Source organism: Promicromonospora alba (assembly GCF_042654905.1).
In the GTDB taxonomy this organism is placed as follows: Bacteria; Actinomycetota; Actinomycetes; order Actinomycetales; family Cellulomonadaceae; genus Promicromonospora; species Promicromonospora alba.
In genome coordinates this window covers 171,656-226,915 of the sequence record NZ_JBHSFI010000005.1, presented here as the reverse complement: position 1 = coordinate 226,915, position 55,260 = coordinate 171,656, and the positions used below count along the sequence as shown (strand labels likewise).

The 55,260-nt window shown below is 70.2% G+C and carries 56 protein-coding genes, 1 tRNA gene and 1 pseudogene (1 of these 58 running past the window's edge); 35 read left to right on the top strand and 23 right to left on the bottom strand.

The window, feature by feature from the left end; translation table 11 throughout:
• Positions 1-250: 250 nt before the first annotated feature.
• A complete protein-coding gene (recA, locus tag ACFO6V_RS16015) occupies positions 251-1,471 on the top strand; it encodes a recombinase RecA (RefSeq protein WP_377136887.1) in 1,221 nt (406 codons plus the stop codon).
• 34 nt (positions 1,472-1,505) lie between these two features.
• The gene (locus ACFO6V_RS16010) at positions 1,506-2,138 is read left to right on the top strand and encodes a regulatory protein RecX (protein WP_377136886.1); all 633 of its coding nucleotides are present in this window, start codon (positions 1,506-1,508) and stop codon (positions 2,136-2,138) included.
• A gap of 215 nt (positions 2,139-2,353) precedes the next feature.
• Here ACFO6V_RS16010 and ACFO6V_RS16005 read toward each other — a convergent pair whose 3' ends face one another.
• The 4 genes from ACFO6V_RS16005 to ACFO6V_RS15990 all read right to left on the bottom strand — a co-directional run bounded on the left by ACFO6V_RS16005 (position 2,354) and on the right by ACFO6V_RS15990 (position 5,796).
• Entirely contained in the window at positions 2,354-3,241 is an 888-nt protein-coding gene (locus ACFO6V_RS16005; protein WP_377136885.1) for an amino acid ABC transporter permease, read from the bottom strand.
• On the bottom strand, positions 3,238-3,927 hold the full coding sequence (locus ACFO6V_RS16000; protein ID WP_377136883.1) for an amino acid ABC transporter permease: 690 nt from the start codon (positions 3,925-3,927) through the stop codon (positions 3,238-3,240). Before ACFO6V_RS16000 ends, ACFO6V_RS16005 begins: the two co-directional genes overlap by 4 nt.
• A 138-nt stretch (positions 3,928-4,065) precedes the next feature.
• Entirely contained in the window at positions 4,066-4,920 is an 855-nt protein-coding gene (locus tag ACFO6V_RS15995; protein WP_377136881.1) for a glutamate ABC transporter substrate-binding protein, read from the bottom strand.
• Positions 4,921-4,980: 60 nt separating this feature from the next.
• Positions 4,981-5,796: an amino acid ABC transporter ATP-binding protein gene (locus ACFO6V_RS15990; RefSeq protein ID WP_377136879.1), complete on the bottom strand. Its 816-nt coding sequence runs from the start codon at positions 5,794-5,796 to the stop codon at positions 4,981-4,983.
• Between the two features lie 138 nt (positions 5,797-5,934).
• Between ACFO6V_RS15990 and miaB the strand changes: the two genes are divergently transcribed.
• On the top strand, positions 5,935-7,626 hold the full coding sequence (gene miaB, locus ACFO6V_RS15985; RefSeq protein WP_377136877.1) for a tRNA (N6-isopentenyl adenosine(37)-C2)-methylthiotransferase MiaB: 1,692 nt from the start codon (positions 5,935-5,937) through the stop codon (positions 7,624-7,626).
• 56 nt (positions 7,627-7,682) lie between these two features.
• Here the strand turns inward: miaB and ACFO6V_RS15980 are convergent, their stop codons facing one another.
• From ACFO6V_RS15980 to ACFO6V_RS15960, 5 genes are all read right to left on the bottom strand, one after another.
• Positions 7,683-7,985 (bottom strand): hypothetical protein, encoded by a 303-nt coding sequence (locus tag ACFO6V_RS15980; RefSeq protein WP_377136875.1) that lies wholly within the window; start codon positions 7,983-7,985, stop codon positions 7,683-7,685.
• On the bottom strand, positions 7,982-8,635 hold the full coding sequence (locus ACFO6V_RS15975) for a hypothetical protein (RefSeq protein WP_377136873.1): 654 nt from the start codon (positions 8,633-8,635) through the stop codon (positions 7,982-7,984). Before ACFO6V_RS15975 ends, ACFO6V_RS15980 begins: the two co-directional genes overlap by 4 nt.
• A 73-nt stretch (positions 8,636-8,708) precedes the next feature.
• Entirely contained in the window at positions 8,709-9,617 is a 909-nt protein-coding gene (locus tag ACFO6V_RS15970) for a WXG100 family type VII secretion target (protein ID WP_377136872.1), read from the bottom strand.
• A 110-nt stretch (positions 9,618-9,727) separates the two neighbouring features.
• A complete protein-coding gene (locus ACFO6V_RS15965; protein WP_377136870.1) occupies positions 9,728-10,300 on the bottom strand; it encodes a type III secretion system chaperone family protein in 573 nt (190 codons plus the stop codon).
• Complete coding sequence (locus ACFO6V_RS15960; protein ID WP_274994189.1) at positions 10,297-10,896, bottom strand: type III secretion system chaperone family protein; 600 nt, start codon at positions 10,894-10,896, stop codon at positions 10,297-10,299. The genes ACFO6V_RS15965 and ACFO6V_RS15960 overlap by 4 nt, the downstream gene beginning before the upstream one ends.
• 132 nt (positions 10,897-11,028) lie before the next feature.
• On the opposite strand from ACFO6V_RS15960, the gene ACFO6V_RS15955 reads away from it, so the two are divergent.
• The 3 genes from ACFO6V_RS15955 to dapF all read left to right on the top strand — a co-directional run bounded on the left by ACFO6V_RS15955 (position 11,029) and on the right by dapF (position 13,605).
• Positions 11,029-11,607, top strand: a complete 579-nt coding sequence (locus ACFO6V_RS15955; RefSeq protein ID WP_377136868.1) for a hypothetical protein — start codon at positions 11,029-11,031, stop codon at positions 11,605-11,607.
• A gap of 61 nt (positions 11,608-11,668) precedes the next feature.
• Positions 11,669-12,643 (top strand): tRNA (adenosine(37)-N6)-dimethylallyltransferase MiaA, encoded by a 975-nt coding sequence (miaA, locus tag ACFO6V_RS15950; protein ID WP_377136866.1) that lies wholly within the window; start codon positions 11,669-11,671, stop codon positions 12,641-12,643.
• The gene (dapF, locus tag ACFO6V_RS15945) at positions 12,640-13,605 is read left to right on the top strand and encodes a diaminopimelate epimerase (protein ID WP_377136864.1); all 966 of its coding nucleotides are present in this window, start codon (positions 12,640-12,642) and stop codon (positions 13,603-13,605) included. Before miaA ends, dapF begins: the two co-directional genes overlap by 4 nt.
• A gap of 78 nt (positions 13,606-13,683) precedes the next feature.
• Here the strand turns inward: dapF and ACFO6V_RS15940 are convergent, their stop codons facing one another.
• Positions 13,684-14,283, bottom strand: coding sequence for a class I SAM-dependent methyltransferase (locus ACFO6V_RS15940; RefSeq protein ID WP_377136863.1), 600 nt, complete (start codon positions 14,281-14,283; stop codon positions 13,684-13,686).
• Positions 14,284-14,335: 52 nt separating this feature from the next.
• Between ACFO6V_RS15940 and ACFO6V_RS15935 the strand changes: the two genes are divergently transcribed.
• The 9 genes from ACFO6V_RS15935 (at position 14,336) to ACFO6V_RS15895 (ending at position 25,984) form a co-directional block, all read left to right on the top strand.
• Positions 14,336-14,920 carry a GNAT family N-acetyltransferase gene (locus ACFO6V_RS15935; protein WP_377136861.1) on the top strand — a complete coding sequence of 195 codons (585 nt, stop codon included), beginning with the start codon at positions 14,336-14,338 and terminating at the stop codon, positions 14,918-14,920.
• Between the two features lie 127 nt (positions 14,921-15,047).
• The gene (hflX, locus tag ACFO6V_RS15930; protein ID WP_377136859.1) at positions 15,048-16,589 is read left to right on the top strand and encodes a GTPase HflX; all 1,542 of its coding nucleotides are present in this window, start codon (positions 15,048-15,050) and stop codon (positions 16,587-16,589) included.
• A 96-nt stretch (positions 16,590-16,685) separates the two neighbouring features.
• Positions 16,686-17,705: a LacI family DNA-binding transcriptional regulator gene (locus ACFO6V_RS15925; RefSeq protein WP_377136857.1), complete on the top strand. Its 1,020-nt coding sequence runs from the start codon at positions 16,686-16,688 to the stop codon at positions 17,703-17,705.
• A gap of 53 nt (positions 17,706-17,758) precedes the next feature.
• Positions 17,759-19,429 carry a glycoside hydrolase family 13 protein gene (locus ACFO6V_RS15920; RefSeq protein WP_377136855.1) on the top strand — a complete coding sequence of 557 codons (1,671 nt, stop codon included), beginning with the start codon at positions 17,759-17,761 and terminating at the stop codon, positions 19,427-19,429.
• Between the two features lie 67 nt (positions 19,430-19,496).
• On the top strand, positions 19,497-20,870 hold the full coding sequence (locus ACFO6V_RS15915) for an ABC transporter substrate-binding protein (RefSeq protein ID WP_377136853.1): 1,374 nt from the start codon (positions 19,497-19,499) through the stop codon (positions 20,868-20,870).
• Positions 20,871-20,985: 115 nt separating this feature from the next.
• Complete coding sequence (locus ACFO6V_RS15910) at positions 20,986-21,957, top strand: carbohydrate ABC transporter permease (protein ID WP_377136851.1); 972 nt, start codon at positions 20,986-20,988, stop codon at positions 21,955-21,957.
• A 1-nt stretch (position 21,958) separates the two neighbouring features.
• The gene (locus ACFO6V_RS15905; RefSeq protein ID WP_377136849.1) at positions 21,959-22,846 is read left to right on the top strand and encodes a carbohydrate ABC transporter permease; all 888 of its coding nucleotides are present in this window, start codon (positions 21,959-21,961) and stop codon (positions 22,844-22,846) included.
• Between the two features lie 42 nt (positions 22,847-22,888).
• Positions 22,889-24,985, top strand: coding sequence for an ATP-dependent DNA helicase (locus ACFO6V_RS15900; protein WP_377136847.1), 2,097 nt, complete (start codon positions 22,889-22,891; stop codon positions 24,983-24,985).
• A 9-nt stretch (positions 24,986-24,994) separates the two neighbouring features.
• Complete coding sequence (locus ACFO6V_RS15895; RefSeq protein ID WP_377136846.1) at positions 24,995-25,984, top strand: L-lactate dehydrogenase; 990 nt, start codon at positions 24,995-24,997, stop codon at positions 25,982-25,984.
• 85 nt (positions 25,985-26,069) lie between these two features.
• Here ACFO6V_RS15895 and lexA read toward each other — a convergent pair whose 3' ends face one another.
• Positions 26,070-26,885 (bottom strand): transcriptional repressor LexA, encoded by an 816-nt coding sequence (gene lexA / locus ACFO6V_RS15890; protein WP_377136844.1) that lies wholly within the window; start codon positions 26,883-26,885, stop codon positions 26,070-26,072.
• Between the two features lie 191 nt (positions 26,886-27,076).
• On the opposite strand from lexA, the gene ACFO6V_RS15885 reads away from it, so the two are divergent.
• From ACFO6V_RS15885 to ACFO6V_RS15860, 6 genes and pseudogenes are all read left to right on the top strand, one after another.
• On the top strand, positions 27,077-27,523 hold the full coding sequence (locus tag ACFO6V_RS15885; protein ID WP_377136842.1) for a LysM peptidoglycan-binding domain-containing protein: 447 nt from the start codon (positions 27,077-27,079) through the stop codon (positions 27,521-27,523).
• 119 nt (positions 27,524-27,642) lie between these two features.
• A complete protein-coding gene (nrdR, locus tag ACFO6V_RS15880; protein WP_357446087.1) occupies positions 27,643-28,113 on the top strand; it encodes a transcriptional regulator NrdR in 471 nt (156 codons plus the stop codon).
• A 144-nt stretch (positions 28,114-28,257) separates the two neighbouring features.
• The gene (locus tag ACFO6V_RS15875) at positions 28,258-28,485 is read left to right on the top strand and encodes a DUF5302 domain-containing protein (RefSeq protein WP_357446090.1); all 228 of its coding nucleotides are present in this window, start codon (positions 28,258-28,260) and stop codon (positions 28,483-28,485) included.
• A 214-nt stretch (positions 28,486-28,699) separates the two neighbouring features.
• Complete coding sequence (locus ACFO6V_RS15870; RefSeq protein ID WP_377136839.1) at positions 28,700-28,936, top strand: helix-turn-helix transcriptional regulator; 237 nt, start codon at positions 28,700-28,702, stop codon at positions 28,934-28,936.
• A gap of 3 nt (positions 28,937-28,939) precedes the next feature.
• Positions 28,940-29,338: pseudogene (locus ACFO6V_RS15865) on the top strand (tyrosine-type recombinase/integrase); the annotation flags it as partial.
• 70 nt (positions 29,339-29,408) lie between these two features.
• Positions 29,409-29,480 (top strand) — tRNA-Pro (locus ACFO6V_RS15860).
• A gap of 113 nt (positions 29,481-29,593) precedes the next feature.
• Here ACFO6V_RS15860 and ACFO6V_RS15855 read toward each other — a convergent pair.
• From ACFO6V_RS15855 to ACFO6V_RS15830, 6 genes are all read right to left on the bottom strand, one after another.
• Positions 29,594-30,640 (bottom strand): glucose 1-dehydrogenase, encoded by a 1,047-nt coding sequence (locus ACFO6V_RS15855; protein ID WP_377136838.1) that lies wholly within the window; start codon positions 30,638-30,640, stop codon positions 29,594-29,596.
• Between the two features lie 229 nt (positions 30,641-30,869).
• The gene (thpD, locus tag ACFO6V_RS15850; RefSeq protein ID WP_377136837.1) at positions 30,870-31,766 is read right to left on the bottom strand and encodes an ectoine hydroxylase; all 897 of its coding nucleotides are present in this window, start codon (positions 31,764-31,766) and stop codon (positions 30,870-30,872) included.
• On the bottom strand, positions 31,763-32,176 hold the full coding sequence (locus tag ACFO6V_RS15845; protein WP_377136835.1) for an ectoine synthase: 414 nt from the start codon (positions 32,174-32,176) through the stop codon (positions 31,763-31,765). Before ACFO6V_RS15845 ends, thpD begins: the two co-directional genes overlap by 4 nt.
• Entirely contained in the window at positions 32,173-33,558 is a 1,386-nt protein-coding gene (gene ectB, locus ACFO6V_RS15840; RefSeq protein WP_377136833.1) for a diaminobutyrate--2-oxoglutarate transaminase, read from the bottom strand. Before ectB ends, ACFO6V_RS15845 begins: the two co-directional genes overlap by 4 nt.
• 88 nt (positions 33,559-33,646) lie before the next feature.
• Complete coding sequence (gene ectA, locus ACFO6V_RS15835) at positions 33,647-34,165, bottom strand: diaminobutyrate acetyltransferase (protein ID WP_377136832.1); 519 nt, start codon at positions 34,163-34,165, stop codon at positions 33,647-33,649.
• Positions 34,166-34,424: 259 nt separating this feature from the next.
• Complete coding sequence (locus ACFO6V_RS15830; RefSeq protein ID WP_377136830.1) at positions 34,425-35,192, bottom strand: GntR family transcriptional regulator; 768 nt, start codon at positions 35,190-35,192, stop codon at positions 34,425-34,427.
• Between the two features lie 391 nt (positions 35,193-35,583).
• Between ACFO6V_RS15830 and ACFO6V_RS15825 the strand changes: the two genes are divergently transcribed.
• From ACFO6V_RS15825 to ACFO6V_RS15800, 6 genes are all read left to right on the top strand, one after another.
• Positions 35,584-36,369, top strand: coding sequence for a transporter substrate-binding domain-containing protein (locus ACFO6V_RS15825; RefSeq protein ID WP_377136829.1), 786 nt, complete (start codon positions 35,584-35,586; stop codon positions 36,367-36,369).
• Positions 36,370-36,376: 7 nt separating this feature from the next.
• Positions 36,377-37,162: an ectoine/hydroxyectoine ABC transporter permease subunit EhuC gene (ehuC, locus tag ACFO6V_RS15820; protein WP_377136827.1), complete on the top strand. Its 786-nt coding sequence runs from the start codon at positions 36,377-36,379 to the stop codon at positions 37,160-37,162.
• Positions 37,155-37,802 (top strand): ectoine/hydroxyectoine ABC transporter permease subunit EhuD, encoded by a 648-nt coding sequence (gene ehuD, locus ACFO6V_RS15815; protein ID WP_377136825.1) that lies wholly within the window; start codon positions 37,155-37,157, stop codon positions 37,800-37,802. Before ehuC ends, ehuD begins: the two co-directional genes overlap by 8 nt.
• Entirely contained in the window at positions 37,795-38,574 is a 780-nt protein-coding gene (gene ehuA, locus ACFO6V_RS15810; protein WP_377136824.1) for an ectoine/hydroxyectoine ABC transporter ATP-binding protein EhuA, read from the top strand. Before ehuD ends, ehuA begins: the two co-directional genes overlap by 8 nt.
• Positions 38,575-38,667: 93 nt before the next feature.
• Positions 38,668-39,033, top strand: coding sequence for a hypothetical protein (locus ACFO6V_RS15805; protein WP_377136822.1), 366 nt, complete (start codon positions 38,668-38,670; stop codon positions 39,031-39,033).
• Between the two features lie 495 nt (positions 39,034-39,528).
• Positions 39,529-40,815, top strand: a complete 1,287-nt coding sequence (locus ACFO6V_RS15800; protein ID WP_377136820.1) for an alpha/beta hydrolase — start codon at positions 39,529-39,531, stop codon at positions 40,813-40,815.
• A 492-nt stretch (positions 40,816-41,307) separates the two neighbouring features.
• On the opposite strand, the gene ACFO6V_RS15795 is transcribed toward ACFO6V_RS15800, so the two are convergent.
• The 3 genes from ACFO6V_RS15795 to ACFO6V_RS15785 form a co-directional block, all read right to left on the bottom strand.
• A complete protein-coding gene (locus ACFO6V_RS15795; protein WP_377136818.1) occupies positions 41,308-41,544 on the bottom strand; it encodes a hypothetical protein in 237 nt (78 codons plus the stop codon).
• A 366-nt stretch (positions 41,545-41,910) separates the two neighbouring features.
• Positions 41,911-42,309, bottom strand: a complete 399-nt coding sequence (locus ACFO6V_RS15790; protein WP_377136816.1) for a carboxymuconolactone decarboxylase family protein — start codon at positions 42,307-42,309, stop codon at positions 41,911-41,913.
• Positions 42,306-43,163 carry an MBL fold metallo-hydrolase gene (locus ACFO6V_RS15785; protein WP_377136815.1) on the bottom strand — a complete coding sequence of 286 codons (858 nt, stop codon included), beginning with the start codon at positions 43,161-43,163 and terminating at the stop codon, positions 42,306-42,308. Before ACFO6V_RS15785 ends, ACFO6V_RS15790 begins: the two co-directional genes overlap by 4 nt.
• A gap of 67 nt (positions 43,164-43,230) precedes the next feature.
• Here ACFO6V_RS15785 and ACFO6V_RS15780 point away from each other — a divergent pair, with 67 nt between their 5' ends.
• The 3 genes from ACFO6V_RS15780 (at position 43,231) to ACFO6V_RS15770 (ending at position 47,271) form a co-directional block, all read left to right on the top strand.
• On the top strand, positions 43,231-43,806 hold the full coding sequence (locus ACFO6V_RS15780) for a TetR/AcrR family transcriptional regulator (RefSeq protein WP_377136814.1): 576 nt from the start codon (positions 43,231-43,233) through the stop codon (positions 43,804-43,806).
• Between the two features lie 262 nt (positions 43,807-44,068).
• On the top strand, positions 44,069-46,168 hold the full coding sequence (locus tag ACFO6V_RS15775) for a hypothetical protein (protein WP_377136812.1): 2,100 nt from the start codon (positions 44,069-44,071) through the stop codon (positions 46,166-46,168).
• 626 nt (positions 46,169-46,794) lie between these two features.
• Entirely contained in the window at positions 46,795-47,271 is a 477-nt protein-coding gene (locus ACFO6V_RS15770) for a DUF1801 domain-containing protein (RefSeq protein ID WP_377136810.1), read from the top strand.
• A gap of 41 nt (positions 47,272-47,312) precedes the next feature.
• On the opposite strand, the gene ACFO6V_RS15765 is transcribed toward ACFO6V_RS15770, so the two are convergent.
• Positions 47,313-47,720, bottom strand: coding sequence for a VOC family protein (locus tag ACFO6V_RS15765; RefSeq protein ID WP_377136808.1), 408 nt, complete (start codon positions 47,718-47,720; stop codon positions 47,313-47,315).
• Between the two features lie 73 nt (positions 47,721-47,793).
• Between ACFO6V_RS15765 and ACFO6V_RS15760 the strand changes: the two genes are divergently transcribed.
• Complete coding sequence (locus ACFO6V_RS15760) at positions 47,794-48,372, top strand: TetR/AcrR family transcriptional regulator (RefSeq protein ID WP_377136807.1); 579 nt, start codon at positions 47,794-47,796, stop codon at positions 48,370-48,372.
• A gap of 13 nt (positions 48,373-48,385) precedes the next feature.
• On the opposite strand, the gene ACFO6V_RS15755 is transcribed toward ACFO6V_RS15760, so the two are convergent.
• Positions 48,386-49,408: a LacI family DNA-binding transcriptional regulator gene (locus ACFO6V_RS15755; protein WP_377136805.1), complete on the bottom strand. Its 1,023-nt coding sequence runs from the start codon at positions 49,406-49,408 to the stop codon at positions 48,386-48,388.
• Positions 49,409-49,594: 186 nt separating this feature from the next.
• Here ACFO6V_RS15755 and ACFO6V_RS15750 point away from each other — a divergent pair, with 186 nt between their 5' ends.
• The 4 genes from ACFO6V_RS15750 to ACFO6V_RS15735 all read left to right on the top strand — a co-directional run bounded on the left by ACFO6V_RS15750 (position 49,595) and on the right by ACFO6V_RS15735 (position 54,821).
• A complete protein-coding gene (locus ACFO6V_RS15750) occupies positions 49,595-50,899 on the top strand; it encodes an ABC transporter substrate-binding protein (RefSeq protein ID WP_377136803.1) in 1,305 nt (434 codons plus the stop codon).
• 83 nt (positions 50,900-50,982) lie between these two features.
• Positions 50,983-51,921 (top strand): carbohydrate ABC transporter permease, encoded by a 939-nt coding sequence (locus tag ACFO6V_RS15745; RefSeq protein ID WP_377136801.1) that lies wholly within the window; start codon positions 50,983-50,985, stop codon positions 51,919-51,921.
• 1 nt (position 51,922) lies between these two features.
• A complete protein-coding gene (locus tag ACFO6V_RS15740) occupies positions 51,923-52,816 on the top strand; it encodes a carbohydrate ABC transporter permease (protein ID WP_377136799.1) in 894 nt (297 codons plus the stop codon).
• Between the two features lie 49 nt (positions 52,817-52,865).
• Positions 52,866-54,821 carry a glycoside hydrolase family 127 protein gene (locus tag ACFO6V_RS15735; protein WP_377136798.1) on the top strand — a complete coding sequence of 652 codons (1,956 nt, stop codon included), beginning with the start codon at positions 52,866-52,868 and terminating at the stop codon, positions 54,819-54,821.
• A gap of 293 nt (positions 54,822-55,114) precedes the next feature.
• On the opposite strand, the gene ACFO6V_RS15730 is transcribed toward ACFO6V_RS15735, so the two are convergent.
• A protein-coding gene (locus ACFO6V_RS15730) for a family 43 glycosylhydrolase (protein ID WP_377136796.1) crosses the window boundary here: on the bottom strand, positions 55,115-55,260 show its end. Its footprint extends 3,010 nt past the window's final position; only the last 146 of its 3,156 coding nucleotides appear in the window; its start codon lies beyond the right edge, outside the window; it ends in the stop codon at positions 55,115-55,117.

Below are 55,260 nucleotides of genomic sequence, written 5' to 3'. Positions count from 1 at the left end.
ACGGTTCCCGGAGCCGCTCGGTGCGGGAACCACCGCACCGACGAGATGTCCTGCGACACACCGATGTGTCGTGCCTTGCCTCGAACACGCGTTCGGCTAGACTTTGACCACAGACACGGATTTCGGAACGTCGTCCACAGGCGGCGGCCGGAGAAGGCGTCCGTGTCAGTGGCTCCGCGTACGGTCGGCAACGACGTACAGAGCCATCCATGTCGGCGCACAGAGCGCCCCTGAACCGAAGGTGTTGCACATGCCCGCACCAGCAGATCGCGACAAGGCCCTCGAAGCGGCCCTCGCCCAGATCGACCGCAGCTTTGGCAAGGGCTCGGTCATGCGCCTCGGCGACGAGATCCGCGCACCCATCGAGGTGATCCCGACGGGTTCGATCGCCCTCGACGTGGCCCTCGGTATAGGTGGCCTGCCCCGTGGCCGTGTCGTCGAGGTCTACGGTCCCGAGTCCTCGGGTAAGACGACCATCGCGTTGCACGCGGTGGCCAGTGCGCAGCGCCAGGGCGGCATCGCTGCCTTCATCGACGCCGAGCACGCGCTGGACCCGGACTACGCCAAGAAGCTCGGTGTCGACACCGATGCTCTCCTGGTCTCGCAGCCGGACACCGGCGAGCAGGCGCTCGAGATCACCGACATGCTGATCCGCTCCGGTGCGCTCGACATCATCGTCATCGACTCCGTGGCCGCGCTGACGCCCAAGGCCGAGATCGAGGGCGAGATGGGCGACAGCCACGTGGGTCTGCAGGCCCGCCTCATGTCGCAGGCCCTGCGCAAGATCACGGGTGCCCTCAGCCAGTCCGGCACGACCGCGATCTTCATCAACCAGCTGCGCGAGAAGATCGGCGTGTTCTTCGGCTCGCCCGAGACCACCACCGGTGGCAAGGCGCTGAAGTTCTACGCGTCGATCCGCCTCGACATCCGGCGTATCGAGACCCTCAAGGAGGGTACGGACGCGGTCGGTAACCGCACCCGGGTGAAGGTCGTCAAGAACAAGATGGCGCCGCCGTTCAAGCAGGCCGAGTTCGACATCCTGTACGGCCACGGCATCTCCCGCGAGGGCGGCCTGATCGACATGGGCGTGGAGCACGGCTTCGTGCGCAAGTCGGGCTCGTGGTTCACCTACGAGGGTGACCAGCTCGGCCAGGGCAAGGAGAACGCGCGGGCCTTCCTGCGGGACAACCCCGACCTCGCCAACGACATCGAGAAGCGCGTCAAGGAGAAGCTGGGCGTGGGCCCGAAGGTCGACGCGCCGGCGGTCGAGAGCGCGGGCGCCACCACGGCGGCTTCCGCCACCGACACCGCACCGGCTGCGGGTACCGTCGCCGCGGCGAGCTCGTCCTCGCGGACGACGACCACGGCGAAGGCCACCAGGTCGACCACCGCACGGTCGAAGGCCACCAAGCCGGCGGTGTCGAAGACCGCCGAGAAGGCCGAGGCGGCCGCCGAGAAGGCGCCGTTCTGACGTGCAGTACGGTGATCCAGCGGATGGTCCCGGCGTGGGGAAGCGTCGGGGCCGTCCGGCCGCTCGGGAAGGTGGCTGGACGAGCAGCCGCGGAGGGCGCGGCAGCGCCGACCGAGCACCCCGCAAGACCGTCGCGGAACGCCTGGAGTCCGGCGAGATCAGCCGGGACGAGGCCGTCGAGAAGGCCCGCGAGACGGTCCTCAAGATCCTGACCGCGGCGCAGAAGTCCCGCCGCGAGCTGGAGCAGTCCCTGGCTCGCAAGGGTTACCCGGAGGACGTCGTCGTGCAGGTGCTCGACAGGTTCGACGAGGTGGGCCTGGTGGACGACGCGACCTACGCGGAGACCATCGTCCGCACCCGCCACGCCGAGCGGGGCCTCGCACGGCGCGGTATCGCCGCGGAGCTGCGCAGGCGCGGCATCGACGAGGACACGGCCATCGAGGCCCTGGACCAGCTCGACCCCGACGACGAGCGGGCGGCCGGCGCCAAGCTGGCCACCAAGCTGATCACCCGCACGCGAAGCCTGGACCGCGAGGTCCGCGTCCGTCGTGCCGTCGGCTCGCTGGCACGCAAGGGCTACTCGCCCGGGCTGGCCTTCGAGCTGGTCCGCGAGGCGCTCGCCGCGGAGGGCGAGGACACGGACGACCTCGGCTACGCCGAGGACTGACGCCTAGGGCTGACGCCTAGGACTGACGTCGGGGACTGACGCCGGGGACTGACGGTTCGACGGAGCACGGACCCCACCAGGACTTCCGCCACGGATACCCCACGGATTCCGCCCCCGCCGCCGCGGATTCCGCAGAGAAGGCCGGGTGGTCAGCAGCTCGCGCTGCCGACCACCCGGCCTCTTGTCGTTCGTCCCTCCGGCGGTACTGGAGGGGCTCAGATGTTGTTAGGGCCACCTGCCGCTGTGGCCACTGCGGTCGGGTCACCGATGCCGGTGCCCGCGCGGGTCGTCCCGGAGGTCCTGCTGGACAGCAGTTTGGACAGCCGGTGCGCCACCACGGTGAGCAACCAGTTGACCAGGATGAACACCACGGCGACGAGGGCGAGCACCTGCAGCGGGTTGCCGTCGCCCGACGCGACGATCTGGCCGGCGCGCAGCAGCTCGGAGGCACCGATGATCGACCCGAGGGCGGAGTCCTTCAGGACCACGACGAGCTGCGAGACCATCGCGGGCAGCATCGCGATGAGGGCCTGTGGCAGCTGGATCGAGCGGAGGGTCTGGCCCTGGGTGAGGCCGATGGCAAGACCGGCCTCACCCTGGCCGTTCGGCAGGTTGCCCACGCCGGAACGCACCAGCTCGGCGATGACCGAGCCGTTGTAGAGGATCAGCGCGACGACCACCGCCACGAACGCCTTGTCGTCCAGGCCCCGGAACACCTGGCCGAACAACCCGTAGAAGAACACCATCATGAGGAGCACGGGCACGGCGCGGAGGAACTCCACCACCGTTCCGCACACCCAGCGCACGGGAGCGAGCTGCGACAGCCTGCCCATACCGAAGAGGAGCCCGAAGGCGACGGCACCGACGATCGCGAACGCTGCCGCACGCAGCGTGTTGATCAGCCCCGGGAGGAGGTAGTACTGCCAGGTGCGCTCCGAGAGCGCCGGCCCCCATAGTTCCCAGGACAGCTGGTCCTTGGCGTCGAGCTGGACCAGGATCCAGGCGACGAGGCCGAGCGCGATGAGTGCGCCGAGCACGTTCCCACCGAGGATCCACGCGCGGGACCGCGGTCCGGGGGCGTCGAAGAGGACGGAGGAGCTCATCGCTTCACCGCCAGACGCTGGGACAGCCAGGTCGTCAGCAGACCGATCGGGATCACCAGGATGACGTAGCCGATGGCGAACGTCGCGAAGATTCCCCAGATGTAGGGGGCGTTGAATTCGATCATCGTCTTCATGACTGAGGAGGTCTCCGTGGAAACGCTGGCCGCGGCGGCGACCGTCGAGTTCTTCAGCAGCGCGATGAGCGTGTTGCCCAACGGCGCGATGGCGCCGCGAAAGGCCTGCGGCAGGATCACCAGGCGCGCGGCGGGCATGAACGACAGGCCGATCGCGCGGGCGGCCTCGGCCTGCCCCAGCGGCACGGTGTTCACGCCGGAGCGGATGGCCTCGCACACGAACGCCGCGTGGTAGACGGCCAGGCCGATGACGGCGAAGCGGAAGAAGTTGCTGACGAAGTCCTCCGCGAGACTCACCTGGAGCTGCGTCCATACGGCGAGGACCAGGAAGGTCATGATGATCGTCAGCGGGGTGTTACGGAAGATGTTCACGTACGCGGCACCGGTCCACTGCAGCGACGCAATGGGGGAGATGCGCATGAGCGCCAGCACGGTGCCGAGCACCAGGGCGAACAGCGCACCCCAGAACGTGAGCTGGATGTTGGTCCAGAACGCCCCGAGCACGTCGTATTGCCCCAGGAGCGCTCCGAGCCCGGACAGATAGTCGTTCACGGGTCACCTTTCGGGTGAGGCGCTGCCCTGCTGGGCGCGCCCCGGTCGGTCAGGTCGTGGACGGCGGGAACACCGTCCACGCAGCGACCGGGATCGCGCCTGGCACAGCAGGCGCGATCCCGGTTCACGGCGACGACGTCAGGCGCAGGGCTCCGGCGTCGGCGGGTTGAGGTCCGCGTTCGGGGTGTAGTCGGCACCCTCCGTGTTCGCGGCGACTGCTTCCTCCCACGCACCGTCTTCGATCATCTTGGTGATCGCGGCGTTGATGGCCTCGCACTGGTCGGAGCCCTTGGGGAGGCCGACACCGTACTTCTCCTCCGAGAACGGGTTACCGACGACCTTGAGGTTGCCGTCGCCGTTGGCTGCCGAGAGGCCGGCGAGGATGATGTCGTCGGTCGTGACGGCGTCGACCTGGCCCGCGGTCAGAGCCGTGACGCACTCGGCGTAGCCCGGACGCTCCAGGAGCTGGACACCCTCGGCGTAGTCGGTCTTGATCTTCTCGGCCGACGTAGAACCGGTGACCGAGCAGAGGTTCTTGCCCTCGAGGTCCTGCGGGCCGGTGATGTCCGTGTTGTCGGCGGCGACCAGCAGGTCCTGACCTGCGACGAAGTACGGGCCGGCGAAGTCGATGACCTCCTTGCGGTCATCGGTGATCGAGTAGGTGGCGAAGATCATGTCGACGTCACCGTTCTGCAGCATCGCCTCGCGGTTGGCCGAGGGCGACTCCTTGAAGGTGATCTGGTCCTCGCTGTAGCCGAGCTCGTTCGCCACGTACTTCGCGACGTCGACGTCAAAACCGGTGTACTCGGCACCGTCCTGCAGGCCGAGGCCCGGCTGGTCGTACTTGATGCCGATGGTGATGCCGTCGCCGCCGGCACCGCCGTCAGTGGCGCCATCGGTCGGCTCGCCGCCGACCTCGGCGCCGCCACAGGCGGAGAGAGTAAGAGTGGTCGCTGCCGCCATTGCCAGCAGCCCCATGGTGTGCTTGCGCATGATTCCCCTTCGGTAAGTACGGGATCCGGTACCGGAACCCTTGGGATCAGTCAGAGAAATTCAGTGGGTAAGGATCTTGGAGAGGAAGTCGCGGGCACGCTCGCTCTTGGGCGCCGTGAAGAACTCCTCGGGGGGAGCCTCCTCGACGATCTGGCCGTCCGCCATGAAAACCACGCGGTGCGCTGCCTTGCGGGCGAAGCCCATCTCGTGCGTGACGACGATCATGGTCATGCCCTCCTCGGCGAGCGACACCATGACGTCGAGGACTTCGTTGACCATCTCGGGGTCGAGCGCGGAGGTCGGCTCGTCGAACAGCATGACCTTCGGCTTCATGGCCAGGGCCCGGGCGATGGCCACACGCTGCTGCTGCCCGCCGGAGAGCTGCGCGGGCATCTTGCGCGCCTGGTTGCCCACGCCGACCCGCTCCAGCAGGGTCATGGCCTCGGCCTCGGCGTCCTTCTTCGACAGGCCGCGCACCTTGCGCGGCCCGAGCGTCACGTTGTCGAGCACGGTCTTGTGCGCGAACAGGTTGAACGACTGGAAGACCATGCCGACCTCGGCCCGCAGCTTCGCGAGGGCCTTGCCCTCCTCGGGCAGGTTCTTGCCGTCGACGGTGATGGTGCCGTCGTCGATGGTCTCGAGGCGGTTGATCGCTCGGCACAGCGTCGACTTGCCGGACCCGGACGGGCCGATCACGACCAGCACCTCGCCCTTGCGGACGGTGAGGTCGATGTCCTGCAAGACGTGCAGCGCACCGAAGTGCTTGTTGACGTGCTTCAGCTCTACGAGGGGCGCCCCGAGGACGCGGTCCGACGTCGGAGCGTCCACGGTCTCGTCGGCCGCCGGTTGGCCGGTGGTCGGGGTGCTCTGGTCCATCCCTTGAACCTAACGATCCGATGTTTCAAGGACCAAGTCGACGGGTCATCGGGGGACAACGTTTCGGTAACAGATGCCCGCAATGGACCAAGATGCTCGTGTTCGGCGCGGCTCGACAGGGGTCGTAAAATCGACGGGATGTCCACGACCGCCCTCACCCCAGCCCTGCCCGACGCCGCCGCGACCGACCGCTGGACCGATCCAGCCGTCCACGACGAGGCTCCGGAGCAGCAGCCCCGTACGTACATGGTGCGCACGCTGGGCTGCCAGATGAACGTGCACGACTCCGAGCACATGGCCGGGATGCTCGAGGAAGCGGGTTACACGCGAGCCTCCAGCGCGGACGAGGCGGCGAGCTCCGCCGACGTCGTGGTGATCAACACGTGCGCCGTGCGCGAGAACGCGGCCAACAAGCTGTACGGCAACCTCGGCCAGCTCGCCGGCATCAAGGCGACGCGTCCGGGCATGCAGATCGCGGTCGGCGGGTGCCTGGCACAGAAGGACCGCGGGGACATCGTGGCGAAGGCGCCGTGGGTCGACGTCGTCTTCGGCACCCACAACCTCGACGCCCTGCCGGTGCTGCTGGAGCGCGCCCGGCACAACGAGGCGGCGCAGGTCGAGATCGCGGAGTCGCTGCAGGTCTTCCCGTCCACGCTGCCGACCAAGCGGGAGTCGGTCTACGCCGGCTGGGTGAGCATCTCGGTGGGCTGCAACAACACGTGCACGTTCTGCATCGTGCCGCACCTGCGCGGCAAGGAGCGTGACCGCCGGCCGGGGGAGATCCTGGCCGAGGTCGAGGCGCTCGTCGCGGCGGGCGCCATCGAGGTGACCCTGCTGGGCCAGAACGTGAACAGCTACGGCGTCGAGTTCGGCGACCGCGGCGCGTTCGCCAAGCTCCTGCGCGCGTGCGGCCGGATCGAGGGCCTGGAGCGGGTCCGGTTCACGTCCCCGCACCCCGCCGCGTTCACCGACGACGTCATCGCTGCCATGGCCGAGACGCCCAACGTGATGCCGCAGCTGCACATGCCCCTGCAGTCCGGCTCCGACCGGATCCTGCGCGCGATGCGCCGCTCCTACCGCTCGGAGAAGTTCCTCGGCATCCTCGACCGCGTCCGCGCCGTGATGCCCGAGGCCTCGATCACCACCGACATCATCGTGGGCTTCCCGGGCGAGACCGAGGAGGACTTCGCCGAGACGCTGCGCGTCGTCGAGGCCTCGCGGTTCAGCTCGGCGTTCAGCTTCCAGTACTCGCCGCGCCCCGGCACACCCGCCGCGACCATGGACGGCCAGCTGCCCAAGGAGGTCGTGCAGGAGCGGTTCGAGCGCCTGCTCGCCCTGCAGGAGCGCGTCGGCGGCGAGGAGGCCGCGAAGCAGGTCGGTCGCACGCTCGAGGTCCTCGTTGCCGAGGACTCCGGCCGCAAGGGCGGCGAGCGGCACCGCCTGTCGGGCCGCGCCGAGGACAACCGCCTGGTGCACTTCGCCCTGCCCCAGCCCGACGCGCTGGCCAGGCCGGGCGCCTACCTCGCCGACACGGACCTCACGCAGGCACCGGCGAGCCTGGACGACCCGCGCCTCGCCGACGTCGTGCCCGAGGGGCTGCCGCGGCCCGGCGACATGGTGACCGTGACCGTGACGAGGGCCGCCCCGCACCACCTGCTGGCGGACTCGCCGCTCACCGACGGTCTCCCGGTGCGGCGTACCCGCTCGGGCGACGCCTGGGCGGCGCGGGAGAAGGCACGGCTCGGCGGGGGAGAGGACGAGCACTCGCACGGGACGTCCGCGGCGCCGTCCGGCCCGGTCTCGCTGGGCCTGCCGGTCCTGCGTCGCTGACACAGCACCGCTGAGGCGGAAGATGCCTGGCCCGCACCCGTGGTGCGGGCCAGGCATCAGCCGTTCTGCGAGCCTTGCTCCAGGTGACGGACCCGGGCGCGCTGCGTCAGCGCGACCGGCAGGCAGCACACACCGGCGACGACGCACACGATCACGAAGATCCAGGGAAAGCCGTCGTCAGCGTTGAACCCGCGCCAGTTGTCCTGGTAGTTCCCGGCCTGGGCGACCCACCACGCGAACGAGGCGAGCGCGGCCCCGGCCCAGGCCACCACGGCGAAGATGACCCACATGATCACTATGCGGCGAGCGAGCCGGAGGTCGCCGCCGTCCGACCACCGGTCCTTGGCCGCCGAGCTCATGCGAGAGCCTTGGCCAGGACCGTGAACGTGGGGTCCGCCTCGACCGGGACAGGCTTGGGAAGGCGCTCGACCGGCCCGCTGGAGATCTCCCAGGCCTTGTCCTCACCGATCCGGACGGCCGCCGCGCGGTCACCTCCGGCCTGCGCGATCACCTTGATGCTGCCCGCGAACGGCAGGGTGGTGATGTCCTGGTACGTGGCGCGGACGTAGCGCGAGGCGACGTCGATCAGCCGGTCGTCGGCGGGCACCGGAAGTGCTTGCCAGATGCCGTACGGCTTGGGCTCGATCATGGCGGCGCCGTCGGGGGACTTGACGAGGAGCGCGACGTGGTTGGTCTCGCCGGACACCCCGGCGGCCTCGATCCACTCGGTAGCCCGGTTCAGCACCGCGGCGAGCGCGAGGACCGGACCCTGGGGGGTCAGCACCCCCGCGTCGTCGACCGTGGCCATCTTGCGCACGATCAGCGAGCTGAGGCCCGCGCCGAGGAGCGGCGAGCCCTCGGGGACCTCGGGCAGCCGGAGCGACTCGCGGGTCTTCCTGGCGGAGGCGTCGTCGCCGAGCGACAGCAGGCTGAGGAGCTCGAAGCCGGTCAGCTCGATCGTCTGGTCCGCGCGGGGGTCGCGGCTCGTTGTGGTGTCCTGCTCAGTCATCGGTTCCTCCTCGTCGGGCCGGACGGCCGCAATTCTTCCAGGTCAAGGTCGGTGCTCGTGGCCCCGGGGCAGATCACCACGGCAAGAGGTCCTTCGCGCCGTCGAGGAGGTCGCCGCCCGCGTCGAGGACGTCGCCCGCCAGGTCGCCCACCCCGTCGGCGATGTCCCCTGCCGTGTCCCCGACCCAGCCCCCGACGTCCTTCGCGGCGTTCCAGGCCACCTCGGTGACGTTCCCGTCGATGAGGAGATCCGCGACGGCCCAGGCAGCGCCCGCACCGAGGATCGCCCAGCCGACCGGGTTGGAGACCAGGCCGGCCGCGACGAGCAGACCGCCGACGCCGAGCCCGGCGCTGATCGCGCCGTCACCCGCCATCCAGTAGTCGCCCTCGCCGATGCCCTGGCCCATCTGGAACGCGCCGAACGCCACCGAGCCCCAGGCGAAGGCCTTGCCCGCGGTGCCGATGGCACCGCCCCAGCCGCCCGGGAGGGCGTCGGCGACGTTCCAGAGCCCGTGGGCCCAGCGTGCCCCGAGCTCGATGCCGTTGTGGACGAGCCCGCCGGCGGTGGCCACCCAGTTCGCGTCCCCCACGACGTCGAGGACCGTCTTGGCCCAGTTGCCGTCGTCGCCGCCGCCGCCGGACACCGTTCCGCTGCCCGTGGCCGAGGCGCCGGCAAAGGCAGCCGCGCCGGCAGCACCGATCCCGGCACCGGCGTAGTCGTTGCTGGTCTCGTCCTGCTGGTCCGCGTTGCGCTCGATCTTCGACCTGACCTCTGCGAGGTTGGTCGAGACGTCGCGCATGGCCGGCGCGTGGTGACCGTCCCACTCCGCGCGGAACTGGTCACCTCCGGGCCCCAGCCAGTCGACGCTGGACAGCATCGAAGTGACTTCGCTGACGGCGGTGTCCAGCGTCTGCGCTGCCGTGTCGAACTCCCTCGCGAGGGCGCGCAGCTGTGCTAGGTCAGCACCCCACACCTCACCCATCAGTACTCCCTACCGCTCGTCCGGCTGTCAACTGGTCCAGACCGTAGCTGACCAGGCACGATAGGGCGAACACGGGTAAGGGGTAGAACTCCCCATGGCGCGGGCGGGTGTCACTCCTCGTCCGACGGCGGCTTCTCGTCCGACGGCGGGGCCAGCGACGCGACAGTGGAGAAGAACTGGCTGGCCGTGACCAGGCCGCACGACACGGTCTGGGCGAGCTGATCCTCGGTCGCGCCGTGCTCGAAGTCCACCGACACCTCGGCGTACAGGGCGAGCCCCGAGGACTCCTCGCGCGTGTAGACCTTGGGCCAGATGCGCTCGCGGTTCCAGTCGTTGGCGGCCTGCAGCACGGCGAGGCGCGCCCCCGCCGGCAGCGTGCCCGCCCAGCGGCCGCGCACCTGCAGGATCTCGTCGTGCTCGCCCAGCAGCAGGAACCAGAACCGGTTGCCGTCCCAGGTGCCCGTGACGTCGCCGTCGTCGTCGATGCGGAACCGGTAGCCGCGCCGCGAGAGGTCGTCACCGACACGCTGAGTGCTCAGCGGCCGGGGCTTCTCGACCTGCGTGTTCGTGATGGTCCGGACCTGCGCGCCGGAGGACCGCCGCGCGGCCGGGGGACGCGGGTTCAGCAGACGGGCGAGCCAGCGGCCCGCGCCGCGGCCGCCCCCGCCGATGGGCGGGCTCATGGTGCGGACCTCAGCGGATCGGGGAACGTCTCGTCGAGGTGCTCGAAGAACATGGAGCCCGTGGTCAGCCCGCACTGCAGGAGCTGGTCCAGCTGGTCCTCGGTGACGCCGTGCTCCAGGTCGACGGTGACCTCGGTGTAGACGAGCACCGCCCCGTTGTCCCGGACCCGGACGTACGTCTTGGGCCAGATGCGCTCGGCGTTCCACTCGTTGCAGAGCTCGAGGATCTCCTCGAGCCGCTCGATGGTCAGGTCCCGGTGCCACTGCCCGCGCACCTGGAGCACCTCGGAGCTCTCGCCGACCATCAGGAAGTAGAACAGCCAGCCGTGCCACAGCCCGCCGACGTCGCCCTCCGAGTCCACGAAGTAGCTGAACCCGTTCTCACCCAGCCACTCGACGACGCGGTCGCGCGTCAGGGGCTCGGGGATCGAGGACGGATCGTCGAGACCGCCCGTCAGCTCCCGAAGCAGAACCCCTTCGACCTGGGCGCGGAGCTCGTCGTCGTCGAGTTCCCTGGGCTCGGGCTGCTGCGGGCCGGTGGCCGCACGGTCGCCGTCGCCCGCCGTGTTACGGCGTCGTGACCCGAAAAACCTCACCTGGCCACACTACCCGCCAGACCCCTTCCCCCGCTGCGTCGGACACGTGGGAAATGGGGTGGAATCGTCCAGAGGCTTTTTGCGCGCGGCCGGAGCGGCGCGGGCCGTGTAGTTTCGTGGATCGTGCGTGCCGTGATCCTGCCTGCGACCCCGCTGCTCGTCCCGGGGCTCGCTCCCGGCCTGAGGGCGGACCCCCTCATGGCGGTACGCGGCGCGGTCCGGGCCGCTCTCGCGAAGCTCGTCGCAGGCGGTCGGCTGCCACTCGTCCTCGCGCACGGACCCGCGCTCCGCCACGGGCGGATGCGCCCGTCGCTCGCGGGAGCCGGGATCGGCGGCCGCTGGTTGCCCGACCCTCCGGCAGCCGCGTCCTGGGCGGACGGCGCCCCCGCCGGCACCGGCGCGTCCGTCGCCCTGCTGGCGCTCGCCGACGTGCTGGGCGACCGGGCCACCGACGTCGAGACGCTGGAGGTGCCGGCCGACGGCTGGTCGCTCGACGACGGCGTAGCCGGCCTGCTGCGCGGCGCGACCGGCCTGGTCGTCGCGGGCGGGGGAGCGCCCGGTGGGCTGGACGACGGTCCCGAGGCTCTCACCGACGGGATCCGGGCGGCGCTGCGTGCGGCCGGAGCCGACGCCTGGCACGCCCAGGTCCAGGTGTTCGAGCAGTCGCACGGCCACCTGCCGCCGGCCTATCGCGTGACCACGCTGGCGTGACCGGGCTGGCGTGAGGGCTGGCGTGAGGGCCGGCGTCGGCGTCGGCCCGTATGGTTGCCGCGTGATAGTCGTCGCCGTCGTAGGTCCCACCGCCACCGGAAAGTCGGACCTCGCGCTCGACCTGGCCCAGGCGCTGGGCCCCGCCGAGATCGTCAACGCCGACGCCTACCAGCTCTACCGCGGCATGGACGTCGGTACGGCCAAGGTGCCGCCGGCCGAGCGGCGCGGGATCGCGCACCACCAGCTCGACGTGCTGGACCCTGCCGAGGACGCCTCCGTCGCGCGCTACCAGGAGTCAGGACGCGCCGACCTGGACGCGATCGCCGGGCGGGGTGCGCGCGCCGTCGTCGTCGGCGGCTCCGGGCTGTACGTACGGGCCCTGCTCGACGCCATGGACTTCCCGGGTACCGACCCCGAGGTCCGGGCGCGGCTCGAGGCGCGCGCCGAGGCCGAGGGCCGCCGCGCCCTGCACGCCGAGCTCGCAGGCCTCGACCCACAGGCGGCGGAGAGCATCGACCCGCACAACACCCGCCGGATAGTCCGCGCGCTGGAGGTCATCGAGATCACCGGGCGCCCGTACACGGCCAACCTGCCCCGGCAGGAGTACGTACGGCCCGCCGTGCAGATCGGGCTCGACTGCTCCCGCGAGATGCTCGACGCGCGGGTCGCGTCACGCGTTGACCGCATGTGGCAGGCCGGTCTGGTGGACGAGGTGCGCGCTCTGGCCGGCCCCGAGCAGGGCGGGACGGGCTCCGGTCTGGGAGTGACCGCCGCGCGCGCCGTCGGGTACGCCGAGGTGCTCGCCTGGTGGCGCGGCGAGCTCACCGAGGCGGAGGCCAGGGAGGCGATCACCGCGAACACCCGCCGGCTCGCCCGCAAGCAGATGGGCTGGTTCGGCCGCGACCCGCGCGTCCACTGGCTCGACGCCGCCTCGCCCCACCTGCTCGACGAGGCGCTCGCGATCGTCGCCGCCGCTGACGACGGGACCCTGCCGGTTGCCGGATCCGAACCCGTGCGCCGTAGCCTGGGCTCATGACGCAGCCCGCGACCAGCTCTGTGCCCAACGTCCCGACGCCTGGCACCCTCGCCTTCACCAAGGGGCACGGCACGAAGAACGACTTCGTGCTGATCGCGGACCGCGAGGGCGTGCTCGACCTGGGTCCGGAGGACGTGCGCAGGCTGGCCGACCGGCGCAGCGGCATCGGCGGCGACGGCGTGATCCGGCTCGCCCCGACCGCCGCGCTCGCCCGCGCGGGCGAGGAGACCGCTCAGGCCGCGCTCGCGGAGGACCCGACCGCCGAGTGGTTCATGGACTACCGCAACGCGGACGGCTCGGTCGCCGAGATGTGTGGCAACGGCGTGCGCGTCTTCGCGGCCTTCGCCGAGCAGGAGGGGCTCGCCGACCTGTCCGCCGGGCCGCTCAGCCTGGGCACCCGCGGAGGCGTCAAGCGCGTCACCAAGGAGGCAGACGGCTGGTACGCCGTCGACATGGGCCCGTGGTTCCTGCCCGGCGGCGAGTCCGCCGCGGCCGAGGGCTACGACGCAGCGGTCGCGGTCCACGGCTGGACCGCACCTCGTCCCGCCCTGAGCGTCGACCTCGGCAACCCGCACACCGTCGTCGCCCTCGCGAGCCTCGACGAGCTCGACTCGCTCGAGCTCTTCCGCGCCCCCGAGGTCGCGCCCCTGCCCCCGCACGGCACCAACGTCGAGCTCGTGGTGCCGCTCGGCGAGGAGGAGGGGCCGGACGGCGTCGTCGGACGCCTCCGCATGCGCGTGCACGAGCGCGGGGTCGGCGAGACGCCGTCGTGCGGCACGGGCGCGTGCGCCGCGGCGCTCGCGGTACGCACCTGGCAGGCCGGGTCGTCCGGCGACGGCGCCCCCGACACGTGGATCGTCGAGGTGCCGGGCGGCGAGGTGCGGGTGCGCGTCCTGCCGAGCGGCAACGTCGAGCTCGCGGGCCCCGCCGAGCTGGTCTACTCGGGCCACGTCACGCGCTAGCAGACCCCGGCGCACGTGTCAGACGTACAGGTCACTCGGGTGATTCACGGGTCTGACAACTGCGGGACGGGTGACAGGTCAGCCCGCCACGCGCAGGACGCGGAAGCCCTTGGACGACGCCTCGCGCTCGACCTGGAGGTCGAGCGTGTCGGTGATCCACCGCGCGAGCGAGTCGGACCCCAGGTTCTTCTGCACCACGAGCCACGCCTCGGCGCCGTCCCCGAGCCGGGGCAGCCACCGCGTCAGCAGGTCGTGCAGCGCCTGCTTGCCGACGCGGATCGGCGGGTTGGACCAGCACACCTCGAACGTGATGTCCTCCGGCACGTCGTCGGGCAGCGCCGCGCGGACGTTCGTCAGGCCGAGCCGCTCGGCATTGCGTCGCACCAGGTCGAGGGCCCGCTCGTTGACGTCCACCGCCCACACGGTGGCGTGCGGCGCCTCCAGCGCCAGGGAGATGGTGATGGGTCCCCAGCCGCACCCCAGGTCGAGCAGGTTGCCCGACGGCGGGGGCGCCGGAACCTCGTTCAGCAGCACCGCCGTGCCCTTGTCGACCCCGCCGGGCGAGAAGACCCCCGGTGCCACCTCGATCTCCAGCTCCCGACCGGCGAGGTGGATGGTCCGGGTGCGGCGCTCGTCGTCCGAGGCGGGCTGCGCGGTGAAGTAGTGGTCGGTGGACACCGCGCAATCCTAGGCGCTTGCCGCCCGGCGTGACCGGTGCCAGCCTTCCGGCATGGAGATCGTGCCGGCCACGCCGGACCGGTGGGACGACGTGCAGACCGTGTTCGGCCTGCGGGGCGGCGCCCACCACTGCCAGTGCCAGCGCATCCGGCTCGGCGACCGGGCCTGGTGGTACCTCTCGGTCGAGGAGCGCGGCCACCACCTGCGCGAGCAGCTCGACGCCGGTCCGGACGCGCCGACGACCGGCGCCCTGGTCGCGTACGACGACGGCGAGCCCGCCGGCTGGGTGGCGGTCGCGCCCCGCACGGAGTTCGTCCGGTACCGCGGCAGCCAGGTCCCGTGGGCGGGCCGGCACGAGGACAAGGACGACGACGGCGTGTGGGCGGTCACGTGCTTCGCCGTCCGCGTCGGCTACCGCAAGCAGGGCCTGATGTACGAGCTGGCCGCGGCCGCCGTCGAGCACGCGCGGGAGCGGGGCGCCCAGGCGGTCGAGGGCTACCCGATCGTGCCCGACCCGGGTCAGCAGATCTCGTGGGGCGAGGTCAGCGTCGGTACGCCGGGACCGTTCGCGGCAGCGGGCCTGACGGAGGTCAGCCGGCCGACGAAGCGGCGTCGGGTGATGCGGCTGGACTTCTGACGAGGGCCCCTGCGAGACCATGGCCGCGGCTCCCGGTAGCCCGGCCGGGAAAGACATAGCCGCGGGACTTTCGGCCGTGGGATCCTTGTTGTACAGCAGGTAAGAACAATCGAGAGTTAGGTAATACATGACCCACACCCCGACAGAGCCCGAGCTCCCCGCAGAGGAGACGCCCGAACTCCGCGAGGTCCAGCCTGATGCCCAGGCGATCGCGAACGATGTCGTGGCACGGGTTCTCGCTCGGGCGGGGACCGCACGTGCCGACGGCGCCACGGTGCACACCGTGGCCGACGGTGACCAGCTGGAGCTCGAGGAGCGTACGGCGCTGCGCCGCGTGGCCGGTCTGTCGACCGAGCTCGAGGACGTCACCGAGGTCGAGTACCGGCAGCTGCGCCTGGAGAAGGTGGTGCTCGTCGGCCTGTACTCGGGTGGCGAGCACGCGGCCCGCGACGCCGAGATCTCGCTCCGCGAGCTCGCCGCACTGGCCGAGACGGCCGGCTCCCAGGTGCTGGACGGCATGCTCCAGCGCCGGCAGAAGCCCGACCCGGGCACGTATCTCGGTTCCGGCAAGGCCCTTGAGCTGGCCGAGGTCGTCATGGCGACGGGCGCCGACACCGTGATCGTCGACGGCGAGCTCGCCCCGTCCCAGCGTCGTTCGCTGGAGGACGTGGTGAAGGTCAAGGTCGTCGACCGGACTGCCCTGATCCTGGACATCTTCGCGCAGCACGCGAAGTCCCGTGAGGGCAAGGCCCAGGTCGAGCTCGCCCAGCTCGAGTACCTGCTGCCGCGCCTGCGCGGCTGGGGTGACTCGATGTCCCGCCAGGCCGGTGGCCAGGTGGGCGGCGCGGGCGCAGGCATGGGCTCGCGTGGTCCGGGTGAGACCAAGATCGAGCTGGACCGGCGGCGCATCCGTGACCGGATGTCCAAGCTGCGCCGTGAGATCGTCGCGATGAAGCCGGCCCGTGAGACCAAGCGGCTGAGCCGCAAGCGCAACGCGATCCCCGCGGTCGCCATCGCCGGCTACACGAACGCCGGCAAGTCCTCGCTGCTGAACGCGCTGACCGGCGCGGGCGTGCTCGTCGAGAACGCGCTGTTCGCGACCCTGGACCCGACAGTGCGGCGCACCAAGACCGAGGACGGCCGCGTCTACACGCTGACCGACACCGTCGGGTTCGTGCGGCGGCTGCCGACCCAGCTCGTCGAGGCATTCCGCTCCACGCTGGAGGAGGTCGGCGACGCCGACATCCTGCTGCACGTGGTCGACGCGTCCCATCCGGACCCCGAGGGGCAGATCGCCGCGGTGCGCGAGGTGCTCTCCGAGATCCCGGCCTTCGACAAGGTGCACGAGATCATCGTGCTGAACAAGGCCGACATCGCCGACCCGACCGTCGTCGGCCGGATCCAGCGGCGCGAGCGGCACACCGCCGTCGTCTCGGCGCACTCCGGTGAGGGCATCGCCGAGCTGCGCGCCCGTGTCGCGGCCGAGCTGCCGCGACCGGGGGTCGCCATCGACCTCGTGGTCCCGTACGAGCGGGGCGACCTGGTGCACCGCGTGCACGAGCACGGCGACATCGACCTGACGGAACACGTCGCCGCGGGTACCCACCTGCGGGGACGGGTGGACGAGCAGCTCGCCATCGAGCTGCGGCAGGTCGCCGTAGCCTCCTGATCCACCGCCGGCGTCCGGCGTCGGATACGCAAGCCGCTTGCAGGGTTATGCAATCCCTGCAAGCGGTTTGCGTTATCCGTGACTAGGATCGACGTCATGTCGAGACGGTTAGCGGATGTGGCGAAGAAGGTCGGCGTGAGCGAGGCGACGGTCAGTCGTGTGCTCAACGGAAAGCCGGGAGTGTCCCAGAGCACCCGGGACGCCGTGCTGACGGCGCTGGACGTGCTGGGCTACGAGCGGCCCACCAAGCTGCGGGGCAGCAGGGGCAAGCTCGTCGGGCTGGTGCTGCCCGAGCTCGTGAACCCGATCTTTCCCGCGTTCGCGGAGGTGATCGGCGGCGCGCTGGCGCAGCAGGGGTACACGCCCGTGCTCTGCACACGCACGGCCGGCGGCGTCACCGAGGCCGAGTACATCGATCTCCTGCTGCAGCAGCAGGTCTCCGGCGTGATCTTCGCGGGCGGCTTCTACGCCGAGCGCGAGGCCGACCACTCCCACTACCGGCGGCTGGAGGAGCTCGGGCTGCCCGTGGTGCTCATGAACGCGTCGATCGAGGACCTCGGCTTCCCGCGGGTCGCGACCGACGACCTCGTGGCGATCGAGCAGGCGATGGGGCACGTCGCATCGCTCGGGCACCAGCGGATCGGTCTGCTGCTGGGCCCGGCCGACCACGTCCCGTCGGAGCGCAAGCTCGCCGCCGCCCGCCGGTTCGCGAAGCGGAACGACCTCGACCTGGACGACGGACTGGTGGTGCACTCGCAGTACTCGCTGGAGAGCGGCCAGGCGGCGGCCAACCGGCTCATCGAGCGCGGCGCCACCGCGATCGTCTGCGCCAGCGACCCGCTCGCCCTCGGTGCGATCCGGGCGGTGCGCCGCGTCGGGCTGTCGTGCCCGGCGGACGTCTCGGTCGTCGGGTTCGACGACTCGGCGCTGATGAACTCGACCGACCCGGCCCTGACCACCGTCCGTCAGCCGATCGAGCCGATGGGGCGCGCCGCCGTCGACCTGCTCGCGGCGCTCATCGACGGCAGCGACGTGCCGCGCGACGAGCTGCTGTTCGAGCCGGAGCTCGTGGTCCGCGCCTCCACCGCCGCGCTGAAGGTTGTCACGAATCGATAAGGTTACTGTCGAGTTCTTGCGTACTCGTTGTCATGTGAATTACGGTTCACTGCATGACGACGACGTCCGAGCCTGCAGCAGACCCGCGACCCGCCGGGCCCGAGTGGTGGCGCAGCGCGGTGATCTACCAGATCTATCCCCGCAGCTTCGCGGACGGGAACGGCGACGGCACCGGTGACCTCGCCGGCGTCCGCTCGCGGCTGGGCTACCTGCGGGACCTGGGCGTGGACGCCATCTGGTACACGCCCTGGTACGCCTCCCCCCTGGCGGACGGTGGCTACGACGTGCGGGACTACCGCCGGATCGACCCGGCGTTCGGCACCCTGGAGGACGCCGAGGCGCTCATCGCCGAGGCCCGCGAGCTGGGCATCCGGACCATCGTCGACGTGGTCCCCAACCACATCTCGGCCGAGCACGAGTGGTTCCGCGCGGCGCTCGCGGCGGGCCCCGGCTCGCCGGAGCGCGAGCGCTTCTGGTTCCACGACGGCGCCGGTCCCGACGGGGCGCAGATCCCGACCGGGTGGGTCTCGAGCTTCCAGGGGCAGACCTGGACCCGCACCACCAACCCCGACGGCACGCCCGGCCAGTGGTACCTGCACCTGTTCACCCCCGAGCAGCCGGACCTGAACTGGAACCACCCCGACGTCCGGCAGGAGCACGAGGACGTCCTGCGGTTCTGGTTCGACCGGGGTGCGGCCGGCATCCGGATCGACTCGGCGGCGCTCATCGTCAAGGACCCCGCGCTGCCGGAGGTCCCGGAGACCCCGGGTCCGGGGGAGCACCCCCACCTGGACCGCGACGAGATCCACGACATCTACCGCGGCTGGCGGCGCGTCGCCGACTCGTACGCCGAGCCGCGCGTGCTCGTGGGCGAGGTGTGGCTCGCCGACCACGAGCGGTTCGCCCAGTACCTGCGCCCCGACGAGATGCACACCGCGTTCAACTTCGACTTCATGGCTCGTCCCTGGGACGCGAAGGAGCTGCGTGAGTCGATCCGGATGACGCTGGAGGCGCACGCGCCGGTGGGCGCGCCGGCCACCTGGGTGCTGTCGAACCACGACGTCACGCGGCCCGTCACCCGGTACGGGCGGGAGGACTCGTCCTTCGACTTCGCGGCCAAGCGGTTCGGCACGCCGTCCGACCTGGAGCTCGGCACGCGCCGGGCGCGGGCCGCCGCCCTGCTGGTCGCGGCGCTGCCCGGCGCCCTGTACGTCTACCAGGGCGACGAGCTGGGCCTGCCCGAGGCAGAGGTCCCGAAGGAGCTCATCCAGGACCCCATGCATTTCCGGTCCAACGGTGTCGATCCCGGCCGGGACGGCTGCCGCGTCCCGCTCCCGTGGACCCGGACCGGCACGAGCCTCGGGTTCGGGCCCGACGGCGGCGGGGCGCCCTGGCTGCCCCAGCCCACGGACTGGCGCGACCGCTCCGTCGAGGCGCAGGCCGGTGACCCCGACTCGATGCTGAGCCTCTACCGTCGTGCGCTGCACCTGCGGCGCGGCCTCCCGGCGCTGCACACCGAGGAGCTCACGTGGCTCGGCCTCGACGGCGACAGCCAGGGCGACGACGTCGTCGCCTTCACCCGCGGCGCCCGCTTCGCGTGCGTCGTCAATCTCGGGACGGCTCCCGTCCCGCTGCCCGCCGGGGCCACGGTGCTCCTGGCGAGCGGCTCCGTCGACGGCGAGATCGGACCGGACACAGCCGTCTGGCTCGACCTGCCGTCCTGATCCCCCTCTTCCCTACTCGTCTTCCCCCAGAGATGCCGTCCCAGCGGCACACGACCAAGGAGTGACAATGAAGTCAGCACAGAAGCGCGCGGCGATCGCCCTGGTGGGCGTTCTGTCCGTCGCGGGAACCCTCACGGCCTGCGGCGCGTCCGAGGAGCCGGCCGCGGAGCCCACAGGACCGGTGACCATCGAGGTCTCCATCGACGCCGGTCTCGAGCAGGAGGCGATCGACGCGTTCGACGAGCGTATCGCGCAGTTCGAGGAGGCCAACCCGGACATCCAGGTGGAGACCAAGGAGTTCACCTGGTCCGGCACGACGTTCGCCGCGGAGCTCGCTGGCGGCACGCTGCCCGACGTCTTCCCCATCCCGTTCACGGACGGCCGCGCCCTCATCGAGCGCGGGCAGATCGCCGACGTCAGCGAGCTGGTGGCCGAGCTGCCCTACGCGGACCAGTTCAACCCCACCATCGCGGCGGCGGGCCAGGATGCCGAGGGCGGCATGTGGGCCATCCCGATCGCTGCCTACAACCAGGGCCTGCACTACAACCGCGCGCTCTTCGAGGAGGCCGGGCTCGACCCGGACAACCCGCCGGCGACGTGGGACGAGGTGCGTGAGGCCGCCAAGGCCATTGCGGACAAGACCGGCCAGGCCGGCTACGCCCACATGACGCAGAGCAACACGGGCGGCTGGATCCTCACCACCGAGACGTACGCGCTCGGCGGCCGCATCGTCGAGGGTGAGGGCGAGGAGACGACTGCCACCGTCGACAACGACGCCACGGTCCAGGCCCTCGAGATGCTGCAGGAGATGCGCTGGGAGGACGACTCGATGGGCTCCAGCTTCCTGTACGACTGGAGCACCATCAACCAGGACTTCGCCGCCGGGAAGATCGGCATGTACATCTCGGGCGGCGCCAACTACCCCAACCTGTTCACCCAGAACCAGATGAACCCCGACGAGTACGGCGTCACGGTGCTGCCCCTGGAGGGCGACGACGCCGGCACGCTCGGCGGCGGCACGCTCGCCGCGGTGAGCTCCGCGGCGTCCGCGGCCGAGCAGGCGGCCGCCGTGAAGTGGATCGACTTCTACTACATCTCCAAGCTGACCGACCAGGAGGCCGCCGTGGCCGACGCCGAGGTCCTCGCCGAGACCGACCAGCCCGTCGGCGCCCCGGCCCTGCCGATCTTCGACCGGGAGACATACGAGGAGCAGCAGGGCTGGATCAAGGACCTCGTCAACGTCCCGCTGGAGAACTTCGCACCGATGACCGAGCAGATGTTCGACCAGCCGGTCATCCCCGAGCCCGCCGTCGCGACCCAGGACGTGTACGCGGCGCTCGACCCGGTGGTCCAGGCGGTGCTGACCGACGAGAACGCGGACATCGACGCCCTGCTCGCCGACGCGCAGACCCAGGTCCAGACCCTGCTCGACCGCAGCTGACCGCCGCAGGCCGGGCTCGCGCCCTGCTGGTCGAGCCTGTCGAGACCTGCTGAGGCCCCGACAGGCTCGACCGCCGCAGGGCGACGGGCCGGACCATCGACGAGGAGGATCCACGTTGACCACCATCTCCAGCCCGCGCCCGGTAGCGGCGCCGGCACCACCGCCGTCGTCCACCGCGGCGCGCCGTACGCGCCGCCGCACGCCCAAGGACTGGCTGCGCGAGGGCGGTCTGAGCACCCTGATCATCGCGCTGCCGATGATCCTCGTGTTCGGCGTCTTCTCCTGGTTCCCGATCGGCCGCGCGCTCGTCATGAGCGTCCAGGAGACGAACCTCGTCACCGCCCCCGTGTTCGTGGGGCTCGACAACTTCGTGTTCGTGCTGCAGGACCCGCTGCTGGGCAAGGCGGTCCAGAACACGCTGTGGTTCGCCCTGCTCGCGCTCGTCTTCGGGTACCCGCTGCCGCTGGCCGCCGCGGTACTGATGAGCGAGGTGCGGCGGATGCGGGGACTCTTCTCCGCGCTGGCGTACCTGCCCGTCGTCGTGCCGCCCGTCGTGGCGGTGCTGCTGTGGAAGTTCTTCTACGACGCCTCGGACACCGGCGTGTTCAACACCATCGCGGGCTGGGTAGGGTTCGGCCCGTACCCCTGGCTGCAGGACGCCGGCAGCGCCATGCCGTCCCTGGTCCTCGAAGCGACCTGGGCCGCGGCGGGCGGGACGGTGATCATCTACCTCGCCGCGCTCGTCGGGGTGCGGACCGAGCTCTACGAGGCCGCGGAGGTCGACGGCGCGGGCGTCTGGCGCAAGATCTGGCACGTGACGCTGCCGCAGCTGCGCGGCGTCCTCTTCATCACGCTGATCCTGCAGATCATCGGCACCTCGCAGGTGTTCCTCGAGCCGTTCCTCTTCACCGGGGGCGGCCCCAACAACGCGACCCTCACGATCCTGATGCTGATCTACGACTACGCGTTCGGGAGCAGCCTCGGCGGCAACTACGGGGCCGCGACCGCCCTGAGCCTGATGCTCGCGGGCGTCCTGGCAGTCCTCTCCGCGGTGTACTTCCGCGTGACCCGACCCTGGAGCAGCTGACATGGCAGCCACCATCGAACGCGGCATCGTCTCGGCCCACGACCGGCGCCGGCCGAGCGTACGGACCTCCCTCGGCGTGCTGCAGGGCGGCCTGCTGATCACCCTGGTCGTCGTCGGGCTCGGGCCGATCCTCTGGCTCGCGAAGGCCGCCGTCACCCCTACGCAGGAGACCCTGCGCGAGCCGCTCGGGCTGTTCCCCACCGGGATCGACTGGGCCAACCTCGCCACGGCGTGGAACCGGGCCGAGATCGACCACTACTTCGTCAACACGCTGATCGTGGCGCTGGGGGCCTGGTTCTTCCAGATCCTGGTCGCCACGACCGGCGGCTACGTGCTGTCGGTGCTGCGGCCCCGGTACGGCAACGTGATCTTCGGACTCGTGCTCGCGACGCTCTTCGTGCCGTCCGTCGTGCTCCTCGTGCCGCTGTACCTGACCATCCTCGACGTGCCGATCGTCCACATCAGCCTGCTCAACACCTTCTGGGCGGTCTGGCTGCCCATGGGCGCCAGCGCGTTCAACGTGCTGCTCGTCAAGCGGTTCTTCGACGGCCTCCCGCGCGAGATCTTCGAGGCCGCGCGCGTCGACGGCGCCGGACCCTTCCGGCTGCTGTGGAGCATCGTGCTGCCGATGTCGAAGCCGATCCTCGGCGTCGTCTCCGTGTTCGCCGTCATCGCCGCCTGGAAGGACTACCTCTGGCCGTTGCTCGTGCTCCCGGACCCGCAGAACCAGCCGCTCTCCGTCCGGCTGCCCGCCATCGCCCCGTACCTGGAGCTCGACGTGTTCCTCGCGGCGCTCGCGATCTCCACCGTGCTGCCGATCGCCCTCTTCCTCGCCTTCCAGCGCCTGTTCCTCAGCGGCGCAGGGCTGGGCGGCGCGGTCAAGGGATAACCCCTCGGCCGGCCGCCGGCACCTGTGGACGAGATGGGGTGCATGTCGGTGGTCCGGCCTAGGATCGAACGCGTGACCAGCCTTTCCGACGCCCCTCCCCAGACCACCGACATTCCCGATGTCGAGGAGCTTCTCGACCTCGCCGTCGGTGAGCTGGGCGGTGGGCGCCGGGACGGCCAGCACCGCATGGCCGTGGCGGTCGGCGAGGCCATCGAGAAGGGCGAGCACCTGCTCGTCCAGGCGGGTACCGGCACCGGAAAGTCGCTCGGCTACCTGGTGCCCGCCGTCCGGCACGCGGTCGCCGCCGACAGCAAGGTCATCATCTCGACGGCAACCCTGGCCCTCCAGCGGCAGGTCATCACGCGCGACCTGCCGCTCGTCGCCAAGGCCGTGACGCCGCAGCTCCCGCGCGAACCGAAGATCGCACTGCTCAAGGGCTGGCACAACTACCTCTGCGTGCACAAGGTCGGCGGCGGCTACCCCGCCGACGAGCCCACCCTGTTCGACCTGCCCGGCGGCGAGGACCACCCGCGCACCGAGGAGCCCGCGGCTTCCGGCGGCGCTCGCGGACGGCGCAGGGACGACGGAGCTACGCTCGCCGACCACGTCCGCCGCCTGCACGAGTGGGCGAACGAGACGGAGTCGGGCGACCGCGACGACCTCGTGCCGGGCGTGCCGGACCGGGCGTGGCGGCAGGTCTCGGTCACCGCCATGGAGTGCCTGGGCGGCAAGTGCCCGATGCTCGCCGAATGCTTCCCCGACAAGGCGCGGGCCGCCTCCCGGGAGGCCGACGTCGTGGTGACCAACCACGCGATGCTCGGCATCGCGGCCACGGGCAGCCCGGGCATCCTCCCGGAGCACGACGTCGTGGTGGTGGACGAGGCGCACGAGCTCACGGACCGGGTCACGTCCTCGGCGACGGTCGACCTGTCCATGGCCTCGGTCGAGAACGCCGCACGCCTGGCGCGGCGGCACGCGGGCACCAACACCGACTCGCTGGACGCCGCCGCCCAGGCACTGGGAACGCTGCTGGTCACGGCCCCCGCCGAGCGGTTCCCGAACGGCCTGCCCGACGAGCTGCGCCTGGCGGTCGGCGCGGTGCGCGACGCGGCCCGCGAGGTGCTGAGCACGCTGAAGCCGGAGGCGGGCGGCGGCAAGGGACAGGCTCCGGCCCAGCCCGAGCCCGGCCTGAAGATGGCGCAGGGCGCCATGCTGCAGCTCTTCGAGACGGCGGAACGCATGTCGTTCCAGGACACGACCGCCGACGTGCTGTGGTGCTCGCGCCCGGACAACAGCTGGGGCGGGTTCGCCGACAACGTGACGCGGCTGCATGCGGCGCCGCTGCACGTGGCCGGCCTGATCCGGATGCACCTGCTGGGGGAGGCGACAGGCGTCTTCACGTCGGCCACGCTGGCGCTGGGCGGCACGTTCGACGCGGTGGCCGGCACGCTCGGCCTCAAGGGCGAGGACGCCCCGCCGTGGCACGGCCTCGACGCCGGCAGCCCGTTCGACTACCCGCGCCAGGGCATCCTGTACATCGCCCGGCACCTCCCGGCGCCGGGCCGCGAGCCGACGACGGAGGCGCAGCTCGACGAGATCGCGGAGCTGATCACCGCCGCGGGCGGCCGCACGCTCGGCCTGTTCTCGTCCCGGCGTGCGGCGAACGCGGCGGCGGAGGCGATGCGGGAGCGGCTGGACTTCCCGATCCTGGCGCAGGGCGACGACCAGCTGCCCACCCTCGTGCGCGAGTTCGCCGAGGATCCGGAGGCCTGCCTGTTCGGCACGCTGTCCCTGTGGCAGGGCGTGGACGTGCCGGGCCCGTCGTGCCAGCTCGTGCTGATCGACCGCATCCCGTTCCCGCGCCCCGATGACCCGGTCAAGGCGGCACGCGCCAAGGCGGTGGAGCAGGCGGGCGGTAACGGGTTCATGGCGGTGTCCGCGCAGCACGCGGCGCTGCTGCTTGCGCAGGGCGCCGGGCGCCTCGTGCGGAGCATGGACGACAGGGGAGTGGTGGCGGTCCTCGACCCCCGCCTCGCGACGGCCCGCTACGCGTCGTTCCTGACCCGCTCGATGCCGGGGTTCTGGCCGACGACCGACTCGGCGCTGGTCCGTGCCGCGCTGGCGAGGCTCGACACCTAACCTGGGGGCATGGCAGCCCTTTCGGACATCCCGGCCGCGCCGTCCTCCGGCGCCCGCACCACCAAGCTCGCGATCGTGGGCGCCGGGGCGGTCGGCTCCACGCTGGCCTTCGCCGCACTGGCGCGGGGCTCGGCGCGGACCATCGCCCTGCACGACGTGAACCGGGCGAAGGTCGAGGCCGAGGTGCTCGACCTCCAGCACGGCCTCATGTTCACGCCCCAGGCGCAGGTGATCGGCTCGGACGACGTCGCAGTGTGCGCGGGCGCCGACGTCGTGGTCGTGACCGCAGGGGCGAAGCAGAAGCCCGGGCAGACCCGGATCGACCTCGCCGAGGGAACGATCGGCCTGATGCGCAAGATCCTGCCCGGCCTGGTCGACGTCGCGCCGGACGCCACGTACGTCATGGTGACCAACCCCGTCGACGTCGTGACCTACGCGGCGCTCAAGATCTCCGGCCTGCCGCGCGAGCGGCTGTTCGGCAGCGGCACGGTGCTCGACTCGTCCCGGCTGCGCGTGGTGCTCGCCGAGCGCTGCGGCGTGGCGGTGGGGAACGTGCACGCGTACATCGCCGGGGAGCACGGCGACTCGGAGATCGCGCTGTGGAGCTCGGCGTCGATCGGCGGTGTGCCGCTGCTCGACTGGGAGCCGCTGGGCGGTAACCCGCCGCTCGACGCGGCGGTGCGTACGGAGGTGCACCACGAGGTGGTCGACTCCGCGTACCGGATCATCGCGGGCAAGGGGGCCACCAACTACGCCGTCGGCCTGGCCGCCACCCGCATCATCGAGGCGGTGCTCAACGACGAGGGCCGGATCATGCCGGTGTCCTCGCTGCTGGACGACTACCACGGCATCAGCGACGTGTGCCTGTCCGTGCCGTCGCTCGTGGACCGGCGGGGTGTCACGGCCAACATGCGGGTGCCGATGTCCTACGACGAGCTGGCCGGCCTTCGTGCGTCGGCGGAGAGCGTGCGGGCCGTGCAGAGGCAGTTCGGCTTCTGAGGAGACCGCGAAGTAGAGCGCCTGTCCGCCTTACGCACGCTGAGCGTTGCGCAGGGCGGACAGGCGCTCTACTTCGCGAACCTCGTTACAGGCTGCGCAGCACCGCGACCACGCGGCCCAGGATCTGGGCCTCGTCGCCGGGGATCGGCTCGTAGGCCGGGTTCTGCGGCAGCAGCAGCACGTGACCGTCGGTCTGCTTGAACGTCTTGACCGTGGCCTCGCCGTCGATCATGGCGGCGACGATCTCGCCCTGCTCGGCGACGTTCTGCTGCCGTACGACCACCCAGTCCCCGTCGCAGATCGCGGCGTCGACCATCGAGTCGCCGGCGACCTTGAGGAGGAACAGCTCGCCGTCGCCCACCAGCTGGCGGGGGAGCGGGAACACGTCCTCGACGACCTGCTCGGCAAGGATGGGGCCACCGGCAGCGATACGGCCCACGAGCGGCACATACGACGGCGGGGGGGTGCTGGCGTCGTCGGGCACGGAGCCGCCCCAGTGGACCTGGCCGCTGCGGCGCGGCTCGGGCCAGTGGATCTCGCCGCGCGTCGGCTTGTCGACCTGCTCGGCCATCGGCTCCACGAGCTCCATGGCGCGCGGCCGGTTGGGGTCGCGGCGCAGGAAGCCCTTCTTCTCGAGCATCTGGAGCTGGTGCTTGACGCTCGACGGGCTGGCCAGCCCGACGGCCTCGCCGATCTCGCGCATCGACGGCGGGTAGCCCCGCGTCTCGAACGACTGCCGGATCGTGTCCAGCACCAAGCGCTGCCGTTCGGTGAGGCGGTCAGTCGGCGAGATCGTGTGCACGTCAGCGACCGCCTTGTCGGCTGGCGTGTCCAGCGTGGCGACGCCGGAGGCTGCCGTGTCGACGGCTCTCGTGTCGCTGGTCCCGTCCCGTCCCGTCATGCCCGTGCCCCTCCCGTTCCGACAAATGTTCTCCTGTGCGCTACCCACTCTAGGTCACAAACGCGCTCGGCTCAAACGAATGTTCGAGCGTGTCTCGACATGGACGGTGTCCCGTGCTACACAATGGTACGGGCGTTCGACGAACGCTTGTATGAACGACAGAAGCTCAGTCACTCATTCGAGGAGGGGCCATGGGGGACGTGATCCCGCTGCGGCAGTACACCCCGACGTATGAACAGGCGTATGCGCCGTCGTATGGCCGGGCGTTCGTGCCGGCGGCCCGACCGGCTGCGGTCCGTGCGTACATCCCGGTGGAAGGGCGCACGCTCGCCGGCCGGCTCGGCCTGGCCGGCCTCCGGCTCACGCGGCGCGGCCGGGTGGTCCTCGTGCTGCTCGCCATGCTCCTGCTCGCTCCGATGATCACGTGGGGGGCGACGGCGGTCGCCAGTTCCCCGGGTGAACCCACCGAGGTCCGGGTGCACGCCGTGCAGCCGGGAGAGACGCTCTGGGGCTTCGCCCAGGAGATCGCGAGACCCGGCGAGGACGTGCGACACGCGGTCGGCAGGCTGCAGGACCTGAACGAGATGTCGACCGGCACGCTGCGCGTCGGGGAGCTGTTGCTCCTGCCCAAGGAGTGACGAAAGGCCTCGATTCGCCGACGAATGTTGCGGCTATGTTGCAAGGGGGTGGTTTGCCCGCTTACGGTCGGGGCGCGACCGGAGGCCTCCGGTCGATGGTCGACCACGCAGGAGTGAGCATGCACTGCCCGTTCTGTCGCCACGCCGACTCGCGCGTGGTGGACTCGCGGACTGCCGACGACGGCCTGTCGATCCGGCGCCGACGGCAGTGCCCGAACTGCAACCGACGGTTCACCACCGTGGAGACCGCGAGCCTGTCCGTGGTCAAGCGCTCCGGCGCCACAGAGCCGTTCAGCCGCGACAAGGTCGCCGCGGGTGTGCGCAAGGCGTGCCAGGGGCGCCCGGTGAGCGACGACGACCTCGCGATCCTGGCCCAGCGGGTCGAGGAGACCCTGCGGAGCAACGGCAGCGCGGAGATCGACGCGTACGAGGTGGGCCTCGCCATCCTCGGCCCGCTCCGCGAGCTCGACGAGGTGGCGTACCTCCGGTTCGCGAGCGTCTACCAGGCGTTCGACTCGCTCGAGGACTTCGAGAGCGCGATCACCTCGCTCCGTGCGGAGCGCGCCGAGCGGGCGGCCGCTCAGGCATAGGGAGTCTGCGCGGCCGGGCGCGTCGTCGTCGGCCGTAGCCTGGGTGGAATCCAAAAATGTTGGCACCTGGCTGTGCCGTGGTGCAGGCTGGGGCCGACGACGGACCCGATCGAGGGACCCCCGGAACAAGAGGAGGTGATCGGTGTGACGGACGAGAAGCCCAATGCCGAGGCAGCCGAGACCAAGGGTGCTGAAGAGCCCAAGGTCGCGACAGCGCCGAGCACGGACGCGAAGGCGAAGTTCAAGGAAGCTCTGGACCGCAAGAATGCGGCTCGGAGCCGGACCTCCGCGGGCGATGTGAACACTGGTGCGGTGCACGGCTCGGAGACGACCGGCCCAGTCCAGAAGATGTTCCGCCGCAAGTCCGGCTGAGACTGTTCGGCCGAGGCCGTCGACCAGGTATCTGACCTGGTCGGCGGCTTTTGTTGTCTCGCGAGGCGCCTAGCAAAGGGATAGATGACCCGCGATGACACAGTTCGTGACACGGTTTGAACGCTCGGGAATGACCGATAGTGCCTACGGATGCTCGACACTGTCGGCGCCGTTGGCGCACCTCAGATACATGAGCGCCTCGCACGACAAGCCAATGGATCGCACACCGATGTGGACCCTCGAGGAGCTGTGCACGGTCCTGCGCACCACGCCCGCGACCATCTACACCTGGCGGAAGCACGGTCAGGGGCCCCGCGCCCACAAGGTCGGTCGGCACCTGCTGTCCGCAGACGCTGACGTGCGCGCGTGGCTCGAGTCGCGTGTCGCGGACACCGAGTGTGGTGACGACGAGGCGACACCCGAGCGCCGCATCACCGGACCGGGGTGGTGAGCAATGGGCAGAACGGAGCTCCAGCCGGGCGAACACGGCAGCATCTCCATCAAGCAGACCGGGCCGAAGACATGGCGGGCTCGGACACGGCTCAAGCTCATGACCGGAGAGATTGTGCCGGTCTCTCGAAACGGATCCCGTGAGGACAAAGCACGCCTCAAGGTGCAAGCCGCGGTGGCCGAACTGCTCAAGGCAGCGCGCGGCTCGGATGAACTCAAACCAGATTCGAAGGTGGGACTCGCATGCCGCCAGTGGGTAACTGAGATGCGAGTTCGCTCGACCTGGCCTCGACCTCCGATGAGGCCGCAGACGATCGACAAGTACGAGTACCAGCTCGACCGGTACGTGGTTCCGACGCTGGGAAAGAAGCGCCTGAATGAATTGACCCCGGCTTCGTGCCAGCGTCTCATCGACTCCTGCAGAAACGCCGTCCGGTGGGAACGGTGGGAGCGAAATGGCGACCACGAATCTGCGGGTTGTGGCACGGGCTGTGACGCTCCCACCTGGGAGGAGAGGGTCGCTGGTTCGAATCCAGTCAGCCCGACATGTCTGGCCTGGTGAGTCGAGCTCCCCGACAGAAACCCGACACTTTGGTGTCGTGGAGGCCCGTTCTGCGACGTGGTTCGCAGAGCGTGACGATCGCCTGAGCATCGACCTTCACAGTTCCAGCACGGTCTTGATTCCACCCAGGTTGCCCGTTAGCGCTGTGACGGCGTCCTCGAGCGGCACCCGGTGGGTCAGGATGCGGCCGAGCCACTCGGCGTCGGCCCCGGCCAGCACCTCCGCGGCTGCCCGGTAGTGGCCCAGGTTGGCGTTGACCGATCCGATCACCGCGTCGTTCTCCAGCACGATCTCCCGGTTGAGCGCCCCGGCGTCGATCGTGAAATGCCGCCCCGCCGTCGTGACACCCGTGAGGCAGGTGACGCCGTAGCTCTTGGTCGCGGACAACGCGTCGAGGACCACCGGGCTCGCGCCGGTTGCCTCGATCACCACGCCCGGCTGCACGGCGGCGGCCACGTCTGTGACCGACTCGGTGTGGTATTCGGCCCCGAGATCCCGGACCAGTTGCGGCTTCGGGCCGTCGGTGACGCGGTCCAACACATGCACCTCCAGGCCCCGCTGCACGCCGATCAGCGCGGCCAGCAGGCCGATCGGACCGGCACCGGTCACTACGACAACCTCTGGCTCGAACCAGGCGCGCCCTCCGACCAGGTCGATCTGCTCCCACGCCTTGGCCACCACCGAGGTTGGCTCGAGCAACATCCCGACATCCTTGAGCGCGGGGTCGAGGCGGACGGCGTAGTCGGCCTCGGCGGTCCACCGTTCGGAGGCGAACCCGTCGATCGCCTTGATGCCGCGTTCGGTGTACTCGCCGTTGCGGCACATGTCGAACTGGCCGCGGGCGCACGCCCCGCACGGTTCCGGGTCCGGGCGGCGGACCACGCCCACCACGAGGTCGCCGGGCGCGAAGCCGGACCCGTGGGGCGCCGTCCGCACCCGGCCGAGGGACTCGTGCCCGAGCACCAATCGCTCACGCCCGGGTGGTGCCCAGCCGTACTCGCCGGCCACGATCTCCCGGTCCGTGCCGCACACGCCGACGGCCAGGCCGTCGACCAGGAGCTCACGGTCACCAGGGACCGGCTCCTCGATGTCGGTGACGGCGAGAGAGCCGGCTTGTTGCGGTATCAGGGTCAGGGCGCGCATCAGGTGACCTCCTCTTGCGTGGCGGACGGCGAGGTGGCGTGTTGGACGACGCCCGCCTCTACGTCCCGTTCCGCGAGCGATTCGGCGCGTCGTCCCATCAGCGTAAGTTCGGCAGGCGGCACCTACCAGGGGACCCGAACTGGGTGCGAGTGGAACGCCTTGGCCATGCGTGTCAGGTGCTCGGACCACCGCGTTGGCCCAAGCACCTGACACGCCTGTCTGTGCTGCCTCAGCCGACCGGCGTGAAGTCCCGGCTCCCGAGGAAGGCCGGCCGAGCCTTCTGCGCTGCGAACGGCTCGATCGCGGTGTTCTCGACGCTGTTGTAGACCAGGAAGATGTTCGACCGGGGGAACGGCGAGATGTTGCCGTTGGAGCCGTGCATGCAGTTGCAGTCGAACATGATCGCGCCGCCGGCCTTGCCGGCGAGAACGTCGATGCCGTGCTGGTTGGCCATGCGGGTCAGGATGTCCTCGTCCGGGGTGCCGGCGTTCTGCATCACCAGTGACGACTTGTAGTTGTCGTTCGGTGTCCGGCCGGTGCAGGACACATAGGTCTTGTGCGTGCCGGGCATGATCATCAGCGGGCCGTTGAACGAGTAGTTGTCGGTCAGTGAGATCGAGATGCTGACTGTCCGCATCCGCGGCAGGCCGTCCTCGGCGTGCCACGTCTCGAAGTCCGAGTGCCAGGCGAAGTCGCCGCCACCGAAGCCGGGCTTCAGGTTGACCCGGCTCTGGTGGATGTAGACCTCCGAGCCGAGGATCTGCCGGGCTCGCCCCACCACCCTGGGGTCGCGTGCGATCCGCGCGAAGATCTCGCTGGTCTTGTGCACCTCGAAGATCGTCCGCACCTGCTGCGAGGTGCCTTCGATGATCGTGCGCTCGTCGGCGCGGACCTCCGGGTTGGTGGAGAGCCGCTGCAGCTCCCTACGAAACTGCTCCACCTCGGCCGGTGTGACCAGGTCCTCGAACGCGAGGTAACCGGTCCGGTCGAAGACGTCCAGGTCGTCCTGGTCCAGCGGGCCGTCGGCCGCGCTGCCCCACACCACCTTGTCCCGGCGCGGGATCTCGGAGGCGTCGCCTTCGACACGGGTGGGGTACAGGTCGTTGCTAGTGGTGTCCGTCGTCATACGGCAGCCTCCTCCTGTGTGATCTTTTCTGTGATGAGCGGGTAGACGCCGTCGGCGTCGTGCACCTCGCGGCCCGTGACGGGTGGGTTGAACGTGCAGATCAGCCGCAGGTCCGTCGTGGGGCGCACGGTGTGCTTCTCGTTGCCGTCCAGCAGGTACATCGTGCCGTCCGAGATCTCGTGGACCTCGCCGGTCTCCCGGTTCTCGAGCTGTCCTGTGCCGCCCACGCAGTACACGGCCTCGATGTGGTTGGCGTACCACATCTCGGTCTCGGTCCCGGCGTACATGGTGGTCTCGTGGAACGAGAAGCCCGCCCCCTCCTTGGCGAGGACGAGCCTGCGGCTGCGCCAGGTCTCCGACCGCACGTCGCGGTCGGTGCCGTCCAGATCGGCGATCCGTGTGACGATCACTTGCCTTCCTCTCCTCGGCTGTCGGTCCCTCGGTTGTAGGCCCCGCCCCGCATGTCGGCGTCCGGCGCGGCCTCCTGCATGACCGGTGCGCCGAGCACCTCGGCGGCAGCGGCAGCGATGATGTCCACACCGGAGCGCAGCTCGTCGGAGCTGATGGTCAGGGCGGGCATGGTCTTGAGCACTTCGTCCTCAGGCCCGGACGTCTCGACGAGAAGTCCGCGCTCGTAGGACGCTGCGGCGATCTTCGACGCCGCGGAGGCGTCCTGGAACTTGATCCCGGACAGAAACCCGCGGCCCTTGACGACGGCGCCCGCGTAACCGCTCGCGATCTGGGCCAGGCCGTCGTGAAGCTCGGCTGCGCGCTCCCGGACGCCCTCGGCGAAGGTGTCGTCCGACCAGAACTCGTTCAGCGCCGCGGTGCCCGTGACGAACGATGTGTTCTGGCCGCGGAACGTGCCGTTGTGCTCGCCCGGCTCCCACTGGTCCAGCTGAGGCCGGATGAGCGTGAGCGCCATGGACAAGCCGAAGCCGGAGATCGACTTGGACAGGCAGACGATGTCGGGGACGATGCCGGACTCCTCGAAGCTGAAGAACTCACCCGTGCGCCCACAGCCGGCCTGCACGTCGTCCAGGATCAGCAGGATCTCGTGCGTGCGGCACAGCTCTGACAACGCTCTGAGCCACTCCGGCCGCGCGGCGCTGAGGCCACCCTCGCCCTGGACCGTCTCCACGATGATCGCGGCGGGCTTGTCGACGCCGGAGCCGCTGTCGCTCAGCACCCGTTCGAGCCACAGGAAGTCCTCTGTGGCACCCGAGAAGTAGTCGTCGTACGGGATCTTCGAGCTGTTGGTGAGTGGTAGGCCCGCGCCGTTGCGTTTCATCGAGTTCCCGGTCACCGACAGCGCGCCGAGCGTCATGCCGTGGAAGGCGTTGGTGAATGACAGGATGTGCTGGCGGCCCGTCACCTTCCGCGCGAGCTTGAGCGCGCTCTCCACGGAGTTGGTCCCGGTGGGCCCCGGGAACATCAGCTTGTAGTCGAGGTCACGAGGCACCAGGATCCGGTCCCGGAACGTCGTCAGGAAATCCCGTTTTGCCGCGGTGTGCATGTCGAGCGAATGCACTATCCCGCCGCTGCGCAGGTAGTCGAGCAGCGCCTCGAGAAGCACCGGATGGTTGTGCCCGTAGTTCAGGGCACCCGCTCCGGCGAAGAAGTCGAGATAGCTGCGCCCGTTCTCGGCCTGCAGGGTGCTTCCCGCGGCAGTCGTGAACGTTGCAGGCCAGCTGCGGCAGTAGCTGCGCACCTGGGACTCGAGCTCCTCGAAGACGTTCGTCCGGGGACGCGTCGTAGGTGGGTCGGTGGGCATGGCAGTGTCTGGGCGCATGGCTCCCTCCGCGGTCCGATCTTGTCGACCGGACTCGGATGTGGTTGTTCGATGGATATGTGGTTATGAGGGGATCGACCTGGACAGGTCAGGAAAGTGGCCCGATGCGGAAGACGAGCTCCGCGTCGTGGCCGTCCGGGAACGCTTCCGCGGGGAAGACGGTCCGCACGTCGACAGGGGCACCCTGCGCCGACGCGAAGGACATGAACAGGGCGATCGACGCCGTGTTGTCCGAGGTGATGGTGGTCTCCACGTGGGTGCATCCCGGGTGCTGCTCCGCCAGGTGCGCGAGCATCCGGGAGGCCAGCCGCTGCCCGCGGTAGGCGTGGTCGACAGCCACCTGCCAGACCATCAGCGTGGTCGGCTCGTCGGGCCGGACGTACCCGGTGACGAACCCGGCGGGTTCGCCGTCGACGGTCACGACCACAGAGGTCCGGGCGAAGTCACGTGCCCAGAGGAGATACGCGTAGGACGAGTTGAGGTCCAGCGTCTTGGAGTCGCGTGCGAGGCGCCACATCGCTGCCCCGTCGGCGACGGTGGGCTCCCTCAATGCCACTGTGGTTTCGGTCGGATGGATGTGCTTGAGTTCCTCTTCGAGGTTCTGCATGACAAATCGACCGTAACGAACTCGCGTGACGATTGCACATTGCTATCCCGTGATGATGGCGTGACTGGCCTGTTGCGGTAGTGCACGGGCGGGTGCTGCCCATGGGGGCGGAAGCGCCTCGCAGCCGCGAGATTCCGCGGGTCCGTCGATGTCACCGGACCAGGCTTCGGCCGGCGACGTCACAGGTGGGTAACAAATCTTGTTGCCTGGGAGGGGAGGCGTCGAGTGAGCCAAGCCCCGGTCTTTACCATTTGTGGCTTCAGGCCCCGTCGGGAGCGTCGATCGGCCCCAGTGTTATCTCAGGCGCGCCGGCCTGTTCCTCGAGTGTCTCGACGGGTTCTTCGTCCCGGCCCAGCAGCCGTGCCACGGCGCCGTCGAGCATCGTGGTGAGGCACATGACCAGGCCCTCCTCGTCCCGTGCCTCGAGCCGTTCGACGATGGCAGCGTGCGCGCCGGCGGTGTCCTTGCGTACCGCGTACTCGTCGCTCACCGAGAAGGTCGCCATCCGTACCTCGACGATGAGCGTCGTCATCCACCGGGTCAGCCACGGGTTGCCGGCCGCGGCGACGAGCGTCCAGTGCAGGTTGAGGTCGGCGCCGCCCACCTGCCGGGCGTCCCCGGTGCGGTCGGCGGCGACCAGCTCGTCGTGGGCGTGGCGGACCCCGGCGATCACCGAGTCGGCGCCGGACCGCACGAGCTGCCGCGCCGCCGTCGTCTCGACCGACTTGCGCGCCTCGTAGAGGGCGGGCAGCCGGTCCCGGCCGATGGTCGCCACCCGCATGCCGCGTCCCGGCGTCGCGACGAGCAGGCCCTCCTGGACCAGCCGCTGGGCGGCCTCCCGCAGCGGCCCGCGGCTCACGCCGAGCTGGTTCGCGACCTCGACCTCGCGGATGGGCGAGCCGACGGTGAGCACGCCCGCGTAGACCGCGTTGCGTAGCTCCGTCTGGATCAGGTCGACCGTCGAGGGGCGTGTCACACGCGAGAACGACGGGGCGGTCGTCAGATCGGCCCCCGGCGGGTGGGACATCGGTGCTCCTTCCGTGAGCGCACGTCGATGACGACATCATCCCCGGTGCGCGGGTGTTCAGGGGCGTCGGCGGTGCCCAGAGAGACAGCCGCCGGGTGAAATCCAAGATTGTAGACAATCCGAATGCTGAACTCTAAATTGTCTGATCGTCCAAAGGCGCGCTACGGTGCCGTCCGTCCGTGAACTCCAGCCCACCCAGGCTTTGCCGTGCGCGCCGGGTGGCGTGAAGGGAACCATGTCTAGATCAAGTGTTCGCTCGCTTCGTCGATCAGTCCTCGCCGCAGGGTCAGTACTGACGCTGGTGGCGCTGGCCGCGTGCACGTCCACAGCTCCCGGGGCCGGCGGTGAGGACGGAGCGTCCACGCTCGAGCAACTGCAGCAGGACGGCTCCGTGACCGTCGCGTTCAACGGCGAGGAGCCCTACAGCTTCGAGGACGGCGGCGACCTCACTGGCGCCACCATCGCCCTGGACCGGGAGATCTTCGGCGCGCTCGGCGTCGAGAACGTCGAGGGCGTCCAGGCCGAGTGGAACTCGCTGATCCCCGGCCTGACCGCCGGCCGCTACGACACCGTCAGCGCGGGGATGTCGATCCTGCCCGAGCGCTGCGAGCAGGCCCTGTTCTCCGAGCCCGAGATCATGTACACGACCGCGTTCATGGTGCCGGAAGGCAACCCGGACAACCTGACGGACATGCAGTCCGCGCAGGAGGCGGGCGTGAAGCTGGCGGTCCTCAGCGGCGCCATCGAGTCCGGCTACGCCGACAAGCTCGACATCGAGAAGATCGAGGTCGGTGACGCGCAGGACGGCCTGGACGCCGTCGTCTCGGGCCGTGCCGACGCGCTTGCTCTGACGGGCATCTCACTGCGGACCCTCGAGGAGAAGACCGACGCCGCCGTCGAGGTCACCGACGCGTTCGTCGCGGAGATCGACGGCGTGCCGCAGATCGGCGCGGGCGCTGAGGTCTTCCCGAAGGGCGACGAGGAGCTGCGCGACGCCTACAACGAGGAGCTCGCGAAGATCGTTGCCGACGAGGACCGCTGGATGGAGATCGTGGGCCCCTTCGGGTTCACGGAGGCGGAACGCCCGGTCGAGGGTCTGACCACCGAGAAGCTCTGCGAGGGTGACCTGGAGTCGGTGGCCAAGGAGCTGGCTCCGGAGCTTGGCCTGGACGGCTGACCGACCCGTGTCGGACAACCTCCAACAGCTCGTCGATCTGCTGCCGCAGCTCGGCGAGGGAATCCTGGTCACGCTCCAGCTGACGCTCGGTGGCGCGGTGCTCGGGCTGCTCGTCGCTTTCACCCTGGGCCTCGGCTCGCGCGCCCGCACCAGGTGGGCGCGCGTGCCGTCCCGGGTGGTCGTGGAGTTCTTCCGCGGCACGTCGCTGGTGGTGCAGATCTTCTGGCTGTACTACGTGCTGCCGCTTCCGCCGTTCTACGTCGAGCTGGACCCGCTCGCGTGCGGCATCCTCGCCCTCGGGCTCAACTACGGGGCCTACGCCGCCGAGGTGGTCCGCGGCTCCGTCAACTCGGTCGCCAAGGGGCAGTGGGAGGCGGCCATCGCGCTCGACCTCGGCCAGGTGCATCGCCTGCGCCGAGTGATCATGCCCCAGGCGTGGCCGCTGATGATCCCGATGTTCACCAACCTCCTGATCCAGCTGATCAAGGGCTCCGCCCTCGCGGCGTACATCTCGCTGCACGACCTCAACTTCTTCACGGAGGAGCTGCGCGAGCGGACCGGGGAGACAGTGTTCTCCTACGCGGTCGGCTTGGTGTGCTACTTCGTGGTCGCCTATCTGCTCACGCTGGCCATGAACGCGGTGGAGGTGCGGGCCAAGAACCGGCTGGGCGCCGGTCCGTCGCTGCGCGAGGTCCTGCGCCTCGCGCCCGTGCAGACCACCGCCGACGTCGGTGCCGGGGCCTCGACGCCGGTTGCCGTGACGACCTCGAAGGGAGGTGACCGAGATGACTGAGACCCCGGCATGGAGCTGGGAGCACGCCGCGGCTGTGCTTCCCGAGCTGTTCGAGGGTTTGCAGATCACCATCCTCGCGACGGTCGTCGGCATGGTCATCGCCTCCGTCCTCGGCCTGGTCGTCGCGATGGTCCGCCGGTCGAGCCTGCGGGCGGTCACGATCCCTGTCGGCCTCCTCGTCGAGTTCATCCGGTCGACGCCGCTGCTGGTTCAGCTCGTCTTCGCGAACCTGCTGTTCACGCAGTTCCCGTCGCTCGCCATCGGCTGCGTGGTGCTCGGTATCCACTACGCGACGTACATGTCGGAGGTGTTCCGCGCGGGCATCGACGCGGTACCGAGGGGGCAGTGGGAGGCGGCGGTCGCCCTCGACCTGCCCCGCTCGCGCACCTGGGGCGCTGTCGTGCTGCCGCAGGCGATCCGCAAGACGCTGCCAGGACTGGGGAACTACGCGATCTCCATGTTCAAGGAGACACCGTTCCTGTTCGCCATCGCCGTCGTTGAGATGTACACGGCCGCACAGCAGTACGGCGCAGGAACCTTCCGCTACATGGAGGCGATCACGCTGACCGGCCTGCTCTTCCTGCTGGTGAGCTACCCGACCTCGCTGCTCGTCCGCAGAATGGAGAACCGCCTTGCCTGACAAGAACACCACCCCTGCCATCCAGTTCCAGGGGGTCGGCAAGCGCTTCGGCGACAACGTCGTCCTCGACGGACTGAACTTCTCCGTAGCCCAGGGCGACCGGGTCACCCTGATCGGTCCGTCGGGCTCAGGCAAGACGACGATCCTGCGCCTGCTCATGACGCTGGAGGAAGCGAACGAGGGCCTCATCTACATCGACGGCGACCCGTACACGCACGAGATGCGTGGCGGTCAGCGCGTAGCCGTGCCGGAGAGAAGGCGCAGCCTCCTGCGGCGCCGGGTGGGGATGGTGTTCCAGCAGTTCAACCTGTTCCCCAACATGACGGTGCTGGAGAACATCATCGAGGCACCGATCCACGTGCTCGGGAAGCCCAGGGCCGAGGCCGTCGCCAAGGCCGAGGACCTCCTGGAGAAGGTCGGCCTGGCCGACAAGCGCGACGCCCGCACCACGCAGCTGTCCGGTGGGCAGCAGCAGCGGGTCGCGATCGCGCGTGCCTGCGCCATGGAGCCGGAGATCCTGCTGCTCGACGAGGTGACGTCGGCCCTGGACCCGGAACTCGTCGCCGACGTGCTCGGGGTGCTGCGCACCATTGCCGAGACCACCGACATCACGATGCTGATCGTCACGCACGAGATGCAGTTCGCCCGGGAGGTCTCCAACCGCGTGCTGATGTTCGACGGCGGAAAGATCATCGAGGAGGCCGACCCCGAGACGATCTTCACGACGCCGGCGCACGAGCGGACCCAGGAGTTCCTCCGCGCCGTTCTCTGACCGTCGACCGGGCGCTGACCGTCGCACACGGTGCGGCGCGCCGGCTGCCACACAGCAGGGGGACCGCTGTGTCGGACGGATGGCATCGGGTGCGTGGAACGGAATGTCGTCAGTGCGATGACGCGCTCTTGTCGGTACTGGCTGCAGCAAGTTCCGGACGGCGCTTCCGCGAGTGCGAAGGTACGAGGTTGGGCGGGCCAGCAGGGTGTGCTCTCCATCGGTGCGCAGGCACGAGAGATTACGCTGACACGCGAGATCCTGATCCGTCTGCCCAGCGATCTGTTCGTCAACGCGGAGGATCCGCTGAGCGGCAGCATCCTCGTAGCCCGCGATACCGGCGCGGTCGTGAAGGTCTTCACCGGTCTGACACCGGCCGCCACGAGCGTCTATCCCGACGGCGATCGTTGGTATCTCGGTACCCTGCTCGGCCAGCCCGTCCGATGGATGCCTGCGCCGTGACCGGCCACAAGAACGGGCTCGCGGCGTGCCGTGGGCGTGGGCCGTGGGCGTGGGCCGTCCAGCATCGAGCATCGAGCGGAGCCACTATGTTGACCCGATCACCACCGGAGAATTGGATCTGTCTAGCGCCCAGCGTCACCGAGACGGGAGAGCAGAGCATGAGCAGCACCCGGCGCAGCACGGGACAGGCAGATCCGAGTATCCGGTGACCCGCCGTCGCGCGACGAGGGTACTCGGCATGTCGGTATCGCTCGCGTTGATCCTGTCGATCGCCTCCTGCACGCTCGGTGGCTCTGACGAGCCTGCTCCGGACGGCGATGCTCGGACGGATGGGCTCGCGCGTTTCTACGACCAGGCCCTGGCCTGGGAAGAGTGTGTGGACTACGCCACGACCACGGGGGAGTCGATCATCTTCAGGCGGGCGTCCGACGCGCAGTGCGCCCCCGGCTCGCGGTGCCGTTGGACTACGCGAACCCAGCAGGCGAGGTGGCCTCCGTGGCGGTCTTGCGAGTCGCCGCACGCGGCGACGCGATCGGCTCCCTGGTGTTCAATCCTGGTGGTCCGGGAATGTCCGGCCTGACCGGTGGGCTCGCACTGTCCCAGGGGCTGGCGGACAGCCGGATCACTGAACGGTTCGACATCGTCGGCTTCGATCCGCGCGGGGTGGGGGCGACCCAGCCAGCGGTGGACTGCTACACCGAGGGCGGCGACGCCGACGGTGACGAGGCCTTCGAAGAGCTCGGCCGGCTCGCTCCTCAGCTGACCGGGTCCGAGACCCGCGCGATCGTCGAACGCTGTGCCGACGGTTCCGGCGGGATGCACGCCCTGGCGCAGCTCGGAACGCGGACCACCGCGAAGGACATGGACGTGCTGCGGGCCGTGCTGGGGGAGGAGAAGCTCACCTTCCTGGGCCAGAGCTACGGCACGCGCCTCGGCGCTGTCTATGCCGAGGAGTTCCCTGATCGTGTTCGTGCCATGGTGCTGGACGGCGGGATCGACCCGGCCCAGGGCAAGGTAGAGCGATCGCTGGCTGCCTACGAGGGTTTCCAGGTGGCGTTCGAGGCGATGGCGGCATCCTGCGCGGACCAGGATGACTGCCCGCTCGGCACGGACCCGGCTGGATGGACCGCGGCGTTCCGGGCGATCGTCTATCCGTTGCGCGAGGACCCCGTGCCGGCGCTGGACCAGGAGCTGGGTCCCGACGAAGCGATCTGGGCGGTCTCAACAGGGCTGACCAGGCCGACGACGTGGCCGCGCATCATCGACGGCCTTAGGGAGATCCGCCGAGGTCGAGGAGATGAGCTCATGCAGCTGCTCCACGACTACGGCGCGCGAGACGCCGACGGCACCGGGCCGAACACGCTTGAGGCGCAGTTCGCCATCAACTGCACGGATGAGGAGCGGCTGACACCGGAGCAAGGTGCAGAGCTGCGTGAGGCCGGGTACGAGCGGGCGCCTTTCCTGGATCCCGGTGTCGACGTGACCCGGGGTGTACGTGACCCGTGCGAGCACTGGCCGGTCGAGCCGGACCTCGGCATCCCGTACGCCCAGGATGTGGACGGGCTTCCGGCCACACTGGTCGTGTCGATCACGGGTGATCCGACCACACCTCACGAGGGAGCGGTCAACCTCGCCCGCACGCTGGGGAGCGCGCTGCTGACCGTGGAGGGCGATGGGCACACGGTCGTCGGCACCGGGCGAAGCCCCTGTGTGGACGAGCTCGCGGCTGCGTACCTCATCGACCTGACGGTGCCTGACGACGGAGCGACCTGCACTCTGTGACCGTGAGCGCAGGGGAGTCAGGCGAGGACGCAGCGGAGGTCGAGAACGCCGCCGACGCCTGATCGGCGAACGTCGGTCGGTTGCCGGTCCTTGGCGGGGTCGGCGCCGCACTAATGGGCCTGTGGGGTCCGGTCCTTCTGCTGGCCCACACGCGGCGCGCTGAGCGCCGGGACGCTCTCGACGCTCGCACCGCTGGCGGTGTGGCATCGATCAGCCGCGCCGCGGCGGCGTTACGCAATGGGACTGCTGTCCAAATGGGTGACACCGGACGTGTGGGGGCCGAGCGCCGTCGATGCGACGGCGGCGTGCTCCTGAACACGGCATGCCCTGGCCTGCAGGTCTGCGTGCGCGACGCTAAAATCGGTGACGATCCAGCAGGGTGTGCTTTCCATTGGGTGCTGAGTCGAGCAACAGGAACCCCACCCGCAACTCCCGGCTAGGCGTGCGGGGGATCGGTGCCCGCGCCGACTTGGCGCATCGCGCGATCCCTCCTCAGTCGCGCTCGTGCTGGTCCTTGTCCGTATCGGCCGGGCGGGCCATCGACATCGCGAAGGCAGGTGCGAGACCGGCTCCGAGCGCTATGCCGAAGATCCCCATCGACGGGACGAAGACCATGCCGAACGCGATTCCGACGCCGACAGCGAGTCCGACGCCGGCACCCCAGTTCCAGCGCCGCCGGGGTGGGTGCCCTGTGTCATCGCGAGGCTTGCTGGGTTCATCGTCCGCCATAGAGTTCACCGTAGGACGGGACACCTGGGTGGGTCACCTAAAACCTGCGTTGCCGGTGCCGTGCACGATGTAGCGGTTCGGCGCGTTGAAGAGGTCGAAGAACCGTGTCGGCGTCGCGCTGAAGGTTCGAACCCATAGGTGCTGCGGATGAGACTTCGGGCGAAACGGAAAACATCGTCGTCAGCGGCGGACGGTCGAGCCCGCTCGGAGCTGCTTTGGCCCTCATCAAGGACACCATCGGGCTCACCGCGCCGCGAGCAGGATTCAACTGACGGCTCACGGCGCGGTAGGTCCTCCATCCCGATCTACTGCGCGTCTTCCGGAAGCGGGGCGCCGTGGGCACTCGAGCGTTTGAGGTATGAGTTGTCAATGCTCGTGCGTGCGGCGTACCGCACCCATCGCGGCGGAGGGGAGTGGTTGGCCGATATAGGCGGTGAGCAGGATCATGAGTTGGGTGAGCCCGTCCTGGTCGATCCCGTTGCGGCGGGCGAGGTTCAGGTAGACCTCCAGCCGGTCGTCGATAATGCCCGAGGCGACAAGGGCCGAGATGAGGGCGATACTGCGGTCACGGTCCGTGAGCGCGTTGCCCTGCCAGCCGAGGCCGCCCGCGGCCTCGTAGACCTCTGCGGTGTATTCCGGTCCGGCTCGTTCTGTCATGAGTCGCTGGGCGGTTGCCTCGTCGACGCCGAAGTTGAGCGCGTATCGGGCGCGTCCAGCCCGGGCGCGTGTTGTGGACGACGCGGCGCTCGAGCCGGTCTCGCTCACGATGCCCTGCTCGTGGTGCGGCCCGGCACGAGGAGCGGGATGCCGTCGTACCCTCGCGCGTCGTGGGCGGGAACGATCTGCATGTACGGCGACAGTGCGGTCACTCGGGCGAGGTCCTGCCGGATCCGCGCTGAGTCACTGTCGGCGAGGATGCGCATCAGCAGAGGCCTCTGTACGCGGTGCGTGACCCCTTCGAGCTGCCAGGCGAGGTCGCCGATGAAGGCGAAGCGCTGATCCGGCCGCACCGTGACGAGGACGACGACCGAACCGGTGGTGTGGCCGGGTGCCGGGACAATCACGACGGAGCCGTCTCCGTGCAGGTCGTGGCTGGCCGGGAAACCCAGGTGGGCCGGGCCGTCGAAGCTGTACCCGCGGACGTCGTGACCGGCGGCGACCCGCCTGAACACGCGGTCGCCGCGGTTGTGGTCCGCGTACCGCAGCTCCTCGTCGGTGACGAGGATCGGCACGTCGAGGGAGTCCAGTCCGCTGACGTGGTCCCAGTGGGAGTGGGTCAGGATCACCCCGGACAGCCGGGTGCGGTCGTAGCCGGCGGCGTCCAGCTGCTCGCTGACCGTTGAGCCGAGGTGGTGCGGTGAGCGCCGGAACGAGGGCAGCATCCGGATGTGCTCCTCTGCCTGTGCGCCGAATCCGGCGTCGATGAGCACGTCGCCCTCGGGATGCTGTACCAGCACCGCGGTGGCGGCGAACTGCCGGCGGTCCCTGAACGAACCTCCCTGGAAGGCCAGGGCGGCGGGGGTCTCGTACGTGCCGGTGGGGAGCTGGAAGATCGCCATCCCCGGGGGCGGGCCGGCGGCCGCAAGGGCTCGGGCGACCCCTGGATCGTTATTGGTCATAGTGGCCAGTATTGGACGAGTTGTACAACAGTGTCAACGGAGTTCAGCAACTCTTAGGATCGACGTCATGACGAGCGAAACCGCAGAGGTGCTGGACCCGCGCGTCGCCCGGACGCGGCGTGACGTCGTCGAGGCAACCAGCACGTTGCTGCTCGAGGAGGGCTGGGACGCCGTCACGCACGCCGAGGTGGCTCGTCGCGCCAACTACTCCAAGGCCACCGTCTATGCCCACTGGCCGACGCGACTCGACCTGATTCGCGCGTCGATCGAGCAGATCTGTGACGCGGCGCACCACCCGGCTCCGACCGGTGACCTGCGGGCCGACCTCCGTGCCGCGCTAGCGGACTTCGCCGCCGACCTCACCAGCCGCCACCTCGACCGCCTCCTGGCGGGCGTCGTCGAGCGGGCTCGCGACAACGACGTCGTCGGCGCGCTGCGCACACGGCTGTACGAGACTGGGACCAGCGGGATGCGCGCAATCCTGGCGGCCCACGTCGCACCGCGTGACGTCGAGCCAGCTCTCGCGCTCCTGACGGGGGCCGTACTCGTGCTGGTCACGTACGAGGGCAGGCAGGCGACCACCGCGGTGCTGGACGACCTCATCGATCGGGTATTGGCCACCACGGCGCCGCGAACGAGCTGAGAAGACTGCCGAACCGACATGCCGGTCCGGGCACGGCCTCGGCGGGGGCATTCAGGAGGGGAACTCACGATCCAGGTGTTCCGAACGTCCCCGCAGCGCGCGCCGCATCTGCCGTGGCGCGGCTGGTCGGTTGCGATCGCGCCGCTGCCAATCTTGCTGAGCCTCGGTCCCGCTGACACCTGCACTCCAGGGGTCTTGGCTGGTTGGGCGACGTCTCGCCATTGCAGGGATGCCGACCGGAGCCAGCGGATAGGCTCGCGCGGTGCTCGAGGAACTGGACGCGATCAACTGGGACGGCTTGGGCGGCGCCTACGGGCCCGCGGGCGATGCGGCCGAGATCTTGCGAGGGCTTGCCTCGCCGGACGAGGGGGTTGCGGGTGAGGCGCTCGATGAGTTCTTTTCCTCGATCTGGCATCAGGGGACGGTCTATCCCGTGACCGCGGTCGCGGTTCCGTTCATCGTGGACCTGGCCGCCGGTCGGGCATTTCACCACCGGGATGCTCTGTGCTTTGCGTTGGGCGCGTTCGGAGATCCGAATATGAGTGACGGCAGCGCTCTGCCCGCGGTGCGGGCGGCCTTGCGCGCCCACTCGGACTCGCTCCTGCCGCTGCTGGAGGACCCCGAAGTGGCGGTCCGTGAAGCTGCCACCTACGCAGTCGCCCACTCGGGTGGTGGTGACAAAGCTGCGTCGGCTCTGGCCGCACGGTGGGAGGTTGAGGGCGCCCCGCAGGTCCGGGCGGGCATTGTGCTGAGCCTGTGCGCTGTCGAGCCTGCGGTCGGCCTCCCCGTGGCCGTGTTCGCGTTGCGTGATCCGTTCCCGGTTCCGCTCGCTGCGGCCCATGCGCTCCTTGACGCCGGGCGCACGGTGCCTGGCGAGGCGCTGGAACACCTCGCGGCCGCGATCGGGCGGGAAGCGGAGTGGAACGGCGCCTGGACGGAGTCCCTCACACAGTTCGACGGTGTGATCGAACGCCTCGACGCCGTTGCCGCGCGGACTGTTGTCACGATGATGGGGACTGGCTCTGCGCAGAGTCGTGTCCGTCAGGCGGAGAACCTCGCCCTCCGCTCGCGTGCTAGCCGGTCGGCCGCGCGGGAGTCTGTTGGGCACCTCCGCGAGCTTCTGGCCGATGACGACGCTGGCGTCGTGGCGGCTGCTGTCGCGGCAGCTGCCGATGCTGGTCACGCGGTGTCGAGCCTGGCGCCGGAACTGGCGCACCTGGCACTCGGCGACGTCACTGACCACCGCGGTCCTGCGAACATGGCGATTGCTGTCCTGACTCGGCTCCGGGACGACCGCGTCATTCCAGCGCTGACCGCCGCATGGGAACGCGGCCAGTCGCCGGACGCGCTTCGGCTGCTCGGCGACAACATCCCGTCCTTCGACCCAGACCTCCTGACCGTCATCCGCGACCGACTGGCGACCGTGCTCGATGCCTCGGCGAGCGAGCGCGACCAGTGGGCGACCCCCGCAGGCTGGCCCGACGGTCCAGCCCCGCTCATCGCAGTCCTCAGGGGCTGGGGGCCGGCTGCGGCACCTGCCCTCGACATCCTCGTCGACGCGCTCCCCGTGGCTCCGTACGCCGTTCCCATCGCACTGGCTGCGATCGGCCCGGCAGCCCGTGACGCAGAGGCCGCGCTCCGGACGGCGACGGCCGGCGACGGCCTTCCCGCGCTGCGGGCTGCCCACGCCTTGCACCAGCTGTGTGAGGATCCCGCGCCGCTCGTCGCGGTTGCCGCACGACTCCTGGACAGCGGTCATCGGCTCACCGACTGGGATCTGAACTTGGTCGCCGAGGCCGGGCCCAACGCGGCGTCCCTGGTCCTGCGCCTGCGCACTCACCTGACGGGACGCGCTACCGCGACCTACCCGGACCGTGAGCTCCAGGTCGCCGCTGCTCGTGTGGTCTGGCGAGCAGTCGGAGGCATCGACGTCGTGGCCCCAACCCTGGACGCGGTGCTGCGAGCCGGTGAGAGGCCTGCGGCCCGAGCGGCTGAGTTGTTGGCGGAGCTTCCGCCTGAGCTCCTCGGACCGTTTGTCCCAGTGTTGCGCGATCTCGCGGAACGCACTGAGCCCTTCCACGGCGCTTCGCGGGTTCCGGCGGCCCGCGCGCTCTGGCGTGCCGGCGCTGCTACAGCTGGTCTCGTTCCGCTGGTCCTTGAGGAGATCGCGAGCCCGTGGGGCAGCTTCGATGGCGTGGATCTGCTTGCTGAGATGGGCGACGCCGACGCCGTTCCCGGACTGCTCGCGCTTTCGGAGCAGGACGCTCGCATCGTCACCTCCGGCAGCTGGGACAGCCTCGTCTGGGATGACGACACCCTGCGTCGGAGAGTCCTCGATGCGATCACCACGCTGTCGATATGAGCGTTAGCTCGGGCAACTGGCCGCTCGTTGCCGTCCCGCCTCCGCCGTTATCCTGAGCGTTCGCACGACGGACGTCGTGCGAATCGGCGAAGAGTCCCGCGAGGGTCACTCGCCGTGTCGGCTGCCCTGCCGGCGATTTCGAGGCCCCAACCGGCTCAAGTCCCAACGGCCCACGGCCGACGACAAACTTCTAGGTCAGGACCGGTATGCACAGTTCAACGTCTGAAACCCAGCATCCTCGGGCCCGGTCGGGACGATCGACGAGGTCTTGACGCCGGGGATTCAGCGCACTGATCGTCCGGTTCCAGAGTGCGAACTCTCAGCTCGGTGAGCAGAACAGAATTGGCGCCGTTGGCGCTCGTCGCCGGAGGCGGTTGGCTGACACGGTTCGTGACACAGTTGCCCGCCTCAGGGCCTGCATGACACGCAAATGACACACTTGCAGCACCCATGTTCCGCCGCAAGTCCGGCTGATCCTCGGTGGTGGAGGCCGCTGACCTGGTGAACAACCGGGTCGGCGGCCTTTGTCGTACCTCGTAGGTACCGGTCAGGAATCGAGAAGCCGCGCACCGCGCGAAAACCTAACCTGGCAGGTGCAGGTGACACCCACACCAGGAGGACTCCCGATGGCCGACGCAGCTGCCACGAAGGCGAACGAGGACGGCTTCTCCGCCCAGGAGCGTGCGGCGATCAAGGCGCGCGCCGCGGAGCTGAAGACCGAGGCGAAGCGTGCGCGCGGGGCCGAGAAGGCCGCGGCCGACGCGGCGGACGTCCTGGCCAAGATCGCCGTGATGCCCGACGGTGACCGGGAGATGGCCGAGCGGGTGCACGCGATAGTGACGACGTTGGCGCCCGAGCTCGCCCCGAAGCTGTACTACGGGCAGCCCGGCTACGCCCTCGGCGGCAAGGTGGTCTGCTTCTTCCGGAGCGGGCAGCTGGACAAGGAGCGCTACTCGACCTTCGGGTTCAGTGCGCTGGCGCAGCTGGACTCGGCGGACGGCCTCTGGCCGACGGCGTACGCGCTGGCAGACCTGTCCGAACCTGCCTGGGAGCGGCTGGGCGAGCTCGTCCGGCAGGCGGCCGGCGGCTCGGGCGCCGCCTGAGCCAGGAGTCGCGTTCCGCCACGCGCCGCCTGCGCCCGGGCTCACACTTCGGCGTAGGCGTCCGCGTACTCGGCAGCGGGCGGGATCGGCTGGATGACGTCGAGCAGGACGCCGTCCGGTGCGGCCACGATGAAGTGCCGTTGCCCGAAGTCCTCGTCGCGCAGCGGCAGCAGCGGGTCGAGCCCGGCGCGTCCGGTCAGGCGCGCGTGGACCGCGTCGGCGTCGTCGACCTCGAGGTTGACCAGGACGCCCTGCGGCAGGGCGCGGTAGCCCGCCGGGATCGTGGGGTGGTCGTGGGCGACCAGGGCGAGCTCGAACGCGCCGAGCCGCAGGCTGACGTACCAGTCGGAGTCGTAGGTGATCTCGAAGCCGAGCAGGTCGCGGTAGAAGGCCGCGGCGACGGCGACGTCTCGCGACATGAGGACCGGGTAGAGGCCGGTGACATTCATCGGGGACTCCTTTAAGTACAGTGTGTATGTAAGTCCCAGGTTACATACACACTGTACGTAAAGGAAGTGCCCCGTGCCCCGCGCCTCAGCAGCCGACGCCGCCCGGACCGCTCAGGCGATCCTCGCCTCGGCCACCGAACTGCTCGCCGCCCGGGGCTTCGCCGCGGTCTCGCTCGACGACGTCGCCGGCGCGGCCGGCGTCACGCGTGGCGCCGTCTACCACCACTACGGGAGCAAGGCGGGACTCTTCCGCGCCGTTGCGGCGCACCTCCAGTCGGAGGTCGCACAGGCCGTGGTGGCGGCCGCCGAGAGCGCCGGCGCTGACAAGCGGGCGCAGCTCAACGCCGGCTGTCACGCGTTCCTGGACGCGATCACCGCCGCCCCGGCGGTGCGTGTCCTGCTCATCGACGCCCCCGCCGTCTTCGGCTGGGAGCAGTGGCGCCGGCTCGACGCGGAGAGCTCGGTGGTGCACCTGCGCGAGGCCCTGGCCGACGTCGGCGTCCCCGCCGCGCTGCTCGACGCGACGGCGGCCCAGCTGTCCGGCGCCATGAACGAGGCGGCGCTCTGGATCGCCCAGCAGCCGCGAGGCGCCGAGGCGCGGGACGCCGCGCACCAGGTGCTCGACAGGGTGCTGGCCGCCGCCGTCGACTGACGCGCCGGGGGAGTCAGGGAACCGGGACCGACGACTCCCGCGTCACGATCCGGCAGGGCAGCTCCTCGATACCGCCGGCTGCCTTGCCCTCGATCGCCTCGAAGAGCCGGCGCGCCGCGAGCCGGCCGACCTGCTCGAGGTTCATGTCGACGCTCGTCAGCTGCGGCCGCGTGTTCGTCGTCAGCACCTGCCAGTCGTCGAACCCGATGACGGAGATGGCGCGTGGCACGTCCTTGCCCGACTCGCGCAGCGAGTCCAGCACGCCCCGGGCGATCTGGTCGCTGCCGCAGAAGAAGCCGTCCACGTCCGGGTACTGGTCGAGGATCATGCTCGCCACGCCGCGGCCCCAGCCCTCGCTCCACGACCCGAAGAACGTCCGGCCGCCCACGAGCTCCATCCCGGCCTCCTTCATCGCGCGCTCGGCGCCGCGCGCGCGGTCCTGGGCCGCCGCGTAGGAGGCGTCGCCGGTGACGTGCGCGATCCGGCGCCGCCCGCAGGCCAGTAGGTGGTCGATCGCCAGCCCGCCCGCGCTGACGTTGTCGGCGGTGATCGAGATGTCCGCCGGGTTCTCCGACGGCGCGTACGCGTAGACGACGGGCACGGGGAGGTCGCCGGTCAGCGGCGGGCGCGGATCGGTCCGGGAGCCGACGACGATCAGCCCCTCGACGCGGCGCGACAGGAGCGCGCGGATGTGGTGCTGCTCCCGGATCGCGTCGCCCCGTGCGTCGCACAGGAAGACGGAGACCTGGCCGGCGCCGAACGCGTCCTCGGCGCCCATCAGCACGGGGATCGAGAAGCGGCCCTCGAGGTCGGAGGTGAGCAGACCGACGGTGCCCGTCCGGCCCTGGAGCAGCCCGCGTGCCACGGCATTCGGCGCGAACGAGAGCTGCTCGGCGGCCTCGAGCACCCGCGTGCGGGTCTCGGCGCGCACCTGCGCGCGGCCGTTGATGGCCTTGGAGGCAGTGGCGATCGAGACCCCCGCGAGGCGGGCGACGTCGGTCAGTGTGGCGGTACGCGGGGATTCGCCCGAGGCCATGCTTCCTCCTGAGTTCGATGTCGAACCATACCGAAAAGGTGTAACACAAACGTGACGAAGGTTCGTCCTTGACGCGATGTGGCGCCCAGTCTACTGTCACAGAAAGCCTTTTCGGACGGGTTTCGGCGCGGGCCTTCCTCCCGCACACCGGCCAGCCGAGTGACGACGAAGTCAAGGAGACGGATGATGGCTACCCACCGCAGAGCGAGCGCGAGGCTCGTTGCCTCGGTCATCGCGGCAGGCCTGGCGAGCACGGCGCTCGCCGCCTGCGGCACGTCGGAAGGGAACGGCGGCGCGCAGGAGGCGCAGGTCTCGGCAGAGGGCGTCGACGACGGCACCGAGCTCACGCTCTGGACGCGCGCACCGCTGGAGCAGCAGGCGAACCTGCTGGTCGAGGCGTACAACGCCTCGCACGAGAACCAGGTGGAGCTCACCGTCGTGCCGAACGACGACTACGTGGCGAAGGTCGGCGCGGCAGCGGGCAGCGGCGGTCTGCCCGACCTCTTCGCCGCCGACATCGTGTACGTGCCCAACTGGGTGCAGCAGGGCCTCTTCGCCGACGTCACCGACGCCGTCGGCGAGCTGGAGCACGCCGACCAGATCAACCAGGGCCACCTCGAGGGCGGCACGCTCGACGGCCGCCAGCACGTCCTGCCGTTCGTGCTCGACGTGTCGGTCATGTTCTACAACAAGGACCTCTACGAGCAGGCCGGCCTCGACCCCGAGCAGGGGCCGACGACGCTCGCCGAGTTCGCCGACCAGGCCAAGGCGGTCGACGGGCTGGGCGGGAACGTCAACGGCACCTACTTCGGCGGCAACTGCGGCGGCTGCCTCGTGTTCACGTGGTTCCCGCAGATCTGGGCCGGGGACGAGGACGTGATGAACGCCGAGGGCACGGAGTCGCTGCTCGCGGGCGAGGCCGCCCAGGAGGTGTACGGCGTCTGGCGCGACCTCGTCGAGTCCGACGCGGTCGGCGAGGGCTCCAAGGAGGAGACCGGAGCCACCTGGACCGGCCCGTTCCTCGAGGGAGAGGTAGGCGTGATGCCGTTCCCCGCCACCATGCTCGCCACGGCGGACGAGGCGCTCGGCGAGGTGGGCGTGGCCCCGATCCCCGGGCCCGACGGCGGTGCCTCCACCTTCGTGGGCGGCGACGGCATAGGCATCTCCAAGGACTCCGAGAACGCCGATCAGGCCTGGAACTTCATGTCCTGGCTCATGTCGGAGGAGGCGCAGGTCGAGGTGCTCGCCAAGAACGGCGACGTCGTCTCGCGGGCGGACCTCGCGGAGAACGAGTACTCGTCCAAGGACCCGCGCGTCCTGGCGGTCAACGAGGTCGCGGCGCAGGGCCGCACGCCGCTGGCGATCAACTTCCAGCAGGCGTTCAACGCCCCTGGCAGCCCGTGGGTGACGCTGGTCCGCAACGAGGTGTTCGGCGAGGGCGGCACCGTCGAGACGGACAACGAGGAGATCACCGCGGTGCTGGGGCAGTAGCCACCCGCAGATGTCAGCTTGCGTGGTCCCGGCGCCGCAGAGGGCGGCGGGACCACGTGCCGAAGTGAACGAGGAGCCACCCCGTGCCCGCGAAGCCTTCAGTCCGCCCACCCGCCAGATCCACGAGACCGGCGATCGTCGCCGTCGCGCGCCGCCGAGCCCTGCACGGCTGGGCCTACGCGGCCCCGACCGCGGTGCTCGTCGTCGGCCTGTTCCTCCTGCCCGTCCTGCTCGTCGGCCAGATGTCGCTCTCCGACTGGCCGCTGCTGTCCGGGAACCAGGGGATCAACGCCCCGCAGAACTACCTGGACGCCCTGGGGCACCGGTACTTCTGGGACTCGGTGGTCTTCACGGTGAAGTACACGGTGATCGCCACGGTGCTGCTCATCGGTCTCGGGCTGGGCCTCGCGCTGCTCGTGCAGGAGTCGAGCCGCTGGTCGGCGGTGCTGCGCACGTCGATCCTGGTGCCCAGCGCGCTCGGCCTCGCCTCCGCGTCGCTGCTGTTCTACGCGCTCTACTCGCCGCAGGTCGGCCCGCTCTCGCCGCTCCTGCAGCGGCTCGGTCTCGCCGACGGCCCGGTGACGTTCCTCGGGACGCCGGACAGCGCGCTCTGGTCGACGGTGTTCCTCGTGGTCTGGCGGTTCGCCGGGTTCTACATGCTGTTGCTCATGGTGGGCCTCCAGGGCATCCCGCACGAGGTGATCGAGGCGGCCCGGATGGACGGCGCGAACCGCTGGCAGACCTTCGTGAGCGTCACCCTGCCGCTCCTGCGCCCGTCGCTCGCGCTGTGCACCGTCCTGTGCGTCACCGGCTCGCTGCTGGCGTTCGACCAGTTCTACATCCTGACCAAGGGCGGGCCGGACAACAGCACGCTCACGGTCGTCCAGCTCGTCTACAACGTGGCCTTCCAGGGCCAGAACGACCTCGGCGTCGCCGCCGCGCTGTCGATAGTCGTCCTGGTCGTGCTCGTCGTCGTGAACGTGGCCCAGATGCGCGCGATGCGTACGAGCCAGGAGGACTGACATGACCACCACCGCACCTCCGAAGACCGCCGCGGCCCCCCAGCTCCGCCGTCGGCCGCGCGCACCGCGGGCCCGGCTGGCCGGGATCGCCCTCCGGACCCCGTACTGGGTACTCACCGGGGCGCTCGCCCTCGTCTTCGTCTTCCCGCTGGTGTGGGCGGGCGTCGCATCCGTGGCGCCGCAGCCCGGCAGCAGCCAGGTCGACGGCTGGGGCCTCGGCAACTACGTCACCCTCATGGAGTACCAGGCGGGGCTGCCCCAGTACCTGCTCAACTCCACGCTCGTCTCGGGCATGACAGTGCTCTTCACGCTGACGGCGTCGGTGCTGGGCGGCTACGCGTTCTCCCGCTTCCGGTTCCCGGGGAGGGACGCGCTGTTCCTCCTGACGCTCGCGATCCTCATGGTCCCGTACGCGACGCTGCTCATCCCGCTCTACGTGATGCTCAACGCGGTGGGGCTGCAGAACACGTTGGTCGGCCTGTCGCTGGTCCTGACGGTGTTCCAGCTCCCGTTCGCGACCTTCATGATGCGGATCTCCTTCGACGCCGTCCCCCGCGAGCTCGACGAGGCGGCGCTCGTGGACGGGTGCTCGTCGTTCCGGGCGCTGCGTACCGTGCTGCTGCCCGCCGTGAAGCCCGGGGTCATCACCGTCGGCCTCTTCGCGTTCCTCGCGGCGTGGAACGACTTCGTCGCGCCGCTCATCCTCATCTCGGACTCCGACAAGATCCCGCTCCCGCTGGCCGTAGCGAACCTCCGGGCCCAGGTCATGGGCATCGTCGACTACGGAGCGACCGAGGCCGGCGTCGTCGTCATGGCGCTGCCGTGCGTCGTCCTCTTCCTCCTGCTCCAGCGGCACTACGTCCGCGGGTTCATGTCCGGGGCGCTCAAGGGCTGACCGTCCGGTACCCCCAGTTCGCCCGTCCACCCCTCTCGGAGGTCTCCGCATGCTCTTTCCGACCGGACACCGTGGCGCGGCCACGCCCGCGCCAGTCGTACCCTCGACCGGGCGGCTCCAACCACTCGGCCTCGACCAGGTACGCATCACCGGTGGCCCGTGGGCCCGCCGCCAAGAGGTGAACGCCACGGCCACCCTCGCCCACATCGAGCACTGGCTCGAGCGTGAGGGCTGGCTCGCGAACTTCGACCTCGCGGTCACCGGCGGGCTGGCGGAGGGCCGCCGCGGCAGGGAGTTCAGTGACTCCGAGGTGTACAAGCTGCTCGAGGCCATGGCCTGGGAGCTCGGCCGACGGCCCGACGCCGGCCTGGAGCACCGGTTCGGCGCGATGGTGCGCAGGGTCGCCGCCGCCCAGGAACCGGACGGCTACGTCGGCACGAGGTTCGGTCGGCCCGGTCAGGAGCCCCGCTACACCGACCTGGAGTGGGGGCACGAGCTCTACTGCCAGGGCCACCTCTACCAGGCGGCCGCCGCGCGGGCCCGCACCGGCCGCCCCGGCGACCTGCTGGTCGAGGTCGCGCGGCGCAGCGCCGACCACGTGTGCGCGACGTTCGGCCCGGACGGCAACCAGGGGATCTGCGGCCACGCGGAGGTCGAGGTGGGCCTGGCCGAGCTCGGGCGCGCCCTCGCTGAGCCGCGCTATCTCGCGCAGGCTGCGCTGTTCCTCGACCGGCGCGGGTACGGCGTCCTCGCCGACATCGAGTTCGGCCGCTCCTACTACCAGGACGACGTCCCGGTGCGCGACACCGAGGTGTTCCACGGGCACGCCGTCCGGGCCAACTACCTGGCCGCCGGCGCCGTCGACGTCGCGGTCGAGACCGGCGACGAGAAGCTCCTCGACGCCGTTGCCGGGCAGTGGCAGCGTGCCCAGGCCCGCCGGACGTACCTGACCGGCGGGCAGGGTTCGCACCATCAGGACGAGGCGTTCGGCGACGACTGGGTGCTGCCCCCGGACCGCGCGTACTCCGAGACGTGCGCGAGCGTGGGCTCGGTCATGGTGTCCTGGCGGTTGCTGCTGGCGCGCGGCGGCGCCGAGTACGCCGACGCGATCGAGCGCGCGCTCACCAACGTGATCGCGACCTCGCCGGCCCACGACGGGCAGTCCTTCTTCTACGCGAACACCCTGCACCAGCGGGTCCCGGCCGAGGACGTCGCCACCGACGAGGTGAGCAAGCGCGCCGAGGCGTCCCTGCGGGCGCCGTGGTTCGAGGTCTCCTGCTGCCCGCCCAACGTGGCGCGCACGTTCGCGAGCCTGGCCGCGTACGTCGCCACGGTGGATGATGGCGGGGTCCAGCTGCACCAGTACGCGCCGGCCGAGATCCGGGCCACGCTGCCGTCCGGGGAGCAGGTGGCCCTCGACGTCGTGACCGGCTACCCGGTGGACGGCCGGGTGGAGGTGCGTGTGCGGGCGGCGCCGGCGAGCGGCTGGACCCTGACGCTGCGGGTGCCCTCCTGGTCGCCGTCGGCCCGGGTGCGGGTGGACGACGGGGCGGTCCGCGAGGTGGGTCCGGGCGCCGTGCAGGTCGCCGGGCCTGGTGCCGGCGGCGTGGTGGTGCTGGAGCTCGACACCGTGCCGCGGTTCGTCGTGCCGGACCCGCACATCGACGCCGTCCGGGGTTGTGTGGCGGTGCAGCGCGGCCCGGAGGTGCTGTGCCTCGAGTCCGTCGACCTGCCGGCGGGTCGCGGGGTGGACGACGTCGTCGTGGACGCCTCGGTCCCGCCGTGGGAGGTGGACGGCACGGTGTACGTCCGGGCGGGCTCGCTGGGCGCGGGCGCCGACGGCCGCGATGGGGACGGCGACGACGGTAACGGTTGGCCGTACGCCGCCTCGGACGCCGTCGTGCCGCGTCCCCGCCCCGACCTGCGCGACGTGCGGCTCGTCCCGTACCACGACTGGGCCAACCGCGGCCCGGCCACGATGCGCGTCTGGCTCCCGACGCTCTGACCCCGGCGCTGCCGGGCCCCCTGCGCACCATTCGCTCGCCAGCCCAGTGATCAGGCCCGAACTCCTGTCGAGTCCGGGCCTGATCACTGGGCTGGCGCGGTGGGTGGGCTGCGGCCTGCTGAGTTCGGTCGGTTGCACGGCTCCCTCGCCGAGATCGGTCGGTTGCCGTGAGATCGGTCAATCAAACGACCGATCTCGTGGCAACCGACCGATCTCGTGCGAGCGACGTGGCACCTGACCGAATCGCCCGCGCCCTCAGTTCCCACGGCCGGCACGGTCAGCGCAGCCCGCGCTCAAGGTCCGCAGCTCACCCCTGCGTACGAGGCCACCAGCTCACGGGTCGTGGGCTCGCCGTCGACGTCACCGGTGACCCGCACTGTGACCGCCCCGGCGTCGACCTGCCCAGCCCGGGTGGCGAAGGACTGGTAGGCGGCCCTGC

What these genes read in the sequence shown, in the direction of transcription:
- recA (WP_377136887.1), top strand. Translation starts at nt 251, where the DNA reads ATGCCCGCACCAGCAGATCGCGACAAGGCCCTCGAAGCGGCCCTCGCC.
- ACFO6V_RS16005 (WP_377136885.1), bottom strand. Translation starts at nt 3,241, where the DNA reads ATGAGCTCCTCCGTCCTCTTCGACGCCCCCGGACCGCGGTCCCGCGCG.
- ACFO6V_RS15995 (WP_377136881.1), bottom strand. Translation starts at nt 4,920, where the DNA reads ATGCGCAAGCACACCATGGGGCTGCTGGCAATGGCGGCAGCGACCACT.
- ACFO6V_RS15990 (WP_377136879.1), bottom strand. Translation starts at nt 5,796, where the DNA reads ATGGACCAGAGCACCCCGACCACCGGCCAACCGGCGGCCGACGAGACC.
- miaB (WP_377136877.1), top strand. Translation starts at nt 5,935, where the DNA reads ATGTCCACGACCGCCCTCACCCCAGCCCTGCCCGACGCCGCCGCGACC.
- ACFO6V_RS15980 (WP_377136875.1), bottom strand. Translation starts at nt 7,985, where the DNA reads ATGAGCTCGGCGGCCAAGGACCGGTGGTCGGACGGCGGCGACCTCCGG.
- ACFO6V_RS15975 (WP_377136873.1), bottom strand. Translation starts at nt 8,635, where the DNA reads ATGACTGAGCAGGACACCACAACGAGCCGCGACCCCCGCGCGGACCAG.
- ACFO6V_RS15970 (WP_377136872.1), bottom strand. Translation starts at nt 9,617, where the DNA reads ATGGGTGAGGTGTGGGGTGCTGACCTAGCACAGCTGCGCGCCCTCGCG.
- ACFO6V_RS15965 (WP_377136870.1), bottom strand. Translation starts at nt 10,300, where the DNA reads ATGAGCCCGCCCATCGGCGGGGGCGGCCGCGGCGCGGGCCGCTGGCTC.
- dapF (WP_377136864.1), top strand. Translation starts at nt 12,640, where the DNA reads ATGACGCAGCCCGCGACCAGCTCTGTGCCCAACGTCCCGACGCCTGGC.
- ACFO6V_RS15935 (WP_377136861.1), top strand. Translation starts at nt 14,336, where the DNA reads ATGGAGATCGTGCCGGCCACGCCGGACCGGTGGGACGACGTGCAGACC.
- hflX (WP_377136859.1), top strand. Translation starts at nt 15,048, where the DNA reads ATGACCCACACCCCGACAGAGCCCGAGCTCCCCGCAGAGGAGACGCCC.
- ACFO6V_RS15925 (WP_377136857.1), top strand. Translation starts at nt 16,686, where the DNA reads ATGTCGAGACGGTTAGCGGATGTGGCGAAGAAGGTCGGCGTGAGCGAG.
- ACFO6V_RS15920 (WP_377136855.1), top strand. Translation starts at nt 17,759, where the DNA reads ATGACGACGACGTCCGAGCCTGCAGCAGACCCGCGACCCGCCGGGCCC.
- ACFO6V_RS15915 (WP_377136853.1), top strand. Translation starts at nt 19,497, where the DNA reads ATGAAGTCAGCACAGAAGCGCGCGGCGATCGCCCTGGTGGGCGTTCTG.
- ACFO6V_RS15905 (WP_377136849.1), top strand. Translation starts at nt 21,959, where the DNA reads ATGGCAGCCACCATCGAACGCGGCATCGTCTCGGCCCACGACCGGCGC.
- ACFO6V_RS15900 (WP_377136847.1), top strand. Translation starts at nt 22,889, where the DNA reads ATGTCGGTGGTCCGGCCTAGGATCGAACGCGTGACCAGCCTTTCCGAC.
- ACFO6V_RS15895 (WP_377136846.1), top strand. Translation starts at nt 24,995, where the DNA reads ATGGCAGCCCTTTCGGACATCCCGGCCGCGCCGTCCTCCGGCGCCCGC.
- lexA (WP_377136844.1), bottom strand. Translation starts at nt 26,885, where the DNA reads ATGACGGGACGGGACGGGACCAGCGACACGAGAGCCGTCGACACGGCA.
- ACFO6V_RS15885 (WP_377136842.1), top strand. Translation starts at nt 27,077, where the DNA reads ATGGGGGACGTGATCCCGCTGCGGCAGTACACCCCGACGTATGAACAG.
- nrdR (WP_357446087.1), top strand. Translation starts at nt 27,643, where the DNA reads ATGCACTGCCCGTTCTGTCGCCACGCCGACTCGCGCGTGGTGGACTCG.
- ACFO6V_RS15870 (WP_377136839.1), top strand. Translation starts at nt 28,700, where the DNA reads ATGGATCGCACACCGATGTGGACCCTCGAGGAGCTGTGCACGGTCCTG.
- ACFO6V_RS15855 (WP_377136838.1), bottom strand. Translation starts at nt 30,640, where the DNA reads ATGCGCGCCCTGACCCTGATACCGCAACAAGCCGGCTCTCTCGCCGTC.
- thpD (WP_377136837.1), bottom strand. Translation starts at nt 31,766, where the DNA reads ATGACGACGGACACCACTAGCAACGACCTGTACCCCACCCGTGTCGAA.
- ectB (WP_377136833.1), bottom strand. Translation starts at nt 33,558, where the DNA reads ATGCGCCCAGACACTGCCATGCCCACCGACCCACCTACGACGCGTCCC.
- ectA (WP_377136832.1), bottom strand. Translation starts at nt 34,165, where the DNA reads ATGCAGAACCTCGAAGAGGAACTCAAGCACATCCATCCGACCGAAACC.
- ACFO6V_RS15830 (WP_377136830.1), bottom strand. Translation starts at nt 35,192, where the DNA reads ATGTCCCACCCGCCGGGGGCCGATCTGACGACCGCCCCGTCGTTCTCG.
- ehuD (WP_377136825.1), top strand. Translation starts at nt 37,155, where the DNA reads ATGACTGAGACCCCGGCATGGAGCTGGGAGCACGCCGCGGCTGTGCTT.
- ACFO6V_RS15795 (WP_377136818.1), bottom strand. Translation starts at nt 41,544, where the DNA reads ATGGCGGACGATGAACCCAGCAAGCCTCGCGATGACACAGGGCACCCA.
- ACFO6V_RS15785 (WP_377136815.1), bottom strand. Translation starts at nt 43,163, where the DNA reads ATGACCAATAACGATCCAGGGGTCGCCCGAGCCCTTGCGGCCGCCGGC.
- ACFO6V_RS15780 (WP_377136814.1), top strand. Translation starts at nt 43,231, where the DNA reads ATGACGAGCGAAACCGCAGAGGTGCTGGACCCGCGCGTCGCCCGGACG.
- ACFO6V_RS15770 (WP_377136810.1), top strand. Translation starts at nt 46,795, where the DNA reads ATGGCCGACGCAGCTGCCACGAAGGCGAACGAGGACGGCTTCTCCGCC.
- ACFO6V_RS15765 (WP_377136808.1), bottom strand. Translation starts at nt 47,720, where the DNA reads ATGAATGTCACCGGCCTCTACCCGGTCCTCATGTCGCGAGACGTCGCC.
- ACFO6V_RS15755 (WP_377136805.1), bottom strand. Translation starts at nt 49,408, where the DNA reads ATGGCCTCGGGCGAATCCCCGCGTACCGCCACACTGACCGACGTCGCC.
- ACFO6V_RS15750 (WP_377136803.1), top strand. Translation starts at nt 49,595, where the DNA reads ATGGCTACCCACCGCAGAGCGAGCGCGAGGCTCGTTGCCTCGGTCATC.
- ACFO6V_RS15740 (WP_377136799.1), top strand. Translation starts at nt 51,923, where the DNA reads ATGACCACCACCGCACCTCCGAAGACCGCCGCGGCCCCCCAGCTCCGC.
- ACFO6V_RS15735 (WP_377136798.1), top strand. Translation starts at nt 52,866, where the DNA reads ATGCTCTTTCCGACCGGACACCGTGGCGCGGCCACGCCCGCGCCAGTC.